General features: G+C 74.7%; 56 protein-coding genes (1 of these 56 running past the window's edge). 29 read left to right on the top strand and 27 right to left on the bottom strand.

The window, feature by feature from the left end; translation table 11 throughout:
• The 3 genes from mmsB to chvE form a co-directional block, all read right to left on the bottom strand.
• A protein-coding gene (gene mmsB, locus O2V61_RS00280; RefSeq protein ID WP_269181341.1) for a multiple monosaccharide ABC transporter permease crosses the window boundary here: on the bottom strand, nt 1-784 show its 5' portion. It extends 470 nt beyond the left edge of the window; 784 of the gene's 1254 nt are visible here — the first part of the coding sequence; the start codon lies at nt 782-784; the stop codon falls past the left edge of the window.
• Nucleotides 781-2319, bottom strand: a complete 1539-nt coding sequence (mmsA, locus tag O2V61_RS00275; RefSeq protein ID WP_269181340.1) for a multiple monosaccharide ABC transporter ATP-binding protein — start codon at nt 2317-2319, stop codon at nt 781-783. The genes mmsB and mmsA overlap by 4 nt, the downstream gene beginning before the upstream one ends.
• Before the next feature lie 164 nt (nt 2320-2483).
• Complete coding sequence (chvE, locus tag O2V61_RS00270) at nt 2484-3635, bottom strand: multiple monosaccharide ABC transporter substrate-binding protein (RefSeq protein ID WP_269181339.1); 1152 nt, start codon at nt 3633-3635, stop codon at nt 2484-2486.
• 249 nt (nt 3636-3884) lie between these two features.
• Between chvE and O2V61_RS00265 the strand changes: the two genes are divergently transcribed.
• Nucleotides 3885-5501: a long-chain fatty acid--CoA ligase gene (locus O2V61_RS00265; protein ID WP_269181338.1), complete on the top strand. Its 1617-nt coding sequence runs from the start codon at nt 3885-3887 to the stop codon at nt 5499-5501.
• Nucleotides 5502-5520: 19 nt separating this feature from the next.
• On the opposite strand, the gene O2V61_RS00260 is transcribed toward O2V61_RS00265, so the two are convergent.
• Nucleotides 5521-5880, bottom strand: a complete 360-nt coding sequence (locus O2V61_RS00260) for a rhodanese-like domain-containing protein (protein WP_269181337.1) — start codon at nt 5878-5880, stop codon at nt 5521-5523.
• A gap of 56 nt (nt 5881-5936) precedes the next feature.
• Between O2V61_RS00260 and O2V61_RS00255 the strand changes: the two genes are divergently transcribed.
• Nucleotides 5937-6452 (top strand): PH domain-containing protein, encoded by a 516-nt coding sequence (locus O2V61_RS00255; protein ID WP_269181336.1) that lies wholly within the window; start codon nt 5937-5939, stop codon nt 6450-6452.
• Complete coding sequence (locus tag O2V61_RS00250) at nt 6449-7918, top strand: PH domain-containing protein (RefSeq protein ID WP_269181335.1); 1470 nt, start codon at nt 6449-6451, stop codon at nt 7916-7918. The genes O2V61_RS00255 and O2V61_RS00250 overlap by 4 nt, the downstream gene beginning before the upstream one ends.
• A 14-nt stretch (nt 7919-7932) precedes the next feature.
• Here the strand turns inward: O2V61_RS00250 and O2V61_RS00245 are convergent, their stop codons facing one another.
• From O2V61_RS00245 to O2V61_RS00235, 3 genes are all read right to left on the bottom strand, one after another.
• Nucleotides 7933-9177 (bottom strand): glutamate mutase L, encoded by a 1245-nt coding sequence (locus O2V61_RS00245; RefSeq protein WP_269181334.1) that lies wholly within the window; start codon nt 9175-9177, stop codon nt 7933-7935.
• A complete protein-coding gene (locus O2V61_RS00240; protein ID WP_269181333.1) occupies nt 9174-10280 on the bottom strand; it encodes a hypothetical protein in 1107 nt (368 codons plus the stop codon). The genes O2V61_RS00245 and O2V61_RS00240 overlap by 4 nt, the downstream gene beginning before the upstream one ends.
• Nucleotides 10281-10389: 109 nt before the next feature.
• Nucleotides 10390-11046, bottom strand: coding sequence for a response regulator (locus O2V61_RS00235; RefSeq protein ID WP_269181332.1), 657 nt, complete (start codon nt 11044-11046; stop codon nt 10390-10392).
• 106 nt (nt 11047-11152) lie between these two features.
• On the opposite strand from O2V61_RS00235, the gene O2V61_RS00230 reads away from it, so the two are divergent.
• From O2V61_RS00230 to O2V61_RS00220, 3 genes are all read left to right on the top strand, one after another.
• Entirely contained in the window at nt 11153-11866 is a 714-nt protein-coding gene (locus O2V61_RS00230) for a sensor histidine kinase (protein WP_269181331.1), read from the top strand.
• Nucleotides 11867-12030: 164 nt separating this feature from the next.
• The gene (locus O2V61_RS00225; protein WP_269181330.1) at nt 12031-12894 is read left to right on the top strand and encodes a manganese catalase family protein; all 864 of its coding nucleotides are present in this window, start codon (nt 12031-12033) and stop codon (nt 12892-12894) included.
• Nucleotides 12895-13027: 133 nt separating this feature from the next.
• On the top strand, nt 13028-13351 hold the full coding sequence (locus O2V61_RS00220; protein WP_269181329.1) for a hypothetical protein: 324 nt from the start codon (nt 13028-13030) through the stop codon (nt 13349-13351).
• A gap of 77 nt (nt 13352-13428) precedes the next feature.
• On the opposite strand, the gene O2V61_RS00215 is transcribed toward O2V61_RS00220, so the two are convergent.
• Nucleotides 13429-15042, bottom strand: a complete 1614-nt coding sequence (locus O2V61_RS00215) for a solute symporter family protein (RefSeq protein WP_269181328.1) — start codon at nt 15040-15042, stop codon at nt 13429-13431.
• Nucleotides 15035-15409, bottom strand: coding sequence for a DUF485 domain-containing protein (locus tag O2V61_RS00210; RefSeq protein ID WP_269181327.1), 375 nt, complete (start codon nt 15407-15409; stop codon nt 15035-15037). Before O2V61_RS00210 ends, O2V61_RS00215 begins: the two co-directional genes overlap by 8 nt.
• A 168-nt stretch (nt 15410-15577) precedes the next feature.
• Between O2V61_RS00210 and O2V61_RS00205 the strand changes: the two genes are divergently transcribed.
• Nucleotides 15578-16927, top strand: a complete 1350-nt coding sequence (locus O2V61_RS00205; RefSeq protein ID WP_269181326.1) for a Rieske (2Fe-2S) protein — start codon at nt 15578-15580, stop codon at nt 16925-16927.
• 74 nt (nt 16928-17001) lie between these two features.
• The gene (locus O2V61_RS00200) at nt 17002-17457 is read left to right on the top strand and encodes a GyrI-like domain-containing protein (RefSeq protein ID WP_269181325.1); all 456 of its coding nucleotides are present in this window, start codon (nt 17002-17004) and stop codon (nt 17455-17457) included.
• 3 nt (nt 17458-17460) lie between these two features.
• Here O2V61_RS00200 and O2V61_RS00195 read toward each other — a convergent pair whose 3' ends face one another.
• Nucleotides 17461-18702: an MFS transporter gene (locus O2V61_RS00195; RefSeq protein WP_269181324.1), complete on the bottom strand. Its 1242-nt coding sequence runs from the start codon at nt 18700-18702 to the stop codon at nt 17461-17463.
• Between the two features lie 131 nt (nt 18703-18833).
• Here O2V61_RS00195 and O2V61_RS00190 point away from each other — a divergent pair, with 131 nt between their 5' ends.
• From O2V61_RS00190 to O2V61_RS00170, 5 genes are all read left to right on the top strand, one after another.
• Nucleotides 18834-20546, top strand: coding sequence for a sensor histidine kinase (locus O2V61_RS00190; RefSeq protein WP_269181323.1), 1713 nt, complete (start codon nt 18834-18836; stop codon nt 20544-20546).
• A complete protein-coding gene (locus tag O2V61_RS00185) occupies nt 20543-21253 on the top strand; it encodes a response regulator (RefSeq protein ID WP_269181322.1) in 711 nt (236 codons plus the stop codon). Before O2V61_RS00190 ends, O2V61_RS00185 begins: the two co-directional genes overlap by 4 nt.
• 236 nt (nt 21254-21489) lie before the next feature.
• The gene (locus tag O2V61_RS00180; RefSeq protein ID WP_269181321.1) at nt 21490-22260 is read left to right on the top strand and encodes an ABC transporter ATP-binding protein; all 771 of its coding nucleotides are present in this window, start codon (nt 21490-21492) and stop codon (nt 22258-22260) included.
• Between the two features lie 5 nt (nt 22261-22265).
• Entirely contained in the window at nt 22266-24728 is a 2463-nt protein-coding gene (locus O2V61_RS00175; RefSeq protein WP_269181320.1) for an ABC transporter permease, read from the top strand.
• A 141-nt stretch (nt 24729-24869) separates the two neighbouring features.
• Nucleotides 24870-26072: an MBL fold metallo-hydrolase gene (locus tag O2V61_RS00170; RefSeq protein ID WP_269181319.1), complete on the top strand. Its 1203-nt coding sequence runs from the start codon at nt 24870-24872 to the stop codon at nt 26070-26072.
• A gap of 21 nt (nt 26073-26093) precedes the next feature.
• Here O2V61_RS00170 and O2V61_RS00165 read toward each other — a convergent pair whose 3' ends face one another.
• The 8 genes from O2V61_RS00165 to O2V61_RS00130 all read right to left on the bottom strand — a co-directional run bounded on the left by O2V61_RS00165 (nt 26094) and on the right by O2V61_RS00130 (nt 33192).
• Nucleotides 26094-26861, bottom strand: coding sequence for a hypothetical protein (locus tag O2V61_RS00165; RefSeq protein ID WP_269181318.1), 768 nt, complete (start codon nt 26859-26861; stop codon nt 26094-26096).
• 80 nt (nt 26862-26941) lie between these two features.
• The gene (locus O2V61_RS00160) at nt 26942-27604 is read right to left on the bottom strand and encodes an HAD family hydrolase (protein WP_269181317.1); all 663 of its coding nucleotides are present in this window, start codon (nt 27602-27604) and stop codon (nt 26942-26944) included.
• 23 nt (nt 27605-27627) lie between these two features.
• Nucleotides 27628-28497 carry an Fpg/Nei family DNA glycosylase gene (locus O2V61_RS00155; protein WP_269181316.1) on the bottom strand — a complete coding sequence of 290 codons (870 nt, stop codon included), beginning with the start codon at nt 28495-28497 and terminating at the stop codon, nt 27628-27630.
• A gap of 73 nt (nt 28498-28570) precedes the next feature.
• Complete coding sequence (locus tag O2V61_RS00150; RefSeq protein ID WP_269181315.1) at nt 28571-29725, bottom strand: MalY/PatB family protein; 1155 nt, start codon at nt 29723-29725, stop codon at nt 28571-28573.
• Nucleotides 29726-29729: 4 nt separating this feature from the next.
• Nucleotides 29730-31199, bottom strand: a complete 1470-nt coding sequence (locus tag O2V61_RS00145) for an NAD-dependent malic enzyme (protein WP_269181314.1) — start codon at nt 31197-31199, stop codon at nt 29730-29732.
• 67 nt (nt 31200-31266) lie between these two features.
• A complete protein-coding gene (locus tag O2V61_RS00140; RefSeq protein WP_269181313.1) occupies nt 31267-31707 on the bottom strand; it encodes an SRPBCC domain-containing protein in 441 nt (146 codons plus the stop codon).
• Entirely contained in the window at nt 31704-32216 is a 513-nt protein-coding gene (locus tag O2V61_RS00135) for a DUF309 domain-containing protein (RefSeq protein ID WP_269181312.1), read from the bottom strand. The genes O2V61_RS00140 and O2V61_RS00135 overlap by 4 nt, the downstream gene beginning before the upstream one ends.
• A 1-nt stretch (nt 32217) precedes the next feature.
• On the bottom strand, nt 32218-33192 hold the full coding sequence (locus O2V61_RS00130) for an anti-sigma factor RsbA family regulatory protein (protein WP_269181311.1): 975 nt from the start codon (nt 33190-33192) through the stop codon (nt 32218-32220).
• A 244-nt stretch (nt 33193-33436) separates the two neighbouring features.
• Between O2V61_RS00130 and egtA the strand changes: the two genes are divergently transcribed.
• The 10 genes from egtA to O2V61_RS00080 all read left to right on the top strand — a co-directional run bounded on the left by egtA (nt 33437) and on the right by O2V61_RS00080 (nt 42932).
• Nucleotides 33437-34711, top strand: a complete 1275-nt coding sequence (egtA, locus tag O2V61_RS00125; protein WP_269181310.1) for an ergothioneine biosynthesis glutamate--cysteine ligase EgtA — start codon at nt 33437-33439, stop codon at nt 34709-34711.
• A complete protein-coding gene (egtB, locus tag O2V61_RS00120; protein WP_269181309.1) occupies nt 34708-36006 on the top strand; it encodes an ergothioneine biosynthesis protein EgtB in 1299 nt (432 codons plus the stop codon). The genes egtA and egtB overlap by 4 nt, the downstream gene beginning before the upstream one ends.
• A gap of 13 nt (nt 36007-36019) precedes the next feature.
• Nucleotides 36020-36724 (top strand): ergothioneine biosynthesis protein EgtC, encoded by a 705-nt coding sequence (gene egtC, locus O2V61_RS00115; RefSeq protein ID WP_269181308.1) that lies wholly within the window; start codon nt 36020-36022, stop codon nt 36722-36724.
• Nucleotides 36721-37689 (top strand): L-histidine N(alpha)-methyltransferase, encoded by a 969-nt coding sequence (gene egtD / locus O2V61_RS00110; protein WP_269181307.1) that lies wholly within the window; start codon nt 36721-36723, stop codon nt 37687-37689. The genes egtC and egtD overlap by 4 nt, the downstream gene beginning before the upstream one ends.
• The gene (egtE, locus tag O2V61_RS00105; protein ID WP_269181306.1) at nt 37686-38834 is read left to right on the top strand and encodes an ergothioneine biosynthesis PLP-dependent enzyme EgtE; all 1149 of its coding nucleotides are present in this window, start codon (nt 37686-37688) and stop codon (nt 38832-38834) included. Before egtD ends, egtE begins: the two co-directional genes overlap by 4 nt.
• Before the next feature lie 92 nt (nt 38835-38926).
• Nucleotides 38927-39748 carry a DUF4397 domain-containing protein gene (locus tag O2V61_RS00100; protein ID WP_269181305.1) on the top strand — a complete coding sequence of 274 codons (822 nt, stop codon included), beginning with the start codon at nt 38927-38929 and terminating at the stop codon, nt 39746-39748.
• Between the two features lie 212 nt (nt 39749-39960).
• Complete coding sequence (locus tag O2V61_RS00095) at nt 39961-40782, top strand: DUF4397 domain-containing protein (RefSeq protein ID WP_269181304.1); 822 nt, start codon at nt 39961-39963, stop codon at nt 40780-40782.
• A gap of 26 nt (nt 40783-40808) precedes the next feature.
• A complete protein-coding gene (locus tag O2V61_RS00090; protein WP_269181303.1) occupies nt 40809-41504 on the top strand; it encodes a class F sortase in 696 nt (231 codons plus the stop codon).
• 44 nt (nt 41505-41548) lie between these two features.
• Nucleotides 41549-42148: an RNA polymerase sigma factor gene (locus O2V61_RS00085; protein WP_269181302.1), complete on the top strand. Its 600-nt coding sequence runs from the start codon at nt 41549-41551 to the stop codon at nt 42146-42148.
• Nucleotides 42129-42932, top strand: coding sequence for an anti-sigma factor (locus tag O2V61_RS00080; protein WP_269181301.1), 804 nt, complete (start codon nt 42129-42131; stop codon nt 42930-42932). Before O2V61_RS00085 ends, O2V61_RS00080 begins: the two co-directional genes overlap by 20 nt.
• Nucleotides 42933-42945: 13 nt before the next feature.
• Here O2V61_RS00080 and O2V61_RS00075 read toward each other — a convergent pair whose 3' ends face one another.
• Nucleotides 42946-44319, bottom strand: coding sequence for an 8-oxoguanine deaminase (locus tag O2V61_RS00075; protein WP_269181300.1), 1374 nt, complete (start codon nt 44317-44319; stop codon nt 42946-42948).
• 107 nt (nt 44320-44426) lie between these two features.
• On the opposite strand from O2V61_RS00075, the gene O2V61_RS00070 reads away from it, so the two are divergent.
• From O2V61_RS00070 to pucD, 3 genes are read left to right on the top strand one after another with little or no spacing between them, the layout of a single operon-like run.
• Nucleotides 44427-45254 (top strand): FAD binding domain-containing protein, encoded by an 828-nt coding sequence (locus O2V61_RS00070; RefSeq protein ID WP_269181299.1) that lies wholly within the window; start codon nt 44427-44429, stop codon nt 45252-45254.
• A complete protein-coding gene (locus O2V61_RS00065) occupies nt 45251-45760 on the top strand; it encodes a (2Fe-2S)-binding protein (protein WP_269181298.1) in 510 nt (169 codons plus the stop codon). The genes O2V61_RS00070 and O2V61_RS00065 overlap by 4 nt, the downstream gene beginning before the upstream one ends.
• On the top strand, nt 45757-48201 hold the full coding sequence (gene pucD / locus O2V61_RS00060) for a xanthine dehydrogenase subunit D (RefSeq protein ID WP_442929159.1): 2445 nt from the start codon (nt 45757-45759) through the stop codon (nt 48199-48201). Before O2V61_RS00065 ends, pucD begins: the two co-directional genes overlap by 4 nt.
• Before the next feature lie 30 nt (nt 48202-48231).
• On the opposite strand, the gene alc is transcribed toward pucD, so the two are convergent.
• Genes alc through O2V61_RS00020 form a run of 8 tightly spaced genes read right to left on the bottom strand, consistent with a single transcriptional unit; the run spans nt 48232 to nt 55222 of the window.
• A complete protein-coding gene (gene alc, locus O2V61_RS00055) occupies nt 48232-49368 on the bottom strand; it encodes an allantoicase (protein ID WP_269181296.1) in 1137 nt (378 codons plus the stop codon).
• Between the two features lie 31 nt (nt 49369-49399).
• Complete coding sequence (gene allB, locus O2V61_RS00050) at nt 49400-50758, bottom strand: allantoinase AllB (RefSeq protein ID WP_269181295.1); 1359 nt, start codon at nt 50756-50758, stop codon at nt 49400-49402.
• Nucleotides 50755-51477, bottom strand: coding sequence for an urease accessory protein UreD (locus O2V61_RS00045; RefSeq protein ID WP_269181294.1), 723 nt, complete (start codon nt 51475-51477; stop codon nt 50755-50757). Before O2V61_RS00045 ends, allB begins: the two co-directional genes overlap by 4 nt.
• Nucleotides 51474-52154: an urease accessory protein UreG gene (gene ureG, locus O2V61_RS00040; RefSeq protein ID WP_269181293.1), complete on the bottom strand. Its 681-nt coding sequence runs from the start codon at nt 52152-52154 to the stop codon at nt 51474-51476. The genes O2V61_RS00045 and ureG overlap by 4 nt, the downstream gene beginning before the upstream one ends.
• Before the next feature lie 12 nt (nt 52155-52166).
• Nucleotides 52167-52814 carry an urease accessory protein UreF gene (locus tag O2V61_RS00035; protein ID WP_269181292.1) on the bottom strand — a complete coding sequence of 216 codons (648 nt, stop codon included), beginning with the start codon at nt 52812-52814 and terminating at the stop codon, nt 52167-52169.
• Nucleotides 52815-52827: 13 nt separating this feature from the next.
• Entirely contained in the window at nt 52828-54549 is a 1722-nt protein-coding gene (locus tag O2V61_RS00030; protein ID WP_269181291.1) for an urease subunit alpha, read from the bottom strand.
• Nucleotides 54549-54887: an urease subunit beta gene (locus O2V61_RS00025; RefSeq protein WP_269181290.1), complete on the bottom strand. Its 339-nt coding sequence runs from the start codon at nt 54885-54887 to the stop codon at nt 54549-54551. The genes O2V61_RS00030 and O2V61_RS00025 overlap by 1 nt, the downstream gene beginning before the upstream one ends.
• A 32-nt stretch (nt 54888-54919) precedes the next feature.
• On the bottom strand, nt 54920-55222 hold the full coding sequence (locus O2V61_RS00020; protein WP_269181289.1) for an urease subunit gamma: 303 nt from the start codon (nt 55220-55222) through the stop codon (nt 54920-54922).
• A 157-nt stretch (nt 55223-55379) separates the two neighbouring features.
• Between O2V61_RS00020 and O2V61_RS00015 the strand changes: the two genes are divergently transcribed.
• Genes O2V61_RS00015 through O2V61_RS00005 form a run of 3 tightly spaced genes read left to right on the top strand, consistent with a single transcriptional unit; the run spans nt 55380 to nt 57357 of the window.
• The gene (locus O2V61_RS00015; RefSeq protein ID WP_269181288.1) at nt 55380-55742 is read left to right on the top strand and encodes a GntR family transcriptional regulator; all 363 of its coding nucleotides are present in this window, start codon (nt 55380-55382) and stop codon (nt 55740-55742) included.
• Entirely contained in the window at nt 55739-56662 is a 924-nt protein-coding gene (locus O2V61_RS00010) for an ABC transporter ATP-binding protein (protein ID WP_269181287.1), read from the top strand. Before O2V61_RS00015 ends, O2V61_RS00010 begins: the two co-directional genes overlap by 4 nt.
• Nucleotides 56659-57357 carry a hypothetical protein gene (locus O2V61_RS00005; protein ID WP_269181286.1) on the top strand — a complete coding sequence of 233 codons (699 nt, stop codon included), beginning with the start codon at nt 56659-56661 and terminating at the stop codon, nt 57355-57357. Before O2V61_RS00010 ends, O2V61_RS00005 begins: the two co-directional genes overlap by 4 nt.
• Nucleotides 57358-57671: the final 314 nt, after the last annotated feature.

Below are 57671 nucleotides of genomic sequence, written 5' to 3'. Positions count from 1 at the left end.
GCAGGCCGCGGGCGTTGGCCAGCTGCCAGGCGAAGGCCATCACGACGACACCGACGGCGACGACCTTGGCGATGAAGAGGGCCATCGACTCGACCGGCTGCCCGTAGCGGGCCCGTGCCGAGCGGGAGCGCCAGCCGCTCACCGCGTAACCGGCCACCGCCACCGCACCGATCAGCAGGGTGAACGCGTCGTAGCCGTTGCCGCCGAGCAGGCCGTTGAGGAAGCCGCTGGCCACGTCGCGGTACTCCGGCGGGAACGGCGACAGCGAGACGTTGTCCAGCACCTGGAGGGTCAGCCCGCGGAACAGCAGCATGCCGGCCAGGGTCACGATGAACGCCGGGATGCCGACGTAGGCGACCCAGAACCCGTGCCAGGCGCCGACGGCGAGCCCGACGGCGATCGCCGCCAGCGCACCGCCCCACCACGGCCACCCCTGCTGGATGACCAGCACGGCGGAGACCGCACCGGTGAGCGCGACCACCGAACCCACGGAGAGGTCGATGTGCCCGGCGATGATCACGATGACCATGCCGATGGCCAGCACCAGGATGTAGGAGTACTGCAGCACCAGGTTGGTGACGTTCCCCGCGCTGAGCAGGGTGCCGTCGGTCAGGAAGGCGAAGAGGGCGACGATCGCCACGAAGGCGACGTAGATGCCGCTGGTCCGCAGGTTGCTGCGGAGGAGCTCGCGGATGTGGCCCGAGCCGCTCTGCCCACCCTGGGTGGGCTTGAAGTCGGCGTTCGTCGGGGTCTGGCCCGCCTCTGGGGGAACGGTCCTGGTCATGCTGCGAGCTCCCTCTCCTTGGTCATGAGCGCCATCAGGCTCTCCTGGGTGGCCTCACGCACCGGCACCTCACCGGTGATCTGGCCGGCGGACAGCGTGTAGACGCGGTCGCAGGTGCCGAGCAGTTCGGGCAGCTCGGACGAGATGACGACGACGGCCTTCCCGGCCGCCACGAGGTCGTTGATGATCGTGTAGATCTCGTACTTGGCGCCCACGTCGATGCCGCGGGTGGGCTCGTCGAGGATGAGCACGTCCGGGTCCGTGTAGAGCCACTTGGACAGGACGACCTTCTGCTGGTTGCCACCGGAGAGCTTGCCCACGATCGAGGACACACTGGGTGCCTTGATGTTCATGCTCTTCCGGCTGGCCTCGGCGACCTTGGTCTCCTCGTTGCCGTTGACCCAGCCGCGACGGGACAGCTTGCCGAGCCCGGCGGCGGAGACGTTGCGCCGGATGTCCTCGATCAGGTTGAGGCCGTACTTCTTGCGGTCCTCGGTCGCGTAGGCGATGCCCTTGTCGATCGCCTCGCTGACGTTGCGGGTCTTCACCTCCTTGCCGTGCATGAAGACCTGCCCGGAGACGTGCCTGCCATAGGAGCGGCCGAAGATGCTCATCGCGAGCTCGGTGCGCCCGGCACCCATCAGCCCGGCGATGCCGACGACCTCGCCGGCCCGCACGGAGAAGCTGGCGTGGTCGACCACCAGTCGCTCCTGGGTCGGGTGCTTGACCGTCCAGTCCTCGACGCGGAGGACCTCCTCGCCCGGGTGCGACTCGCGCTCGGGGTAGTAGGACTCCAGGTCGCGGCCGACCATGCCGCGGATGATCCGCTCCTGGGTGACCTCGCCGGCGTGCAGGCTCAGCGTCTCGACGGTCTGCCCGTCCCGGATGATCGTCACGTTGTCGGCGATCGCGGTGATCTCGTTCAGCTTGTGCGAGATGATGATCGAGGTGATCCCGCGCTCCTGCAGCTTGCGGATCAGACCGAGCAGGTGCGCCGAGTCGGTGTCGTTGAGCGCTGCGGTGGGCTCGTCCAGGATGAGCAGCTTCACGTCCTTGGAGAGCGCCTTCGCGATCTCGACGAGCTGCTGTTTGCCGACGCCGAGCTGCCCGACGGGGGTGATCGCCTTCTCGCGCAGGCCCACGGACTCGAGCAGCTCGCTGGCCTCGGCGTTGACCTTGTGCCAGTTGATCAGGCCGCCACGGCCACGGCGCTCGTTGCCCAGGAAGATGTTCTCGGCGATCGAGAGGTAGGGCACCAGCGCGAGCTCCTGGTGGATGATCGCGATCCCCACGTGCTCGCTGTCGCGGATGCCGGAGAACCGGCAGACGTCGCCGTCGAAGACGATCTCGCCGTCGTAGGTCCCGGCCGGGTAGACCCCGGAGAGCACCTTCATCAGCGTGGACTTGCCGGCGCCGTTCTCACCGCAGATCGCGTGGACCTCGCCGCGGCGCACGGTCAGCGAGACGTCCTCCAGCGCCTTGACGCCGGGGAAGGTCTTGGTGATGGAGCGCATCTCCAGGATGTTGTCGTCCATGGACTCCGTCGTCCTCGTCACTCACAAGGGATGGATGGGCCGAGTGACAGGTCACTCGGGGTGTGGGGTTGCGGCCACCCCGGCGCCGGGATCCGGCAGGTGGGGTGGAACCGGCCGGGTCCGGCAGCACGCTGCCGGACCCGGCCGGGACTGGGGGCCGGACGTCAGTCCGACTGACCGGCGGCGACCTCTTCGGCCGTGTAGTACTCCGACTCGATCAAGACGGACTCGATGTCGTCCTGGTAGACCGTCTCGACCGGGAGCAGGTAGGCCGGGACGACCTTGACACCGTTGTCGTAGGTCTCGGTGTCGTTCGCCTCCGGCTCCTCCTCCTCGAGGTAGGCGGTCGCGGCGGCGACGGCCTGCTCGGCCAGCAGCCGGGTGTCCTTGAAGATCGTGGAGTCCTGGACACCGTCGGCGATGAGCTTGACGGAGGCGATCTCGGCGTCCTGCCCGGTGATCGCCGGCATCGGCCGGGGCTGCGCGTCCTGCGTCGGGCCGTAGCCGGCGTTCTGCAGGGCGGTGATGATGCCGCGGGAGATGCCGTCGTAGGGCGACAGGACGCCGTTGACGACCGAGCCGTCGTTGTAGCTGGAGGTCAGCAGGTCCTCCATGCGCCGCTGGGCCGTCTCCTGCGACCAGCGCAGCGTGGCGGCCTGCTCGATGCTCGTCTGGCCGGACTTGACGACCAGCGTGCCGTTGTCGATGTAGGGCTGGATCACCGACATGGCACCGTCGAAGAAGAAGCCGGCGTTGTTGTCGTCCAGCGAGCCGGCGAACAGCTCGATGTTGAACGGCCCGGTGACGCCGGTCGGGTTGCCCTCTTCGTCGGTGACGCCCAGGCCGGTCAGCAGGGCGGTGCCCTGCGCCTCGCCGACCCGGAAGTTGTCGAAGCTGACGTAGAAGTCGACGTTCTCCGTCTCCCGGATCAGCCGGTCGTAGCTGATCACCGGGATGCCCTGGTCAGCGGCGGCCTGCAGCTGGGAGCTGAGCGCGGTGCCGTCGATGGCGGCGACGATGAGCGCATCGGCGCCCTCGACGATCATCTGGTCGATCTGCTGCGCCTGGGTCGGGATGTCGTCGCCGGCGAACTGCAGGTCGACGGTGTACCCGGCCTCTTCGAGCTGGGACTCGACGTTCTCACCGTCGGCGATCCACCGCTCGGAGGTCTCGGTCGGCATCGAGACGCCGATGCTGAGGTCCGACGGGTCGGCGTCCGCGGTGTTGGTGTTGCTGCCGGCGCCCTCGCCACCACAGGCGGCAAGGGTGAGCGCCAGCGAGGCGCCCAGGGCGGTCAGACCGAGCTTCTTGTTCACTGCCACATCTCTCCTTCGAGACATCTGCCCCCTCATGGCGCAGGCCCGCCGCTGCGGGCTGACACAGTGTGAGCGCTAACAACCCCGGTCCGTCAAGCCCGTCGGCCCAAGTTGATCGTCACGGTCGCGTAACGGCCCGTTCATCCGGCGCCGAGCCGTCACGGACGGGGGACCCGACTCCCCCATCCGGGGGCGATCGGGCGTCGTCGACGGGTGGAACGTGAGCCCGGTCACTGGCACCATGCGGCCATGCGTGGGCTGATGCAGGACGTCCCCCTGACCATCGACACGATCTTCCGGCACGCCGAGCAGCACCACGGCGACGTCCCGATCGTCACCAACAACCCCAGCGGCAAGGTGCGCACCACCTACGCCGAGTGGGCGCAGCGCACCCGGCGCCTCGGCGGCGTGCTGGACACCCTGGGGATCAGCGCCGACGGCCGGGTGGGCACGTTCGCCTGGAACTCCGCCCGCCACCTGGAGCTCTACTTCGCCGCCCCCTGCACCGGACGGGTGCTGCACACCCTCAACGTGCGCCTCTTCCCCGAGCAGCTGACCTACATCGCCAACCACGCCGAGGACGAGGTCGTCTTCGTCGACCGCACCGTGCTGCCCCTGCTGTGGCCGCTGATCGACACGATGACGACCGTCCGCCACGTGGTGGTGATGGACGACGGCGGCGACAACGAGATCCCCGACGACCCGCGGGTGCTCGACTACGAGGCGCTGCTGGCCGACGCCGACCCGGTCGAGTTCGCCACCACGGACGAGAACGCGGCCGCCTCCATGTGCTACACCAGCGGCACGACGGGCAACCCGAAGGGCGTCGTCTACTCCCACCGGTCCACGGTGCTGCACACCATGGCCGTGGTCTCCCCCAACGGCTTCGGCATCGGGGTCGAGGACGTCGCGATGCCCGTCGTCCCGATGTTCCACGCCAACGCGTGGGGCATCGCGCAGGCCGCCCCCGCCGCCGGCGCGGCGATGGTCTTCCCCGGGGCGGTGATGCAGCCGCAGGCGCTGGCCGACCTGATCGTCGACGAGGGGGTCACCTTCACCGCCGGCGTGCCCACGATCTGGCAGGGCATGCTGCCGCACCTGGCCGGGCGCCCGCACCGGCTGCGCAAGATCGGCTGCGGTGGTTCCGCCGTCCCGAAGGCGCTGTCGGAGGCCTACCGCGAACAGGTCGGCCTGCCGATCTACCAGGCGTGGGGCATGACCGAGACCCACCCGGTCGCCTCCGGCGGCACGCTGTCGACCCGCTGGGCGGACGCCGACGAGGGCACCAAGGCCGAGCGGCGAGCCCGGGCCGGCCTGCCGCTGTTCGGCGTGCAGGCCCGGATCGTCGACGCGGACACCCTCGAGGAGCAGCCCTGGGACGACAAGGCCACCGGTGAGCTCCAGGTCCGCGGCCCGTGGTGCGCGAAGGAGTACTACGAGCCCGACGCCGGCGTGGAGCTGACCACCCCCGACGGCTGGATGAGGACCGGGGACGTCGCCGCGCTGGACGAGTTCGGCAACATCCGGATCGCCGACCGCACCAAGGACCTGATCAAGTCCGGTGGCGAGTGGATCTCCTCGGTCGACCTGGAGAACGCCATCATGAGCCACCCGGCGGTGAAGGAGGCCGCCGTCGTCGGCATCCCGCACCCGAAGTGGGACGAGCGGCCGCTGGCGTGCGTCGTCCTCAACGAGGGCCAGACGGCGACGGAGGGGGAGATCCTGGAGCACCTGCGGCCCCTGGTCGCCAAGTGGTGGATGCCCGAGGCGGTGGAGTTCATCGACGAGGTGCCCAAGACCAGCGTCGGCAAGTTCTCCAAGAAGGACCTGCGCGCCCGCTTCGCGGACTACCCCGTGCGCGACTGAGCCAGGACCCGGGGTCCGCTCAGACCACGTAGGGCGGGCGGCCGGTCTCGCTCACCATCGGCCGGCCGGCCGCGTCCCACTCGCCCATCCCGCCGCCGACGTTCACCGCGTCGTAGCCGTTCTGGTTCAGCCAGGCGGTCACCCGCGCCGAGCGCCCGCCGCTGCGGCAGGTGACGTACAGCGGGTCGCCCTCGGGCACCTCGCCGAGCCGGGCCGGGACGTCGCCCATCGGGATGTGCGTCGCGCCCTCGACGTGCCCGGCGGACCACTCGTCGTCCTCACGCACGTCCAGCACGACGGCGTCGTCGGGCACCTCGGCGGCGGGCACGGTCGGGACCTGCTGGGGCATCATCACGCCGTCCATCGTGGCACGCAGCACAGCGCGCCACCGGCGGTGCGGTCCCTCGCCGGCTCGGCACTGGGAGGATGGGCCCGATGTCCGCCTCCCCGCCCGCCCCCGTCCGGGAACCCGCCTGGTCGCTGTCCCGCGCCGCGATCGGGCTCTGGGTGACGCAGGCGGTCCTCGGCACGGTCGTGTACGCGGTGATCGTGGCGGCCGCGATCGTCTTCGTGCCCGCCGACGCCGGCTGGGCCGTCCCCCTGCTGCGCTGGCTGGGCCCGGCCTTCGTGCTGGTCTACGCCGTGGTCGCGATCGGGATCCGCCCCCGGCTGCGGTACCGGGTGCACCGCTGGGAGGTCACCGCCGAGGCGGTCTACACGCTCACCGGCTGGCTGACCCGCACCTGGACCCTGGTGCCCATCTCCCGGATCCAGACCGTCGACGTCAACCGCGGGGTGTTCCAGCAGCTGTTCGGCCTGGCGACCGTCGCGGTGCTGACGGCGTCCTCCCAGGGCACCGTCCGGGTGCCGCACCTGGAGGTGGACCTGGCCCGGCGGGTGGCCGAGGACCTCGCGCGGCGGGCGGAGCTCGTGCACGACGAGGCCACGTGACCGGCGCACCGGAGGCGCCGGGACGGCGGACGTCGCCGTGGGTGCTGCTGCTGCACACCGTGACCTTCCGCCAAGCGCGGGCCCTGGTGCCGGCGGTGCTGGCCCTCGGGGTCACCCGCGGCCTCGGCAACGGCCTGGGCACGGTGGTCGCGCTGGTCGTCGGGATCACCGTGCTCTCGCTGCTGGGCGCGGCGATCAGCTGGTGGCGGTTCAGCTACACCGACGGGGACTCCGCCGTCGTCGTCACCCGCGGGCTGCTCTCCCGGTCGGCGCGCACCGTGCCCAACGACCGGATCCGCGGGGTCGAGGTCGAGGCGCCGGTGCTGCACCGGCTGCTCGGGCTCGTCCGGGTGCGGATCGACGCGGCGGCGGGCTCGGTGACCAGCGAGGAGGAGCTGGTCATCGACGGGGTCACCCGCGCCGAGGGCGACCGGCTGCGCCACCGGCTGCTCACCCACGCAGCCTCGGCACAGGACCTCGCGGAGGGCGGCCGGCACGCCGCCGCCGAGCCGGAGGAGGAGCTGCTCCGCTTCGACTACCGCTGGCTGGTCTACGCCCCGCTGGTGGGCAGCTACCTGGCGGTGCCGCTGGCCGCCGGCGGCGCGCTGCTCCGGGCCGCCGAGGAGCTGCCCGAGCAGTTCCGGCCGGAGTTCTGGTCGCCGGACGTCTCCGACACCCGGATCGTGGTCCGGCTGGTGGTGGGCGCACTGCTCCTGCTGATCCTGGGGTCGATCCTCGGCAGCGCCCTGGTGAACTGGCGGTTCCGGCTGCTCCGGCGCGGTGGTGCGCTCGTCGCCGTCCGCGGCCTGGTCACCCGCCGGCACACCGAGCTGGACATCGACCGGATCCGGGGCTGCACCATCAGCGAGGGGCTGGGCATGCGGCTGGTCGGCGCGGCCCGGGTCAGCGCCCTGGTCACCGGACTCGGAGACGCGACGCGACGAGGCCAGGTGCTGCCGCTCGGACCGGTGGAGCTGGCCCGCGCACTCTCCGCCGAGCTCGTCGACCACCCCGGTCCGCTGCACCGGCACCCCCCGGCCGCCCGTCGGCGGAGCATCGCGCGGGGCACCACACCCGGGCTGCTGGTGGCGGCCGCGGGCGGGGTGCTCGTGGCGATGACGGGCTGGTGGCCGATGCTGGCCGCCGGGGGCGTCCTCGTGCTGCTCGGCGTCCCGCTCGGCCTGGCCCGCTACAACGCGCTCGGGCACGTGGCGGGCCCGCGGTCGTTCGCGATGCGCTCGGGGTGGCTGGTGCGCAGCCACACCGTGCTGCAGGACCGCGCCGTGGTGGGGTGGCAGGTGCGGCAGTCCCTGACCCAGCGCCGGGCCGGGCTGGTGACCGTGCTGGCGTGCGTCGGCGCCGGCAGCGGGGGCTACACCGTGCGGGACATGGCCGCCGCCGAGGCCCCTGAGTTCGCCCAGGCCGCGTCCGGTGCCTGGGCGGCCACCCTCACGCCGTACGGCTGACCCGGGCTCCCTCGTCAGTCCGCGACCAGGCCGCTGAGCAGCCCGGACGCTGCCGCGGGTGCGTCCCTGGCGAGCAGGCCGGCCGCAGCCAGCACGTACCGCCGGTCGACGACCACCCGCGCGCCGGCCAGCACCCCGCCGGCCCCACCGCGGTCGGCCGCCACCCGCTGGACCACCGCGGCCGTTGCCGCCGGCGCCGCATGCCGGAAGACACCGCCGGAGAGCACCACCAGCCCCACCCCGCGCGCACTCGCGCCGCCGGGGCCGTAGGCCGCCTCGGCCCGCAGGTGCCGGCGCAGCGCCACCACCGCCGCGACCTCGCCGAGGGCCAGCGGGTCGTCCCCGGGCGCGGACAGCCCCTCGTCCCCGGCCGCCTGCCGCAGCGCGTCGGCGCTGGCGTGCACCCCCAGGTCACCCTCCACGGTGCGCCGCCGGGCCGGCACCCCGACCGCGGCGCGGTGCAGCGACGCCTGCTCGGCGTCGACGGCCGGCACGCAGTACACGTCGGTCGTGGCCCCGCCGACGTCCAGCACCAGCACACCCGGGGCCTCGGCGGCGGCCCGCAGCTCGGCCAGGACCGCCACGCCGTCCAGCACCGCGTCCGGCGTGACCGCCCGCACCCACCGGCGCAGCCGCGGGTCCGCCGACAGCCGGGCCCCGCCGATCACGTGGGTCAGGAAGACGTCGCGGATCGCCGCGCGGGCCGACTCCGGGGCCAGCCGACCGATGTCGGGGAGCACGTTGTCGGCCGGGGTGACCGGGGCGCCTGCCGCCGCCAGGACGGCGCAGACCTCCGCCCGGACGGCTACGTTGCCGGCCACCACCACCGGGACGGACCGCTCCGTCCCGGTCAGGGCGGCGGCGTTGTGCCGCAGCACGGTGGCGTCGCCGCCGTCCGTGCCGCCGACCAGCAGGACGACGTCCGGGGTGGCGGCGGCCAGCCGCCCGAGCGCCGCGGCGTCCAGCCGGCCCGCGGCCACGTGCACCACCCGGGCCCCGGCGGAGAGGGCGGCCCGGTGCCCGGCCTCCGCGCTGATCAGCTCCTCGTAGCCGACGACCGCCAGCCGCAGGCCACCCCCGGCGCTGGAACAGGCGCGCACCGGCGCGTCCCACCCCTCCGTCGCGGCCAGGACGCCGCCCACCACGTCCCCCGGCGTCGTCGGCGCCTGGCGTGTGTCGACCAGCCGCCCGCTGGCCGGCTCGACCAGCGCCGCCTTGGTCCAGGTGGAGCCGATGTCGACGCAGGCGAGCAGGGTCACGCCGGTCGCAGCCCGGCGGTCGCCGCCCCCGCGGTGAGCTCGTCCAGCCCGAAGGCCTGCACCGGCCCGAGGGCGCCGGCGCCGTGGACCCCGCCGTCGGCGGCCCGGACCGCACCCCAGGCGAGCAGGTCCGCGGTCATCCCGTAGGGGTCGCCGCCGCGGAGCCGCACCCGGGCGACCCGCTCCCCCGACCGGTCGCGCACCTCGGCGACGACATGGGTGCGGGTCTCCCCCTCGGCAGTCGGCGCGTCGGCGAACCGGCGCCCGACCAGGTCGGCGAGCTGCTCCACCCGCGCCGTGGCTCCCGGCACCCGGCCCAGCAGCGGGGCCAGCGGCGCGAGCCGGTGGGCGACCGGCGTCGCCGCGCCGAACCAGGCCAGGTACACGCCGACCTCCCGCAGGGACGGCGACAGGTCCGGCAGCGTCAGGTGCTCCGAGCCGCCCACCGACAGGCCCCGGCGGGTGCGACCGGCCACGTCGAACCGCCAGTCCCGCGCCCCGGCGGGCTCCTCGACCAGCCGGCCCCCGCGCCAGGCGTGCCCCGGCTCCAGCAGCACCCCGATCAGCGAGACCAGCGTGCCGCGGGAGAAGCCCTGCCCCCCGCCGCCGTCCAGGCCGTAGCCGACGTCCAGCCGGTGCGCCCGGTCGCCGGCCTCGGCCAGGGCCAGCGCGCCGGCCAGCACCCCGGGCACGTAGTCGTGGCCGAAGGCGGTCAGCAGCACCGCGCCCGAGGCCTGCGCCCGCGGCCCGAACTCCTCGAACACCCGGCGCAGGAAGGGCGGTTCGCCCGTCGAGTCCAGGTAGACCGCCCCGGCGTCGGCGGCCGCGGCGACGGCGGCCTCCCCCAACCGCTGGAACGGCCCCACCGTGGTGACCAGCACGTCGCCCGCACCGAGCAGCGCGCGCACCGATCCCTCGTCGGTGACGTCGGCGGCCGCGGTCTCCAGCGGCCCGGCCGCACCGCCGAGCCGGTCGGCGAGGGTGGCGAGCCGGGCGGGGTCACGCCCGGCGAGCACCGGGCGCGCGCCGCGGGCGGCCAGGGCGGCCGCCGTCCGGCCGCCGGTGTGGCCGGTGGCCCCGAGCAGGACGATCCGTGCAGGCATGGGCGGACCCTAGCCACGACGCGCCACGGCAAACCGGAACTGCCCGGTCCGCGGGTGCGGCGCGACGCTCCGGGTAGCCGAGGGCGTGATGCACGTCCCGATGCACCACTCAGCGTCCCGTGCCGGATCCGGTCGCCTCGAGCCCGACCCGCCCGGCGAGCGCGGCCGCCTCCACCCGGGTGGAGACCCGCAACTGGCGGAGCAGGTTGGCCACCAGCCGCTTCACGGTGCGCTCGGAGACGTGCAGCGTCGTGGCGATGTCGACGGTGCTGGTGCCGGCGGCCACCAGCCGCCAGAGCCGGCGGTCGTCGGCGGACAGCTGCGCGGCGATGCCCTGGTCCGCGGTGGGCGCCGCGTCGTCCAGCAGCTGGCGCAGCAGCGACTCGGGGATCACCGACCACCCGTCGAGGACGGCGAGCAGCGGGCGGACCAGCGCCTCCGGGCTGGCGGTCTTCGGCAGGAAGGCGCTCGCCCCGGCCCGCAGCGCCTCCAGGGCCGCGTCGGCCTCGGCCAGCCCGGACAGCGCCACGACCCGGGTCATCGGCTCGGTGCGCCGGATGGCCGCGATGGCGCGGGTACCGCCGGGCGGCGGCATGTGCAGGTCGACCACCGCCACGTCGGCGTGGTGCCTGCGCACCAGCGCGGCCCCCGCCGAGGCGTCGTCCGTCGTCCCCACGACCCGCACCCGCCCATTGCTCTCCGGGGGCAGCAGCAGCTCCAGCCCCCGGCTGAACAACGGGTGGTCGTCGATCACCACCACGTCCACGGGGGGACGGTGCTCAGCAGCGGCACCGACGTCGAGTCCCTCCACGTCACTCCCACAGGTCGACTGCGCCCGGCGTGGCTGACCGTCCGCACTCCCGGAGGTGCCCGTGACCCTCGCTGCCGACACACACCCTGCGACGCTGCCCGGACTGCTCACCGACCTGCTGCGCGTGGTGCGCAGCCACCTCCCCCGGCCCGCCGCTGAGCCGGTGAGCACCGGGGACGCGCTGGTGCGGGCGCTGTGCCACGACATGCGCAGCCCGCTGGCCGCGCTGGAGGCGGCGCTGAACCGGCTGGAGGACGACGAGCGCCGGCCGGAGCTGCTCGACCTCGCCCGCGCCCAGGCCCAGCACCTGGCCTCGATGCTGCGCACCGCGCAGGCCACCGGTGGGGCGACCGAGCGGGCGTGCACCCGCGGGCTCGTCGACGTCGTCCGTGCCTCCGTCGCCGCCTCTGGCCTGCCCGACCACCAGCTCCGGGTCGAGTTCGGTGACGACGCCGCCGACGTGACCGTCGCCGACGCCCGCGTTCAGCGGATCCTGACCAACCTGCTGGAGAACGCCCACCGGCACGGCCGGGGCCAACCGGTCCGGCTGCGCGCCGACCGACGGAACGGCTGGGTCGACCTCGCCGTGACCCAGCTCGGGGTGCCGGCCGATCAGGTGCTCGGGCACCTCAACCAGCTGACGCCACCGGTCGACCTCAGCGGGCTGGGGCTGTGGTCGGTGCAACGGCAGACCCACGAGCTCGGCGGGCGGCTGGCGTGGTCCCGGGGCACCGACGGCGCCTTCACGCTGTGGGTCCGCCTGCCCGATCGCTGACGGGCGCCACTCGAGAGCACTCCCTCGGGCCCGGCACGAGGGAGTGCTCTCCCAGGTCGGCCCCTGGGGGCCAGCGGACGGCACGGGGGTGACACCGGGAGGGGGCATCTGTCTGGTGTCACCGCGAGGGCGGCGACAGCGACCGACGCAGAGGGAGAACGCCCGTGTTCACGCACACCCACGCACTCCAGTTCGAGGCCAAGCCCGACGGCCCCGACGCCGACTTCGCCCGCAAGATGCAGGAGGTGCTGGGCGGCCAGTGGGGTGAGATGACCGTCGCCACCCAGTACCTGCTGCAGGGCTGGAACTGTCGCCTGCCCGGCAAGTACAAGGACATGCTGCTGGCCATCGGCACCGAGGAGCTGGCGCACGTCGAGATGATCGTCACGATGATCGACCGGCTGCTGGACCACATGCCGCTCAAGCCGGACGCCGCGGACCGCACCAAGGAGGCCGCCGCCGGCTACGGCCAGCTCAACCCGCAGCACGCCATCGCCAACGGCGGCGGCGCGTCCTACATGGACAGCATGGGCAACCCCTGGACCGGCGCCTACGTCACCGCCAGCGGCAACCTCTACGCGGACTTCTCCTACAACGCCACCGCCGAGATGCAGGGCCGGCTGCAGGTGAGCCGACTCTGGAACATGACCGACGACCCGGGCGTCAAGGACCTGCTCCGCTTCCTGATCACCCGCGACCACATGCACCAGCAGCAGTGGCTGGCGGCCATGGAGGAGCTCAAGGCGGACGGCCTGGACGGGATCCCGGTCCCGGAGGCGTTCCCGCTGGACGAGGAGCTGCCGGAGTTCGCCTACGCGTTCCTCGACGCCTCTGACGGCCCCGATGCGGCCAACGGCCGCTGGGCCAACGGGCCGGCGCTGGACGGCACCGACAACCAGCTGACCGCCCGGCCGATCGCGGCGAACGCCGACGCACCGATCCTGCCGCCGGGCGACCCGCGCCTGTACGGCACCCCGCCGGTGCCGATGCAGGGGATCCTCCAGAAGGCCAAGGACGCCCTCAAGTGAGGCGTCGCCCCCTGTGATCCGCCACCGGGGGCACGCCCGCTGCGCCGTCGCCGTGCCGGCGCCCCGGCTCCGCTCCCCCGCGGACCCGGGACGCCGGCCCGGCGGGCGCCCGAGCACTCGCTGGAGGTACGCCGTGCACCTGCCCGTCCCCACCCCCCACCTCTCCCTGCCCCGGCTGTCCCTGCCCCACCTGCCGGACCTGCACCTGGCCGGGCGGCTCCCCGTCGCCACGGTGCTGCTCTCGGTGGTCTACGCCGCGGCGATCGTCGTCGCCCTCCTCGCCCCCGGTGAGCACGTGGTCGCCGGTTGCGTGGTGCTGGCCGGGCTGGTCAGCCGCTCCGTCGTCCGTCGGCGCCGTTCCGCCGCCGGTGCGGTCAGCGCCGCGACGGTCACCGTCGACGCCGTCCTGCCCGAGGCAGCGCGGGAGGAGCCGGTCACCGCCCCGGCCGCCGCCTGAGACACCCGGGGACGACGCGAGGCGCGCCCCCACCGGGGACGCGCCTCGCGCCTTCAGGACCTGCTCAGCTCAGGCCCTCAGTGGGCGACGGCCTTCTCGGCACCGATGCCGGTCAGCGACCGGACCTCGAGCTCGGCGTACTTGTCGACGTCCGGCTTCTCCTTGGAGACCTTCGTGCCCAGCCAGCCGAGGAAGAACGACAGCGGGATGGAGACCAGGCCCGGGTTCCGCAGCGGGAACCACGCGATGTCGAAGTTGGAGAACATCGCCGTCTCCGACCCGGACACGACCGGCGAGAAGATGATCAGACCGATGCAGACGATCAGCCCGCCGTAGATCGACCACAGCGCGCCCTGGGTGGTGAAGTTCTTCCAGAAGAGCGTGTAGAGGATCGTCGGCAGGTTGGCCGAGGCCGCCACCGCGAAGGCCAGGGCCACCAGGAAGGCGATGTTGATCCCGGCCTGCAGCGCCAGGATGCCCAGGCCGATGGAGACCGCGCCGATGACGACGGCGGTGATCCGGGCGACCCGGACCTCCGCGTTCGGGTCGCCCTGGCCCTTCTTCAGCACCGAGGCGTAGACGTCGTGGGCGAAGGACGCCGACGCCGTGATGGTCAGCCCGGCCACGACCGCGAGGATCGTGGCGAAGGCGACGCCGGCGATGATGCCCAGCAGCACCGTGCCGCCGAGCTCGAAGGCCAGCAGCGGCGCCGCCGCGTTGACCCCGCCGGGTGCGGCGAGGATCGCCTCGGAGCCCACCAGGGCGCCGGCGCCGTAGCCGATGACCAGGCTGAACAGGTAGAAGCCGCCGATCAGCCAGATGGCCCAGACGACGGACTTCCGCGCGTCCTTGGCGGTGGGCACCGTGTAGAAGCGCATCAGCACGTGCGGCAGCCCGGCGGTGCCGAGCACCAGGGCCAGCGCGAGGCTGATGAAGTCCAGCCGGGTGGCGTTCGAGACCCCGTACTGGGCGCCGGGCTCCAGGACCTGCTGGCCCTCCGACGCGACCGCGCCGCCGAGCAGCGAGGAGAGGTTGAAGCCGTACTCGGCGAGCACCCAGATCGTCATGACCAGGGCGCCGGCGATGAGCAGCGTGGCCTTGATCATCTGCACGTAGGTGGTGCCGCGCATGCCGCCGACCAGCACGTAGAAGATCATCAGCGCACCGACGACGACCACGACCAACGCCTCGGCCGCGGCGCCGCTCACCCCGAGCAACAGGGCGACCAGACCACCGGCACCGGCCATCTGGGCGAGCAGGTAGAAGAGCGAGACGAACAGCGTGGAGATGGCCGCCGCGGTGCGCACCGGCCCCTGCCGCATCCGGAAGGCCAGCACGTCGGCCATGGTGAACCGGGCCGTGTTGCGCATCAGCTCGGCGACCAGCAGCAGCGCCACCAGCCAGGCGACGAGGAAGCCGATGGAGTACAGGAAGCCGTCGTAGCCGTAGATGGCGATCGCCCCGGCGATGCCCAGGAACGAGGCCGCCGAGAGGTAGTCACCGGCGATGGCCAGGCCGTTCTGGGTGCCGGTGATGTTGCGGCCGGCGGCGTAGTAGTCGGCGGCGCTCTTGTTGTTCCGGCTGGCCCGGAAGGTGATGATCAGCGTCACCACCACGAAGGCGCCGAAGATCGAGATGTTGATCGCCGGCTCGCCGATGGTCGCGCTCTCGGCGGCGAACAGGTCAGCCACGGGGGGTCTCCTCGTTCCGGGGGGCGGCGAACTCGTGGGCCTCGAGGCGGGTGCGCATCTCGTCGGAGATCGGGTCGGTGTTCTTGCTCGCGTGCCGCACGTAGAGCTGGGTGATCAGGAACGTGCTCACGAACTGCCCCAGACCGAGCAGGATCCCGAGGTTGACGTTGCCGAACACCTGCGTGGACATGAAGTCACCGGCGTACGTGGAGAGCAGGACGAACAGCGCGTACCAGACCAGGAAGGCGACCGTCATCGGGACGGCGAAGCTGCGGAACCGGCGACGCAGCTCGGTGAACTCCGGGGAGTCCTGCGCCGCGCGGTACTCCTCTGGGGTCAGCAGCTTGCGTTCGTTCGGTGGCGTCACATGGCACCTCACTGTGTGTTGCCTGTCGGGTGATCGCGGTCACCCTAGGGTGTCGGCACTCACAATGGGAGTCGAGGTGTCCCGATAGTTACCGGAACGGTCTCGCCGGACGCCTGAAGTCCACGCAGGGGCAACGCCGGGGAAACGGTCGACTGGTGCCATGGACGCATGGCCTCCTCCAGGACCACGAGCTCCCGGACCCCGGACTCCCGGACCGGTTCGCCCTGGGCCGACGGGCGGGTCACGGCTGCCACCGGGTGGTTCCCCGTCGCCCGATCCAGCGAGGTGGGGACGACGCCGCTCCAGGTGGGCGCCGGCGGGCAGGCCTACGTCGTCCTCCGCACCCGGCCCGGGGCCGAGGTGACCGCGTTGTCGGCGCGCTGCCCGCACCGGCTGGTGCCGCTGACCACCGCCACCGTCGTCGACGGGCGGGTGCAGTGCAGCTACCACGGCTGGCAGTTCAACGCGGAGGGCCGCTGCGTGGAGATCCCGTCGCTGGGGCCGGTGGGCACCCCACCGCCGCGGGCGGACCTCTCCGCTCCCTGGGTGGTCGAGGAGCGGGACGGCTGGGTGTGGCTGGCTCCCGACCCCACGCCGGCGGCCCGCCCACCGCGGACGAACGGGACGGCGCCCTCGCCGGAACCGGTGCCGGACCTGCCGCCGCCGGACGGACCGGTCCTGGACAACCTGCACCCCGCGCTCGAGCACGCGTGGCACCCGGTCGCCCTCGCCGCCGAGCTCCGCGAGGGCGGCTACGTGCAGACCCGGCTGCTGGGCCGCACCTGGACGGTGCACCGCCGGGCCGGCGGGGCGCTGGACGCCGATCCCCCCGCGTGGGGAGTCGCCGAGCGCCTCGGCGTCGTCTGGATCGCCCCGGCCGAGCCGCGCGACGAGCTGCTCGCCGTCCCGGAGACCGCCGCCCGGGAGGCCGTGTCCGGCTGGCTGCCCCCGGTACGCAGCCCCGCATCGGCCGGTGCACTCGCCGACGCCTTCCTCGACACGTCCCGTCGCCCGGTGCACCCGACGCCGGAGGCGCCGGAGCCGGCCGTCCCGGTGCTGACGTACGAGCGTGGCGGCTTCTCCGGCGTGCAGGAGGAGCGGGCGGGCCGTCTGCGGGTGACCGCCGTCCACCGGGCCCCGTTCCAGCTGGTGCGGCGGGAGGAGGACCTGCGGACGGGGCTGGTCACCACGGTCGTCCGGCTGTTGCAGCCCGAGGACGCCGACTCGACCCGGGTGCACACCTGCGTGCTCGTGCAGCAGACCCGGGGCACGGCGTCCCCCGACGCCCTCGCCGCAGCCCTCGCCGAGGCCGCTGCGACCGCCACCGTGGTGCTCGACGAGGACCTGGCGCTGCTGGCCCGGGTCGGCAGCACGGGGCTGCCGCTGCTGCCCCGGGACGAGCTGCACGTGCGGGCCGACCTCCTCGGGGTGGCCCTCCGCCGGGTGCTGGCCGACTTCACCGCCGACTGCACCGCGGTCGACCAGGCCGACCTGCTGCAGCGCCGCGCCTCCGCCTGACCCCGCGGGGCATCGCCGGCGGCCGCGGGGCGGGACCGGTGCGATGGTCCCGTGAGCCGCTACGGTTCGCCGCCGTGACGACGATCTCTGCGGAGCTGACCGACCTGCCCGAGCTGCGCGTGGTGGGGGTGCAGCTGGAGGCCCCGTTCGAGGAGCTGCGGCACCGGGTGCCGATGGCCTGGAAGGCGCTGCTGCGCCGGGCCACCGAGCTGCCGGACCCCGCGGCGACGGGGTACGTGGAGGCCAGCGAGCACCTCGGTGGCGGCCGCTACCGGGAGACGGTCGGGGTGCTCACCGGCGCGGACACCGCGGTGCCGGCCGGCATGCGCGCCGTCGTCCTGCCCGCAGGGCGCTGGGCCCGGTCGGTCCACGACGGGCCGCTGGTCCAGGTCGCGGAGGGCTTCGGCCGGCTGCACGACTGGTGCGCCGACCAGGGGCTGACCTCGGGCGGCCTCAAGCTGGACACCGGGTACGACGCCGACGGCGGCGGCCCGCACGTCCTGCACGTCGACGTCCCGGGCCCGGCCTGACCGTCAGGCCGGCGCGGGCTCCTCGTCCGCGGCGAAGGCGTTCGCCACCAGCTCCCGATGGGCGGCGAGCAGCCACCACAGCGCGCCGGCGAGCACCAGCTGGACGGCGCCGGAGACGGCGAAGACGGTGGGCACGCTGGTGGCGTCGGCCAGCAGCCCACCGGCCAGGGCACCCAGCGGGATGCCGCCCCAGACCAGCGTCCGGTAGCCGCCCTGCACCCGGCCGAACAGCGCCTCCGGGATGAGCGCCTGGCGCAGCGACATGGTGAGCACGTTCCAGAACAGCACGCCCGCCGTCCCGGCCGCGAACAGCACCCCGGCCACGACACCGTTCTCGGTGACGGCCATGCCCCCCAAGGCGAGCGCCGCCAGCACGCACCCGGCGACCAGCGTGGCCGTGCGTCCGATCCGGCGGGCCAGCGGCGCAGCGGTCAGCCCGCCGACCACCGCGCCCACCGCGGAGGCGGTCAGCAGCAGGCCGAACCCGGCCTCCCCGATCTCCAGCGTGTCCAGGGCGTAGAGCACGAAGACGCCGGTGGTCATCGCCGAGGTGAGGGCCGTGCTCGCCGAGACGAGCGTGAGGCCGCGGAGGAAGCGATGCCGCCACAACCAGCCCACGCCCTCGGCGACGTCGCGGCGGATGGTCGTGCGCGGGCCCGCATCCCGGACCGGCCGGTGGCTGCCGGCGATGCCGACCACCAGGACGGCGGCGAGCAGGAACCCGCCGGCGGCGGTGAGCAGCGGCGCGGCTGCGGCGAGGACGAAGAGCACCGAACCCAGCGGCGCGCCGATGAAGCCCTGGCTGGCCTCCTCGGCGGTGGTGAGCAGCCCGTTGCCGCGGTCGAGCTGGTCGCGGCGGACCACCTGCGGCAGCATCGCCCGGGCCGCGCTGTCGTACACGGTCTCGGCGACCCCCACCGCAAAGGCCACGGCGTAGAGGACGACGAGCGACACCGTCCCGGTGAGCACGGTGGCGGCCAGCGCGGCCAGGGCGACCGCCCGGACGACGTTGGCGACGGCCATCGCGCGCTTGCGATCGGTCCGGTCGACGAAGGCACCGGCCGGCAACGCGAACAGCAGCCAGGGCAGGAAGGCCAGCGCCGTCAGCCCGGCGATCGCGACCGGGTCGCGGGTCAGGGTGGCGGCCAGCAACGGCAGCGCGACGCGGTTCACCCCGTCGGCGAGGTTGGAGGCCGCGCTGGACGACCAGAGCCGCCAGAACGCCGGACCGAGGGGCGAGGACACGACCGGCACCCTGCCAGTGCCCTCGGACGACCCGCAGCCGGGCGCCGACCCGAGGCTCATCCCGGGGGCGGACACGCGGTTCACCCCGCGGGACGACGACGGACGGCACCGGGCTGCCTAGGGTCGGCAGCATGGACCAGCCGCTGTTCGAACGGGTGGCGGCGTGGGCCAGGCGCCACCCCTTCGACGCGGACGTCGTCCTCGCCTGCCTGGTCGCGCTGGTCACGGTCCCGGTGCCCGGCCTGTCCGGGTACAGCGGATCGAGCCCGGCGGCGACCGTCCTGCTGGGTCTGGCGCTGTGCGCGCCGCTGGCCTGGCGGCGCCGCCGCCCGGTCGCCGCCGCTGCCGTGCTGGTGCTGGTCTGCCTGCTCCAGCTGCTCATGCTGCCCGGTGAACTGCTGCTCGCCGACGTCGCCGTCCCGATGATGGTCTACGCGCTGACGGCCCACGGTCCCCGCTGGGCCGGCCGGGCCGGGCTGGTCGCCGGGTTGCTGGGCGCGGTGCTCGCCGCAGCCACGTTCTTCGCGGGGTCGTCGCCCGACGTCGTCGTCACCACGACGGCCCTGCTCGGGGCGCTGGTCGCCGCGGCCTGGGTGCTGGGGTCGCTGCGCCGCACCCGCGCGCGGGACGCGGCATCGGCCGGGGTCCCCGCCGATGCCGGCCAGCCACTGCTGGAGCGGGCGGCGACGTGGCTGCGCCAGCACCCCTTCGGTGTCGACGCCGTCCTCACCGCCGTGGTCGCGTTCGTCGTCGTCGTCGCGTCGACCGGCTACACCGCCGGGGCCGCCGGCGTCGCGATGGTGCTGTCGCTGGTGCTGGTGGTCCCACTGGCCTGGCGACGGCGGAGCCCGGTCCGTGCGGCCGCGGTCGTGGTCGCCGCCAGCCTGCTCGAGCTCGTGCTCGTCCCGGGGTACTTCCTGCCCGCGAACATCGCCGCCCCGGTGATGGTCTATGCGCTGGCCGCCTACGCCCCGCGCCGGGCCAGCCGCGCCGGGCTGGCCATCGGGCTGGTCGGCGCCGTGCTCGCCTCGGCGGTCTACTTCGGCGGCGGCACCTGGTACGGCTTCGTCTTCGCCGCCGGCGTCATCGGCGTGCTGGTGGTGGCGTGCTGGGCGCTGGGCGACCTGCGCCGGGCCCGGCTGCAGCAGGTCGCCGGCCTGGAGGAGCGTGCCCGGCTGCTGGAGCTGGAGCGGGAGCAGGAGATGCGGCTCGCGGCCTCGACCGAGCGGGCCCGGATCGCCCGGGAGATGCACGACGTCGTCGCCCACTCGCTGTCGGTCGTCATCGCCCAGGCCGACGGCGGGCGCTACGCGGGGCAGCACGACCCGGCGGCCGCGACCGGCGCCCTGGAGGCGATCTCAGCCACCGGCCGGCAGGCGCTGACCGACATGCGCAAGCTGCTCGGGGTGCTGCGGGAGGGCGACGGGCAGGAGTACGCCCCCCAGCCAGACGTCGCCGCGATCGAGCAGCTCGTGGCCGACGTCCGGGCCAGCGGCCTGGCCGTCGACCTGATCGTCGAGGGCGCCCCGCGACCGATGCCGGCCGGCGCCCAGCTGGCCGCCTACCGGATCGTGCAGGAGTCACTGACCAACGTGCTCAAGCACGCCGGCCCGGCCGGTCGGGCGTGGGTGCGGCTGCACTGGCGGCCCGATGCGCTGGAGCTGGCCGTGCTGGACGACGGCCGGGGTGCGTCGGCGGCGATCATGGAGTCCGACGGGCAGGGACAGGGCCTGCTCGGCATGCGGGAGCGGGCCGCGCTGCACGGCGGGCAGCTGACCGCCGGACCACGGACGGGCGGGGGCTTCGGCGTCCACGCCTCCCTGCCCTACGGTTCCTCCCGATGACGAACAGCCCGATCCGTGTGGTCCTCGTCGACGACCAGCAGCTGGTCCGGGCCGGGTTCCGGATGGTGATCGACTCCCAGCCCGACCTCACCGTGGTCGGGGAGGCCGGGGACGGCGCCGCGGCGGTCGAGCTGCTGCGCCGGACACCGGCCGACGTCGTGCTGATGGACGTCCGGATGCCCGGCACCGACGGCATCGCCGCGACCGAGCTGGTGACGGCGCTGCCCGAGCCGCCCCGGGTCGTCGTGCTCACCACCTTCGACCTCGACGAGTACGTGGTGGCCGCGATCGGGGCCGGGGCCAGTGGCTTCCTGCTCAAGGACGCCCCGCCGGAGGAGATGCTGGCCGCGGTGCGCACCGTGCACGCCGGCGACTCGGTGATCGCGGCCAGCTCCACCCGCCGGCTGCTGCAGCACGTCGCGCCGATCCTCCGCGGGGCCGGCAACGGGGGCGGGACCAGCCAGGTCGACCCGAGTGCGCTGGCCGAGCTCACCCCCCGGGAGCGGGAGGTGCTGGTGCTGATGGCCTACGGCGCGTCCAACACCGAGATCGCCGCGCAGCTGTTCGTCAGCGAGGCGACGGTGAAGACCCACGTCGGCCGGGTGCTGTTCAAGACCGGCTCCCGGGACCGGGTGCAGGCCGTCGTCCTGGCCTACCGCACCAGCCTGGTCGCCCCCGCCGACCTGCTCCGCGACGCCCCCGCCTGACGTCCGCACGGTCGCCTCCATCGAGTGCGGAGCTGTCGACGCCTGCCGGCACGGCGAAGCGTCGACGAGACGGCACTCGGCGCGGCCCAGGGGCGGGGCATGCCCCTGGGGGATGACCCCGGGTCAGCCCACAGGTGCACCACAGCCTCCGTGGAGACCAGCCCCTGCGGCGACGCGGGCGGAGGCCTCAGGGCGAGAACGTGATCACGTCCCGATCACCGCCTCTGGAGGCCGAAGTGTCCGTCCCCGTCATGACCGTCCCGGGTGAGCCCGCGGCGACGCAGTCCGCCGCCGTCCACGCCACCGACCTGCGCAAGACCTACGGCTCGGGTGAGACCGCGGTGCACGCCCTGGCCGGCGTCGACGTCGCGTTCGACCGGGGCGCGTTCACCGCGATCATGGGCCCCTCCGGCTCGGGCAAGTCCACCCTCATGCACTGCCTGGCCGGCCTGGACACCGCGACCGGCGGCAAGGTCTGGCTCGGCGACACCGAGCTGACCAGCCTGCGCGACGACCAGCTGACCACGCTGCGCCGCGAGCGGATCGGCTTCGTCTTCCAGTCCTTCAACCTGCTGCCGGTGCTCAACGCCCAGGACAACATCCTGCTGCCGATGCAGCTGGCCGGCCAGCGCCCGGACCGGGCGTGGATGGACTCCGTGATCGGCCGGCTGGGCCTGCGCGACCGCCTGAACCACCGCCCGCACGAGCTCTCCGGCGGCCAGCAGCAGCGGGTCGCCGTCGCCCGGGCGCTGCTCCCCCGCCCCGACGTCGTCTTCGCCGACGAGCCCACCGGCAACCTGGACAGCCACGCCGGTGCCGAGGTGCTGGACCTGCTGCGCTCCAGCGTGCGGGAGACCGGCCAGACCGTCGTCATGGTCACCCACGACCCGGTGGCCGCCGCCTACGCCGACCGGGTCGTGCTGCTGGCCGACGGCCGGCTCGCCGGCGAGGTCCACCAGCCCACCACCGACTCGATCATCAACGCGCTCCGCGGACTGGGGGCCTGACCGTCATGCGCGCAGTGACCCTGGCGAGCATCCGGGCGCACGCCGGCCGGCTGGTCGCCTCGACCCTGGCGATCGTCATCGCGGTGGGCTTCGTGGTCGCCACCCTGGTGCTCAACGAGACCACGAAGGCCACCGTCCTGGAGGCCGCCGGCGCCCAGTACGTCGACACCGACGTGGTGGTCACCTCCGACAGCGGCACCGGCCTGGCCCAGCACGTCGACACCCTCACCGCGCTGACCGCCGTGCAGGCCGTCGACCCGACCTGGCAGACCTCCGTGCAGGCCGTGGCCCCCGGCCGCACCGGCGCCCAGTACCTGCTGGTCGAGTCGGTGGCCGGCGACCCGGGGCTGCGCTGGCAGCAGCTGAGCGCCGGCTCGCTGCCGCTGCGTCCGGGCGAGGTCGCGGTCAGCGAGCGCGTCGGCGCCGCCGTCGGCGACGTCCTGCCGGTCACCACCTACGACGACGAGGGCACCGGCACCACCGTCGACGCGACCGTGACCGGCGTGGTCGACCTGGGCGGCGACCCCACCGCCGGCGTCTACGGCAAGGCCTACGTCACCGCCGACCAGGCCCAGGCCTGGGGCGCGACGGAGCCGAGCGAGCTCCGCATCGCCGGCCCCGCCCGCACCGACCCGGGTCTGCTGGCCGACGAGGTGCGCGCCGCGCTGCCCGCCGAGGACCTCACCGTCCGCACCGGGACCGAACAGGCGGTGGAGTCCGTCGCCATGCTCACCGGGGACGCCGCCTGGCTCACCACGACGCTCCTGGTGTTCGCCACCATCGCGGTGCTCGTCGCCGGGCTGGTCATCGCCAACACCTTCGCCGTCCTGCTCGCCCAGCGGACCCGCGACCTGGCGTTGCTGCGCTGCATCGGGGCGACCTCCCGGCAGGTGCGCCGGAGCGTGCTCGGCGAGGCGGTGCTGACCGGGCTGGTGGCGTCGGTGATCGGCGTGCTCGCCGGCATCGGGCTGTCGGCCGCCGTCTCGGCGGTGGTGTCCGGCATGGACTCGCCCATCCCGCTGTCCGGGGTGGCGGTGCCGCCGTACGTCGTGCTCGTCGGGATCGCCGTCGGCACGGTGACCACGCTGATCGCCGCGCTGGCCCCGGCCCGCGCCGCCACCCGGGTCGCCCCGCTCGCCGCGCTGCGCCCGACCGACCCGGCGCCGCTGCGCTCCCGCGGCGGCGTGGCCCGACTGGTGACCGGTCTGCTGCTCGCCGTCCCCGGTATCGCGCTGATGGCGCTGGGCGTGGTCGCGCCGGACATCCTGATCGCGCTGGCCGGCGGGGTGCTCAGCTCCCTGGGGCTGCTGCTGCTCGCACAGCGGGCAGTGCCGCCGATCGTCGCCGGGGCGGGCCGGTTGCTCGGCCGCGTGGGCGGGCTGCCGGCCCGGCTGGCCACCGGCAACGCCACCCGCAACCCCCGCCGGACGGCGGCCACCGCGACCGCCCTGCTGATCGGCGTCACGCTGACCACGGCGATGGTCGTGGGGGCCAGCTCCACCCGGGCGACCGCCCAGGCCGGCCTCGCCGCGGCCTACCCGACCGACGTGATCGTCGAGAGCTACGACGAGCCGGTACCCGCCACGCTGCAGAGCCAACTGGAGTCGGTCGACGGCGTGGTCGAGGCCGCCGGTCTCACCGCGGCGATGGTCACCGGGCCGGACGGGGTGGAGAGCTGGGTCAGCGGCGTCGACAGCGCGGAGGCGCTCCCGGTGCTGCGCTCGACGAGCGACGTGACGCTGCCCGAGCTCGGCCAGGTGGTGCTCTCCGCCTGGGAGGCCGAGACCTGGGGCGCGCAGCCCGGCGACGCGCTGACGCTGACCTCCGCTGACCGCTCCCGCACCCTGACCGTGCTGGCCGGGGAGACCGACCGGACCCTGCTGTCCAGCACCGACCTGCAGGCGCTGGTGCCCGAGGCAGCCGTGGAGACGGTGTGGCTGCGACTGGCCGACGGCGTCGACCAGACCGCGGCGACCGACGAGGTCACCGACCTGGTGGGCGCGGCACTGCCGACCTCGTTCGTCACCGGCCTGGCCAGCGAGCGGGCCGCGATCGACCAGGTGGTCGACGTCCTGCTGCTGGTGGTCACCGGGCTGCTCGGCGTGGCCGTGCTGATCGCGCTGATCGGGGTGGGCAACACCCTGGCCCTCTCGGTGGTCGAACGGCGCCAGGAGAGCGGCCTGCTGCGGGCCCTCGGCCTGACCCGTGGCCAGCTCCGGGCGCTGCTGGCCTGGGAGGCGGTCCTGGTCGCCGGCGTCGCCGCGGTGCTCGGGGTGCTGGTCGGTGGCGCGTACGGCCTGGTCGGGGTCGCCTCCGCGCTCGGCGAGATCGGCGAGGTCGTGATCAGCATCCCGTGGCTGCAGGTCGGCGCGATCGTGCTGGTCGCCACGGTGGCCGGACTGCTGGCCTCGGTGCTGCCGGCCCGGCGGGCGGCGAAGACCCCGCCGGTGGCCGCGATCGCCGGCTGACGAGGGGCTCCCCCCACCCCGGTGACCCAGGGCAGGAACCCCCCGGACGCTTGTGCTCTGCTCACCCCCGGTGAGCAGAGCACAAGCGTCTTCCCCATCACTTCCTGGGCAACGCCCAGCTGCGTCGGGGATGCTGGGGACGTGCCGTTCCTCCGTCGTGTCGCCACCGCCACCGCTGCCACCGCCCTGCTGGGCGGCGTCAGCTGGGTCGCCCGCGCCGCCTGGGGCCTGCCCGTCGCCCTCGGCGCCAGCCAGCGCCGGCTCCGTCCGACCGTCACCGGCTCGTCCCAGTTCGCCGAGGGCAAGTTCCACAACAACCTGCCCACCCCGGCGCTCGCCCCGGCCAACGCCCGGGACGGCCTGCTGCGCCAGTGGCACGAGGACCGGCACAAGGGGCTGCCCGGCGGGCCGATCCCGCTGACCGTCCCCGAGGTGCCCGAGCAGGCCGCCGAGCTGGCGGTCACCTGGTTCGGGCACTCCAGCGCCCTGCTCGAGATCGACGGCCGGCGGGTGCTGGCCGACCCGGTGTGGGGCGCTCGGGTGTCCCCGTCCCCGCTGCTCGGCCCCACCCGGCTGCACGAGCCCCCGGCGCCGGTGGAGAGCCTGCCGCCGGTCGACGCCGTGCTGATCAGCCACGACCACTACGACCACCTGGACCTGCCGACCGTGCGGGCCCTGGTGCGCGAGCAGTCGGCGCCGTTCGTCGTCCCGCTCGGCATCGGCGCGCACCTGCGCCGGTGGGGCGTGCCGGAGGACCGGATCGTCGAGCTGGACTGGGACGGCACCACGACCGTCGCCGGGCTCACCCTCACCTGCACCGAGGCTCGGCACTTCTCCGGCCGGTTCTTCGCCCGGGACACCACGCTCTGGTCGTCCTGGGTGGTGGCCGGCCCCCGGCACCGGGTGTTCTTCGGCGGGGACACCGGCTACACCCCGGCCTTCGCCGGGATCGGCGCGCGCCTGGGGCCCTTCGACCTGACGCTGCAGCCGATCGGCGCCTACAACGACGCCTGGCACGCCATCCACATGGACCCGGAGGAGGCCGTGCGCGCGCACGGCGACCTGGGTGGCCGGGTGCTCGTGCCGATCCACTGGGCGACGTTCAACCTGGCCTTCCACCGCTGGGCCGAACCGGTGCAGCGGCTGCTCGCCGCGGCCGAGGCCCGCGGGGTGACGGTGGTGATCCCCCAGCCCGGTGAGCGGGTCGACGTGCTGGCCCCGCCCCCGGTCCGCGACTGGTGGACGGCGGTCGGCTCGGCCGACGACGTCCCCCCCGGCCGGCCGACGGATGCCCCCGCCCGCGCCCGGCGGCTCGCCTCCCGGCGGGCCGGCAGCCGGGGCTGACAGCAGCGCCGGCCGGCGGGCTCAGCCGACCAGCAGGGCGCTCCGGTCGGTCCGGGTCAGCGCCCGGCCGGCCAGCGCCACCAGGACGACGGCGGCCGCGCTGATCGCGGCCACGGCGACCTGCTGCGACCCCTCGGCGGCAGCGATGCCGAGCAGGCCCCAGATGACCGCGGCCGCGAACGGGCCGGCGGCGACGTAGGAGCCGAGGAGCACCGCCGCGGCGATCCCGGCGACCGTGACCAGCGCGGCGACCGCCCAGGCCTGAGCCGCGAGGGTGTCCGGGGACAGCCCGAGCGCCACCCCGGCGCTGCCCACCGCGGCCACCGACGCCACGGTGAGCCAGCCCAACAGCAACCCCGCGGTGGCCCGCGGCAGGAACCGGGCCAGCCCGTCGGCCGGCACGGTCTGCAGCCGGACGTAGGCGACGGCGGCCGCCGCGGTGATGCCGAAGATCAGCACCGTGGCGACGTACTGCCAGGCCCCGTCCAGGGGGAAGACGACCTCCCAGACGGCGTTGCCGGCGAACGCGATCGCCAGCGGCCACCCGGTGCGCCGGTGCACCTCGCGCCCGCGCTGGGCGGGCAGCGCCTGGTAGACCGCCCAGGCCAGCGACCCGGCGAAGATCAGCCCCCAGATGCTGAAGGCCCAGCCGGCCGGGGTGACCAGCGAGCGGTCGGCGTCGCTGACGTCGCCGACGCTGCGGCCGGCGATGGCGGCGCCCAGCGGGCTGCCGACGATCTGGGCGACCGCCGCAACGACCACCGCGACGACGCGGGGGGTGTCCCTCATCGGTTCCTCCTCGTCCGCTCCTGCTCGTCGGCTCCCCCTGGTCCGTCGAGCCACCGGGATCGGCCGCGTCCGCAGGCGGGCTACCCGGTCAGGGCGGCGAGCACGCCGGGGAGCTCCAGGAGATCGGGGACCTCGTGCTGCGGCTGCGGCCCGTCCGGGTCGACCCGGTGCCCCGGCCGACGCACCCGGACGACGGTGAGCCCGGCCTCCAGCGCGCCCCGGGTGTCCCGCGCCGACGCGGGGACGTGCACCCCGGCCCCGGCCTCGGCCGCCCGCTGGTAGATCTCCGGGTGCGGCTTGTAGGCGTGCAGCCGCTCACTGGTCAGGACGGCGTCCGGGTGCACCAGGTCGGCGGCGCGGGTGCGGGCGAACAGGTCGTCGTCCACGTTGGACAGCACCCCGACCCGGTGCTGCTCGGCCACCAGCGGCAGCGCCCGGCCGACGTCGGGCCACAGCGGCCAGTCCGGCAGCGACGCCAGCAGCGCGAGGGTGTCCGCGGTGGCGTCGGCGTCCAGGCCCCGGGCCGCGTAGGTGTCGGCGAGGGCGCGCCGGCAGTGCTCGGCGAAGGGCACCCAGTCGGTGACGTCCTTCTGGGAGGCCTTGTTGCGGGCGTCCCAGTCGTCGTACAGGTCGCTGCCGGCGACGTCCCAGCCGCGCCCCTGCGCGAGGGAGTCGAACGTCGCCGAGCCACCCGCCCGGGAGTCGATCAGCGCGCTGAACAGGTCGAACGTCACCAGGGCCATGCGCCCATCGTGGCCCTCCCGGCTCAACGCAGCAGCTTGGACATCCGCCGGTCGGCCAGCGGCTTGCCGCCGGTCTGACAGGTCGCGCAGTACTGCAGCGAGGTGTCGGCGAAGGACACCTCGCGCACGGTGTCCCCGCAGACCGGGCAGGGCAGCCCGGTGCGGGCGTGCACCTGCAGGCCGGCCCGCTTCTCGCCCTTGAGCGTCGCCGCCCGCTGCCCCAGCTGACGGTCCAGGGCCCCGGTCAGCGTCTCCCGCATCGCGGCGTGCAACCGGAGCAGCTCGTCGTCGGTGACCTTGTCGGCCATCTTGAACGGGGAGAGCCGGGCGGCGTGCAGGATCTCGTCGGAGTAGGCGTTCCCGATCCCGGAGAGCACGGTCTGGTCGGTGAGGGTGCCCTTGAGCTGGGTGCGCCGGCCGGCCAGCAGCGCCCCGAGGGTCTCGGCGTCCAGCTCCAGTGCGTCCGGGCCGAGCCGGGCGATGCCCGCTACCTCGGCCGGCGAACGCACCACGTAGACCGCCAGTCCCTTGCGGGTGCCCTGCTCGGTCAGGTCGAAGCCTTCGGGCAGCTCACCCTCGCGCGGCTCCAGGTGCACCCGCAGCGCCAGCGGCCCCTTGCCCGGCTTGGGCGGTGCGGTGGGCAGGTTCTGCCGCCAGTGCAGCCAGCCGGCCCGGGCCAGGTGGACGACCAGGTGCAGCCCGGAGACGTCCAGGTCGAGGAACTTGCCGTGCCGTGCGGCGCCGGTGAGCTCCAGCCCGGCCAGCGAGGAGAGCGGCGGGTCGAAGGTCTTGATCGCCTGCACCGCGGCCAGGTCGACGCGCGTCACGATCCGGCCGACCGCGTTCTCCCGCAGGAACGCCGCCAGCGCCTCCACCTCGGGCAACTCGGGCACCCGCCCATGATCCACGCCGGACGCCGTCCCCGTCGTCCCCCGTCCGGGCAGAAATGGCCATTTCTGCCCTGGGTCAGCCGACGGCGGCGGCCATGCGGTCGACGATCGTGCGGAGCAGCGGGCGGGGGGTGGCCAGGTTCAGCCGCACGTGCCCGGCGCCGGGGGCACCGCACTCCGGGCCGTCGACGAGCGCCACCCCGGCCTCGCGCAGGAAGAACTCCCCCAGCGGTTCCTCGATGCCCAGCTCCCGGCCGTCCAGCCAGGCCAGGTAGGTGCCCTCCGGCGGGGTGTACCGCACGCGCGGCAGGTGCTCGGCGAGCAGCTCGGCCAGCAGCCGGCGGTTGCCGTCCAGGTACGCCAGGACGTCGTCCAGCCACTCCTCCCCGTCGTCGTACGCCGCGGTGCTGGCCAGCACCCCGGGGGTGGAGGCGCCGTGGCCTGCCAGCTCGCCGACCTCGGCCCAGTGCGCGGCGTCGGCGGGGTTGGACAGCAGCAGCTGCGCGGCCTTGAGCCCGGGCACGTTGAACGCCTTGGACGCCGACGTCGCGGTCACCGTGTGCCGGGCCGTGGTCTCCGACAGCGCGGCGTAGGGCCGGTGCACCGCACCCGGGTACACCAGCGGTGCGTGGATCTCGTCGGCGAACACCCGGGCGCCGTTGCGGTCCACCACCTCGGCCAGGGCGAGCTGCTCGTCCGCGGTGAACACCCGGCCCACCGGGTTGTGCGGGTTGACGTGCACCAGCAGGGCCCCGCGGGTCAGTGCCCGGTCCAGCGCCGCCAGGTCGTGGGTCGGCCGGCCGTCGTCGCCCGGCACCATCGGCACCTCGACGAGCTGGCGGCCCATCAGCCGCGGCACCTTCAGGAAGGGCATGTAGGCCGGGGTGGGCAGCACGACCGGGGCACCGGGCGGGGTGAAGTGCTCGATCGCGGCCTGCAGCCCGGCGACGACGTCGGCCAGCGGGGTGATCCACTCGGCCGGCAGCTGCCAGCCGTACCGGCGCAGCTGCCAGCCGGCGCACGCCTGCGCCATCGCGTCGGCGACCGGGCCGGGCAGGTAGCCCAGCGCCCCGGCGTCGACCGCGTCGTGCAGCGCCCGGGTCACCACCGGCGCCGTCCCGAAGTCCATCTCGGCGACCCATCCGCCCAGAGCGTCGCCGTACCGCGTCCACTTGAGGCTGCCGGCCGAGCGGAGTGCGTCCTCGCTCAGTGCGTCGAAGGAGGTGCCCACCCGCTCAGTCTGCGTCGCCCGGCACGTCGGCGGTGGCCCCGGGCTCGGCGCGGGCCGACTCCTCCACCGCTGCCGCGACCGCCTGGGCGACGGCGGGGTCGAAGACGCTGGGGATGATGTAGTTGGCGTTGAGCTGGTCGTCGCCCACCACCGCGGCCAGCGCGTCGGCGGCGGCCAGCAGCATGCCGGGGCGGATCTCCTTGGCCCGGGCGTCGAGCAGCCCGCGGAAGACGCCGGGGAACGCCAGCACGTTGTTGATCTGGTTGGGCAGGTCCGAACGGCCGGAGGCGACGACGGCGGCGTACTGCCGGGCCCGCACCGGGTCGACGTCCGGTGTGGGGTTGGCCATCGGGAAGACCACCGCCCGCTCGGCCATCCCGGCCAGCACCTCGGCCTGGATCACGTTGGCCGCGCTTACCCCGATGAACACGTCCGCGCCGACCAGTGCGTCGGCCAGCTCACCCCGCCGGCAGCCGGGGTTGGTGCGCCGGGCCAGGTCCAGCTTCGCCGGGGAGAGCCGCTCGTCGTCCGGGGAGAGGACGCCCTCCCGGTCCCAGACCAGCACGTTCGTGGCCCCGGCCTCCAGCAGCAGGGTGACGATCGCCGTCCCGGCCGCCCCGCCGCCGGCGACGACGACCGCGACGTCCTCGAGCTGCTTGTCCACGACCCGCAGCGCGTTGCGCAGCGCGGCGAGCACGCAGATCGCCGTGCCGTGCTGGTCGTCGTGGAAGACCGGGATGTCCAGCTTCTCCCGCAGCCGGGCCTCGATCTCGAAGCAGCGCGGGGCGGAGATGTCCTCCAGGTTGATCCCGCCGAAGCCGGGGGCGATGAGCTCGACGGTGCGCACGATCTCGTCGACGTCCTGGGTGTCCAGCGCGATCGGCCAGGCGTCGATGTCGCCGAACCGCTTGAACAGCGCCGCCTTGCCCTCCATGACCGGCATGGACGCGCCCGGCCCGATGTCGCCCAGCCCCAGCACCGCCGAGCCGTCGGTGACCACCGCGACCGTGTTGCCCTTGATCGTGAGCCGGCGGACGTCCTCGGGGTGCTCGGCCAGCGCCAGGCAGACCCGGGCGACGCCGGGGGTGTAGGCCATCGACAGGTCGTCGCGGGTCTTGAGCGGCACCTTGGAGGCGACCTCCAACTTGCCGCCCAGGTGCAGCAGGAACGTGCGGTCGCTGACCTTGCGGACGTGGACGTTCTCCACCGCATCGAGGGCGGCGACGACCTCCTCGGAGTGCTCGGCGTCGGCGGCCGAGCAGGTGACGTCCACGGTGAGGCCGTCGGGTCGGGACTCGACGACGTCGATCGCGGTGACCGCACCACCGGCGTGGCCGACCGCGGTCGCGATCCGGCCGACGCTGGCCGGGTCGCCGTCGGCGGTGAGCCGCACGGTGATCGAGTAGGACGCCGACGTCACCGGCCCGCGGTGGACGACGGGTGCGGCTGCCGAGTCAGGAGTGAGGGACGTCACCGGACCATCGTGGCATCACGGACCCGGTTCTTCCACCTGTCGGGCGATCTATCCCACCATGCGGAACTCAGGTCGGTAGTTCGGCGGCTCGCTGCTCGACCCGGGCCTTGAGTCCGACCGCGAACTGGCGGAAGGCCGGGTTGAGGTCGGGCACGGTGCGGATCATCAGCGGCGCCAGCGGGCCGCGGTACTCCTCGCGCACGGTGAACGCGGTGCTGCCGTCGCCCTGCGGGTCGAGCCGGAAGGTGCGCTCGGCGACGAACAGGTCCAACGGCAGGCCGCTGTGCCAGCGCATCGACTCCGCCGGCCGGATCTCGGTCACCGTGGCCCGCAGCGGCCGGCGGCGGGTCCCGGTGGCGACCAGCAGCAGCGGGGCACCGAGCCGCACGGCGCCCTCCACCCGGTCGATCCCGGAGTTCCAGTCACGCCAGCCGCCGACGTCGACCAGCACCGCCCACACCTGTTCGGCCCCGGCGTCGATGCGGGTGGCCGCCTCGTAGCTCCTCATCGGGGCCGAGTGTGCTCTTCGTCACCCCTTGGTGGAAGGGTCAGCCTCGGCGGCGCCGGGTCCGGCGGCGCACCGCCCGCGGCGACCTCGCCCAGCCGGTCCCCCCACGCCACGAGCCCGTCGCTGTCCACGCCGTGCCGGGCGGCAGCCGGCCCGGCGGTGGCCAGCGACCGGGCACCCCGGGTCAGCAAGGTGGCCGCACCCGGCAGGTTGCCGCGCAGCACATGGGTCAGACCGACGGCGAGCTGGGCCAGGCCCCGCCAGAGGTCCCGCTCGTCGTCCGGGCCGGCCTTCCACGCGTCCTCGAGCACCTCGTGGGCGTGGAACGGCCGGCCGGCGTCCAGCAGCTGCTGCGCCTCTGCCAGCGTCTGGCCGGGCGTGCGGACCAGCCCCTCCGGCGCCCGTGGCTCACCCGGCGACCCGTGCGGCAGCGGCCGGCCCAGTGCATCGCGCGGTCGGGCGCTGCGGGCCCGACCGGTTTCGTCCCGGTCGCGCGACTCCCCGGGCACGTCAGCGCAGGACGGTGGTGAGCCGGACCTGCACGCCGTCGCCGGCCTCGGTGATGTCGACGTGGTCGCACAGCTGGCGGGCCAGCCACAGCCCCATGCCGCCCAGCGACAGGTCGTCGCCGTGGGCCGGGCCGTAGCCGATGAACGGGTCCTGCAGCCCGGCGCCGTGGTCGGTCACCGTACAGACCAGCCGGTCCTCGCCCGCCCACAGCCGCAGGTCGACCGGTGGCCGACCGTGGCGCAGCGCGTTCGTGGTCATCTCGTCGACGGCGAGGAGGAAGTCCTCCAGCGCGGGCTCGGAACCGGTCGGCAACCGGGCGTCGGCGGCCCGGGCGGCGAGGTCACGGCGCAGCCCGCGCAGGTCGCGCACCGAGTCCGCGTGCACCAGCGGCTCGGTCGACTCCAGCGGCTCGGGCGGGACCGGCAGCGAGGCCAGGTACTCCCCGGGGTCGACGTGGTCGGGGTTCACCTGCCCCTGCCCGTCGACCTGGAGCACCGGGTGGGTGGCCCGGGCGGCGTCGACCAGGGGCGCCGGCATCCGCCGGGTGTCGCACAGGCAGAGCACCATCAGCGGGTCGTCCCCGGTGCGCTGCGCCTCCGCGAGCTGGTGGTCCAGGACGGCGTCGTACCGCTGCCACTCCCGCCAGGTGTCGTCGTCGGCCCCGGGCACGGGCTCCAGGACGACGCGGACCACGGGGCTGGCCGCCACCCGGTGGCGCTCCCCGAGACGGCGGACGGCGGTGATCGCCGCGGCCGGTCCGTTCCCGTACACCTCGGACCACGGGACCCAGGTCACCTGCGGCCGGTCGCTGAGCGCGTGCTGCAGGAGCTGGGTGGTCCGGTCGCTGCAGGCGACCACGACCGGTTCCCCGGCGTCCAGCCCGGCGCAGACGAAGGCGACGGTGCCGTCGACGAACTCGGCGTCCGAGGCGCCGATCAGCGCCCGGTGTCTGCCGGACCCGGCTGCCCCGTCCATGCCTGCTGATCCCCGTCCTGCCCGTCGCGGAGCCGCCGTCCTGGCAGCCGTGTCCAGGCCGTCCCTACCCGCTCACGGCCCACCTAGGCGTACAGCCGGCTGGTAGCTCCACGGAGGCCGGGGACGCGGGTTGCCGCGCGGCCACATCCGTGGAAGATGGTCAGCGAGGACGGCCGCCGTACGGCACGCCGCCCCCGCACCGACCCGCGGTCGACTCGACCGGTCCGGACCTGGAGGGGGCGACATGACCACGTCCACAGCACTGGCCGACCATCCCACCGACGACGCTCTGCCCGACCTGGACGCCGCCCGGGAGCACGTCGCCGCCCGCGCGCTGCACCCGGCGCCGACCGGGCCGATCGGGCTGGAGCTCGAGGCCCACCTGGTCGACCGGGCCTCCCCCGGCACCCGAGTGCCCTGGCACCGGGTCACCGCCGCCGTCGCGACGCTCCCCCCGCTGGACGGCGGCAGCCGGGTCACCCTGGAGCCCGGCGGCCAGGTCGAGCTGTCCGGCCCGCCGGCCGCCGACGTCACCGCCGCGGTCACCGCCCTGCGGGCCGACCTCGCGGCCGTCCGGGGCCGGCTGGCCACGGCCGGCCTGGGGCTGGCCCCGTTGGGCGCGGACCCGTGCCGCCCGGCGCAGCGGGTGAGCCCGGGCTCCCGCTACGTGGCGATGGAGGAGCACTTCCAGGCGCTGGGGCACCGAGCGGCCGGGGTCACGATGATGACCAGCACCGCGGCGCTCCAGGTCAACGTGGAGGCCGGGCCTCGACCCGGGTGGGCCGCGCGGGTCCGGCTGGCCCAGGCGCTCGGCCCGGTGCTGGTGGCGGTCTCCGCGTGCTCACCGATGCTGGCCGGCAGCGAGACCGGCTGGCGTTCCGGGCGGCAGCGGATCTGGGCCCAGTTGGACCCCGGTCGCTGTGGACCCCTGCCCGGCGGGCCCGACCCGACCGACGAGTGGGCTGCGTTCGCCTTGGCGGCGCCGGTGATGCTGGTGCGCGGGCCGGCGGGCGAAGCCGCCCCGGTGCGCGACCGGACGTCGTTCGCGGACTGGGTCCGCGGGGCAGGGCCGACCGATCGGCGGCCGACCGTGGCCGACCTGGAGTACCACCTGACCACGCTGTTCCCGCCGGTCCGACTGCGCGGCTATCTGGAGTTGCGATACCTCGACGCCGCGCCCGAACCGTGGTGGCCGGCGCTCTCGGCGGTGGCCGGCACCCTGCTCGACGACCCGGTAGCCGCCGACACCGCCGCCGCGGCGACCGAGCCGGTCTCCGGCCGCTGGGAGCAGGCCACCCGGATCGGACTGGCCGACCCGGAGCTGCACGCGGCCGCCGCCGCCTGCCTGGAGGTGGCCGTGCGCCGGGCCCCGGCGGGCCTGCGGGCGCAGGTCACGGCGCTCGCCGAACTGGTCGAGCGCCGGGCCAGCCCCGGCGACGCACTGCTGCACACCGCCCGGACCGCCGGCCCGGCGGCCGCGCTGCTGGCCGCGACCCACGACACCGAGGAGGCGACGTGACCGACCTGAGAGAGACCCTGGCCCAGGAGCTGAGCCGCGCCCGGGACCGCACCCTGGTGCTCACCGAGCTCGACGAACCCGAGCTGCTGCGACAGCACTCGCCACTGATGAGCCCACTGGTCTGGGACCTGGCCCACATCGGCCAGCAGGAGGACCTGTGGCTGCTGCGGGGTGGCGACGCCCGGTGCACGGGGGTGCTGCCGCCGGACGTCGAGCAGCTGTACGACGCCTTCACCCACCCCCGGGCCGCTCGGGTCCGGTTGCCCCTGCTGCCGCCGGTGGAGGCCCGGGCGTTCTGCGCCGATGTGCGCGGCCGGGTGCTGGACCGGCTCGACCGGTCCGGCCCGGACGACGACCCGTTCGACGTGGCGACGACGCCGTTCAACGTAGCCATGGTGGTCAGCCACGAGGAGCAGCACGACGAGACGATGCTGCAGACCCTCCAACTGCGCACCGGCCCGGCGCTGCTGGGCGCCGGCTCCCCGCTGCCTCCCGGCCGGCCCGGGGTGGCCGGTACGACGGTGCTGGTCCCCGGCGGGCCCTTCCGCCTCGGGGTCGACGGCACCGAGGAGCCGTTCTCCCTGGACAACGAGCGGCCGGCGCACGTCGCCGACGTCCCGGCGTTCCGGATCGGGCGGGTGCCGGTCACCAACGCCGAGTACGCCGCCTTCGTCGCCGACGGCGGCTACACCGACCCGCGCTGGTGGTCCGCCCGCGGCTGGCAGCACCGCTGCGACGCCGGCCTCACGGCACCGCAGTTCTGGGGGCCCGAGGGCACCCGGACCCGGTTCGGCCTGGTCGAGGAGCTGCCGGCGGACGAACCGGTCCAGCACGTCACCTTCTTCGAGGCCGAGGCGTACGCCGCCTGGGCGGGCGGCCGGCTGCCGACCGAGGAGGAGTGGGAGAAGGCGGCCGTCTGGGACCCGGCCACCGGCGGCCGGCGGCGGTTCCCGTGGGGCGAGGCAGACCCGACCGCGGAGCTGGCCAACCTCGGCGGCTCGGCGCTGCGCCCAGCCCCGGTGGGCGCCTACCCCGCCGGCGCGTCGGCGCTCGGGGTGGAGCAGCTGATGGGCGACGTGTGGGAGTGGACGTCCTCGGACTTCCGGCCGTGGCCCGGTTTCACCCCGATGCTCTACGCCGACTACTCCGCCCCCTTCTTCGGCGGCGACTACAAGGTGATGCGCGGCGGTTCCTGGGCGGTGGGCGCCTCGGTGCTGCGGCCGAGCTTCCGCAACTGGGACCACCCGGTGCGCCGGCAGGTGTTCAGCGGCATCCGACTCGCCTTCGACGCATGACCGGAGCCGCCTGATGTGCCGCCACCTCGCCTGGCTCGGGCAGCCGCGGACGCTGGCGGCCCTCGTGCTCGACCCGCCGTCGTCCCTGCTGGTGCAGTCGCACGCCCCCCGCCGGCAGCGGTACGGCACGGTGAACGCCGACGGCTGGGGCGTGGGCTTCTGGGCCGACGGCCGCCCGGAACCGGCCCGCTGGCGGTCGGCGCAGCCGTTGTGGGGATCGGCCTCCTTCGCCTCGGTCGCCCCCGCGGTCTCGGCCCGCTGCGTGCTGGCGGCCGTCCGCTCGGCGACCGTGGGGATGCCCATCGAGGAGGCGGCGGCCGCCCCGTTCACCGACGGCCGCTGGCTGCTCTCGCACAACGGCCGGGTCGACCGGGCGGTGCTGCCCCCGGCCCGGGACGCCGAGTCGGTGGTCGACAGCGCGCTGCTGGCCGCGCTGGTCTTCTCCCGGGGCATGGCGGCGCTCGGCGAGACCGTCCGCGAGGTGGGGGCCGCCGACCCGGCCGCCCGGCTCAACCTGCTCGCCGCCGACGGCACCCGGCTGCTGGCCACCACCTGGGGCGACACCCTCTCGGTGCTGGTCACCGACGAGGGGACGGCGCTGGCCAGCGAACCGTGGGACGACGACCCGCGCTGGGCCGACGTCCCCGACCGCACGCTCGTCGAGGTCACCCCCGACGGCCTGACCCAGACCTCCCTCGATGCATCGGAGCCCGCATGACGTTCACGCTCACCGACCACCTCGGCCCGGTCGACTCCGGCGCTGCGCTCGCCGCCGACGCGCGCGCCGGCCTGACCGCGGACCCGAAGACGCTGCCGCCCCGCTGGTTCTACGACGAGCGCGGCAGCGAGCTGTTCGACGAGATCACCCGGCTCCCGGAGTACTACCCGACGCGGGCGGAGCGTGCCCTGCTGGCCGAACGCGCCGCAGACGTCGCCGCGGCCACCGGCGCCGACACGCTGGTGGAGCTGGGCAGCGGGACCTCGGAGAAGACCCGGCTGCTGCTCACCGCGCTGGCCGAGGCGGGCACGCTGCGCCGGTTCGTGCCCGTCGACGTCGACCCCACGGTGCTGCGGTCCGCCGGCGCCCAGATCACCGCCGCCTACCCCGGGACGGCGGTCGACGCCGTCGTCGCCGACTTCACCGTGCACCTGGGCGACCTGCCGCAGGAGGGCCGCCGGCTGGTCGCCTTCCTGGGCTCCACGATCGGCAACCTGGAGCCCGGGCAGCGGGCGGCCTTCCTCTCCTCCCTCGCGGCGACCCTGCGGCCGGGGGACTCCTTCCTGCTCGGCACCGACCTGGTGAAGGACCCCGATCGGCTGGTCCGCGCCTACGACGACGCCGCCGGGGTGACCGCGGCGTTCAACAAGAACGTCCTCGCGGTGCTGAACCGGGAGCTGAAGGGCGACGCCGACCCGGGCGCGTTCGAGCACGTCGCGGTCTGGGACCCCGAGCACGAGCGGGTCGAGATGCGGCTGCGGTCGACCCGGGACCAGGTCGTGCAGCTGGCCGCGATCGGGCTGACGGTGCCCTTCGCCGCCGGGGAAGAGGTGCGCACCGAGGTGTCGAGCAAGTTCCGCCGCGCCCGGGTCGAGCAGGAGCTGGCCGCCGCCGGCCTGCGGATGACGCACTGGTGGACCGACGGGGCCGGTGATGTCGCACTGTCCCTGTCGGTGCCCCGGTGAGCCCGGCAGGCCGTCTCCCCCACGACGACCTCGGCGATGCCTGGCGCGCCGCCCGCCTGGAGCCGGCGGGGGTGCACCTGGACCACGCCGCCTGCAGCCGGCAGAGCACGGCGGTGCTCGACGCCGTCGCCCAGCACGCCCGGCACGAGGCCGAGCTCGGCGGGTACGTCGCCGAGCAGGCCGCCGACGGGCTGCTGCAGCAGGGCCGCTCGGTGCTGGCCGGGCTGGTCGGGATGGCGGCCGCCGACGTGGCCTTCACCGAGAGCGCCTCGGCGTCGGTGCGCACGCTGGTCTCCCGCTGGCGGCTGGCGCCGGGCGCCCGGGTCGGCGTGCTGCCCGGGGAGTACTGGCAGAACGTCGCCGCGTTCACCGACGCCGGGCTGACGCCGGTGGTGCTGCCCGCCGACGCCCTGGGCCGGGCCGACCTGGCCGGCGTCGAACGGGCGCTGCGCGACGACCCGCCGGCGTTCGTGCACCTCACCCTGGTGGCCAGTCACCGCGGCGTCGTCCAGCCCGGCCGGGAGGTCGCCGCGCTGTGCCGGGCGGCCGGCGTCCCCCTGGTGCTGGACGTGGCCCAGGCCGTCGGCCACGTCGACTGCGACCTGGGTGCCGACGCGGCCTACGGCACCTCGCGCAAGTGGCTCGCCGGGCCGCGCGGCGTCGGCTTCCTCGTCCTGCGCCCGGCGGTCGGCACACGGCTCACCCCGCTCGTCGGGCCGGAGCTGTACGACGACCGTCCCGCCGTCGACCACGCCCGCTGGTACGAGTCGCACGACGCGCACGTGGCCGGCCGGATCGGCCTGGTGGTGGCCGTCGGCGAGCACCTGGCCGCCGGCCCGCACCGGGTCCGCGAGCGGCTCGCCGCCCTTGGCCGCGCCACCCGGGAGCGCCTCGACGGCCGCGGGGGGTGGCGGGTGGCCGAGCCGCTGGACGAGCCGACCGCGATCACCACCCTGCGACCCCCGGCGGACGTCGACGTCCGGCAGGTGGCCGCCCGGCTGCGCGCCGAGCACAGCCTGCTGACGACGGCGGCCGGCCGGGAGCGGGCACCTCGCGAGCTCTCCGGCCCGGTGCTCCGGGTCTCCCCGCACCTGGACTCGACCCTCGAGCAGCTCGACGTGCTGGCGACCGCGCTGGCCCCCTGATCCGTGCGCCTCGGCCGGGGGGGTGCATCCAGGACCGGGGGTGGGCCGGAAGAACGGGGTGACAGTCCCACCCCAACGGAAGGAACGTCACCGTGAACAAGACCCGCCCGATCGCCCTGACCGTCGGCGCCACCGGCGCGTTCGCCCTGCTCTTCGGGGCCACGCCCGCGCTCGCCGACTCCCACACCGACGCGACCCTCTCGGTGCTGCACGCGGTCCCGGACCTCCCGGTCGACGTCTACGCGAACGGCGAGCGGCTGATCGACGACTTCCAGCCGGGCACCCTCACCGACCCGCTGACGCTGCCCGCCGGCGACTACGACCTCGCGCTCTTCCCGGCCGACGCCCCGGACGGCTCCGGGGAGCCGCTGCTGTCGGCCGACGGCGTGGCCGTCCCGGCCGGCGCCAACGCCACGGTGGCCGCCCACCTCACCGAGGCCGGCGAGCCCGCCCTCACCCCGTTCGTCAACGACACCTCCGAGGTGGCCGCGGGCGAGGGCCGCCTCACTGTGCGCCACATCGCCGCAGCGCCGGCCGTCGACGTCCGGGCCGGTGGCGAGGTCATCATCGACGGGCTGACCAACCCGAACGAGGAGTCGCTGACCGTCCCGGCCGGCGACGTGAGCGCCGACGTGGTGCTCGCCGGCACCGACACCGTGGCGATCGGCCCGGCCGACCTGACCGTGGCCGACGGCGCGAACACGATCGTCTACGCGTGGGGTTCCGGTGACGCCGGCTACGAGCTCGCCACCCAGACCGTCGAGGCCGGGGCGTCTGCCCCGAGTGGCGTCCCCGGCGGCTCGGCCGGCCTGGCCGCTGACGAGGGCATGCCGGCGCCGCTGGTCGGCCTCACCGTGGTCGGCCTCGCCGGTGCGGCGTTCGCTGCCCGCAAGTACGCCACCAGCCGGGTCTGACCCGACCGAGAGCAGAGACACCCTGCGCGGCTCCGCCGTCGTGTTGGTCCTGGGCGCTGCCCCGGCCCGATGCGACGGCGGGCCACGCACGGCCTGGTCACGGCGCTGACGCGCTGATCCGACGAATTCCAGATCTGGATCAGGTGGATCCCCGACCGGGGATGGGCAGGAAGCCCGAGACGACAGTGCAGTCCAACGGAAGGAACGTCATCGTGAACAAGACCCGACCGATCGCCCTGACAGCCGGGGCCACCGGCGCGTTCGCCCTGCTCTTCGCGGCCACCCCCGCGCTGGCCGACACGCACGACACCGCGACCGTCTCGGTCCTGCACGCCGTCCCGGAGACCCCGGTGGACGTGTACGCCAACGGTGAGGAGCTCATCTCCGACTTCCAGCCGGGGACCCTGGGCGGACCGCTCACGCTGCCCGGCGGCGAGTACGACCTGACGGTCTACCCGGCCGGCGCCGACCCGGAGTCCGCCGAGGTCGCGATCAGCCTCGAGGACGTGCAGATCCCGGCCGGCGCGAACGCCACCGTGGTCGCCCACCTCAACGCGGCCGGCGCCCCGGAGCTCACCCCCTTCGTGAACGACACCTCCGCGGTCCCCGCGGGCGAGGGTCGGCTCACCGTGCGCCACGTGGCTGCGGCGCCTGCCGTCGACGTCCGGGCCGGTGGCGAGGTCGTCATCGACGGGCTGACCAACCCGAACGAGGAGTCGGTCACCGTCCCGGCCGGCGACGTGAGCGCCGACGTGGTGCTCGCCGGCACCGACACCGTGGCGATCGGCCCGGCCGACCTGACCGTGGCCGAGGGCGCCAGCACGATCGTCTACGCGTGGGGTTCCGAGGAGGCGGGTTACGAGCTCGCCAACCAGACCGTCGAGGCCGGGGCGTCCGCCCCGAGCGGCGTCCCCGGTGGCTCGGCCGGCCTGGCCGCTGACGAGGGCATGCCGGCGCCGCTGGTCGGCCTGACCGTGGCCGGCCTCGCCGCCGCCGCGTTCGCCGGCCGCAAGTACGCCACCAGCCGGGTCTGACCCGACCGAGAGGCAGAGACACCACCGTGCGCAGCTCCGTCGTCGTGTTGGTCCTGGGCCTCGTCCTGGCGATCGGGACACCGATCACCTGGGCGCTGACCCGACCCGACGCGACGGCGGGCGTCACGGTGGAGCAGGCGATCGACGCACCGCCGTCGACGCCGGCACCGTCGTCGGCGGCACCGTCCCCCTCCGGGGCGGTGCCGCCGTCGGCGCCTGCACTCGACCTCCCGCCGGTGACCACCCGGGACGCGGCGCCCACCGTGGCCGCACCGGTCCCGGCGCCGGTCCGGGTCAGCCTGCCGGCCCAGGGGGTGGACGCCCCGCTGGACCCGGTGGGGGTCGCCCCGGACGGGCAGATGGAGCTGCCGGAGGACGTCGACCGCGTGGGCTGGTACAGGTTCGGTCCGGTACCAGGGGACGACGGCTCGGCGGTGCTCGCCGGGCACGTCGACGACCGGGAGCAGGGGCTGGGCGCCCTGGCCCCGCTGCGCAGCACCGAGGTCGGTGACGTCGTCGTCGTCACCGGTGCGAACGGCGCGGAGACCCGCTGGCAGGTGGTCTCCCGCGAGGTGATCACCAAGGAGGTCCTGCCGCTGGACACCATCTTCGGCCGGGAGGGCCCGCCTCGGCTGGTGCTCGTCACCTGCGGTGGTCCGTTCATCCCGGAGATCCGCAGCTATCGCGACAACGTGGTCGTCGTTGCCGAACCCCTCCCATGAGCCTCCTGGCCGTCCGTCGGCCGCCACTGGGTACGGTCGCTGACGTGCCCACCACCCAGGGCTCGGTGCACCAGGGCGCCGAGCCGGACGACATCGAGGTCGCCCGGCGCTTCGTCGACGGCGATGAGCAGGCCCTCGCGTGGGCCTACGAGCGGTGGGCGGCGCAGGTGCACGGCATGGCGGTGCGGGCCTTCGGGCCCGGCCCCGACGCCGAGGACGTCACCCAGCAGACCTTCATCTCGGCCTGGACCGGACGCAGCCGCTACCGTCCCGACCAGGGGGCACTCCCGGCCTGGCTGGTGGGGGTGTGCCGACACAAGATCGCCGACACCTGGGCCAAGCGGGAACGGCAGCGTCGCTCGACCGAGGCGGCCACGAGCGAGGCCCGCTCGGCCCCGACGGCCGGTCCCGGCAGCGAGCTGGCCGCCGAGGTGGCCGACCGCGTGCTCCTGCTGGGCGAGTTGAACCGGATCGGCCAGCCACAACGAAGCATCATCGAGCTCGCGTTCTTCGAAGACCTGACCCACGCACAGATCGCGGCACGCACCGGCATCCCGCTGGGCACCGTGAAGAGCCACATCAGACGCACTCTGGAGCGCCTGCGAGATCGGTTGGAGGTGGACGGTGCAGCACTGCGATCCTGACGAGCTGGCGCTGGCCGCCCTCGGCGAGCAGCCGCCGCCCGAGTGCGCCGCGCACCTGGATGACTGCGCCGAGTGCGAGCGGGAGGTCGCCTCGCTCCGGCGAAGCGTCGACGTCCTCGCCGTCCCCGCGCTGGCCACGCCGCGTCAGGCGGTGGCCCCACCCCCTCAGGTGTGGGCAGCCATCGCCGCCGCGACCGGGGTCGCGGTCTCGCCTCGTCCGGCCGAGATCGAGGCCGGACTGTCGCGCGGGATCCCCATGCCCCGGCCGGCTCAGGCCGAAACAGCGACGGCCGAAACGGTCGATCCCGAACCGGCCGGGTCCACCGTGCTGCCCTTCCGGTCGCGGTCGGCCCGCGGGCCGGCGGCCCGGTGGCTCCCGCTGGCCGCTGCCGTGCTCGTGGGTGGCCTCATCGGCGCCGGGGCGGTCGCGGCCACCCAGGACGGGGCAGGCGGCGCCGTGGTGGCCCAGGCGGGGCTCGACCCGCTGCCGGAGCAGATCGCCTCGGGCACGGCTGAGGTCCGGGAACGCAGTGGGGTCCGCGAGCTGCAGGTCGACCTCGACGTGCCAGCGCTGGACGGCGCCTACTACGAGGTGTGGCTGCTGCAGGCCGACGCCCAGCGGATGGTGCCGGTCGGCATCGTCCAGCAGGGCGCGACCGTGCTGCGGCTGCCCGACGGCATCGACCTCTCCGCGTACCCGCTGGTCGACGTCTCGGTCGAGCCGCTCGACGGCGACCCGACGCACTCCGGCGTCTCGGTGGTCCGCGGCGCGCTGTCCACCTGACCCCGGCGCCCGCTCAGCCCAGCGGGGCCTGCATCCGCTGGGACACCCGCCGGTGGACGGCGAGCTGCTCCTCGAGCCCGGGGTGCACGACAGCGCCGTCCTCCACCACGAAGCGCCCCGCGACGACGGTGTGCCGCGCGGACACCGGGCCGCAGCGGAGCCAGGCCTCCACCGGGTCGGACAGCGCGCCGGCGAACGGCACGCCCTCCAGTGACCAGATCGCGAGGTCACCGCAGGCGCCGAGGGACAGCTCGCCGATCTCACCGGCCCGGCCCAGGCAGGCCGCGCCGCCGCGGGTGGCGATCTCCAGCGCGTCGCGTGCCGACATCGCCGCCGCGCCGTGCCGGAGCTTGCCCTGCAGCATCGCGGTGCGGGCCTCCAGCCACAGCGACGCGGAGTCTGCCGACGCCGAGCCGTCCACCCCCAGCCCGACCGGTGCGCCGGCCGCCCGCAGCTCGGCCACCGGTGCCAGACCGCTGCCCAGGATCATGTTCGACGAGGGACAGTGCGCCGCCCCGACCCGGGCCGCACCGAGCCGGGCGACCTCACCCGCGTCCGGCCAGACCACGTGCGCGAGCCACGTCCGATCGGTCATCCAGCCGACGTCTTCGAGGTAGTCGACCGGACGCCGGCCGAAGGCCGCCAGGCAGAAGGCGTCCTCGTCCTGGGTCTCGGCGAGGTGGGTGTGCAGCCGGACGTCGAGGGACTCGGCCAGCTCCGCCGTGCGGCGCATCAGGTCGGTGGAGACGCTGAACGGCGAGCAGGGCGCCAGTGCGATCCGGGTCATCGCGGTGGGGGATGGGTCGTGGTGTGCCTGGACCAGCCGCTGCGAGTCGGCCAGGACCTCCTCGTCGTCCTGGACCACCGCATCCGGTGGCAAGCCGCCGTCCTTGACGGAGAGCGACATCGACCCGCGGGTGGGTGAGAACCGGACGCCGAGCTCCCGGGCCGCGGCCACCTCGGCGGAGATCAGGTCACCGGCGCCGCGCGGGTGCACGTACAGGTGGTCGGTCGACGTCGTGCCGCCGGAGAGCGCCAGCTCGGCGAGGCCGACGAACGCGCTGACGTGGGCCGCCTCCTCGTCGAGGCGGGCCCACAGCGGGTACAGCGTCACCAGCCACTCGAACAGCCCACCGGTGAGCGCGGGGGCGTAGGCGCGGGTCAGGTTCTGGTACAGGTGGTGATGGGTGTTCACCAGCCCCGGCGTGACCAGGCAGCCGCGGGCGTCGACCCGGCGGACGGCGGGCGGCTGCGGGTCGCCCGGGCCGCCCAGGCCGCTGACCACGCCGTCGGTGATCGCGACCCACCCTCCGGCGAGCTCGCGGCGGGCGTCGTCGACGGTGGCGATCAGCTCGGCGTCGTGCACGAGCAGGTCAGCGGTCTGCACGCCGCGCATCTTGCCCACCTCATGTGTCGAACAGCGCACCACCCGTCATCTGCACGAGACACGACGGGGCTACCGTGACCGTCCCATCACGGAAGTCGAGGCCCCGCGTGCTCCTCGCTGCACCCTGTTTCGCCCTCCCCGAGACCGTCGGGGAGGCCCTGACCGCCCTGGCCGACCGCCCGGACGCGATCGTCGTCGCCGGGGGCACCGAGGTGATGCCGGACCTGCTGTGGCGCAACCGGAGGGCGGCCGGCTTCGTGTCGCTGCGCCGGGTCGGTGCCCTGCGCGGGACGACGACGGTCGGCGGCGAGCTGGTCATCGGCGCCGGCACCCCGGTCGCGGCCCTCACCGGCGCGCCCGACGCCGGGCTGCGGGCGGCGGCGTCCTCGCTGGGCACCCCGCTGGTGCGCACGGAGGCCACGATCGGGGGCAACGTGGTGAGCGCGCTGCCCTACCGGAACCTGCTGCCCACCCTGCTGGCCGGCGGGGCGACGCTGGAGCTCACCTCGGCGACCGGCACCCGCGTCGTCCCCTTCGACGGGTTCGTCACCGCCCCCGGCCGCACCCGGCTGGCCGAGGACGAGCTGCTCACCGCCGTCCGGCTGCCGGTGCCCACCGGCTTCGCCGACTACGCCAAGGTCGGCCGGCGCAACGCCCAGTTCGTGGCCACCGTCAGCGTTGCGATCACCTGCCGGGACGGCGCCGTCCGGCTGGCGTTCGGCAACGCCGGCCCCACCCCGCTGCGCGCCGACGCCGTGGACACCGCCGCGACCGCCCTGTTCGCGCACCGGGCGACCGCTGAGGACCTGCGGGCCGCCGTCGCTGCCGCCGTCGACCCACCGGAGGACACCATCGCCTCGGCCGCCTACCGCCGGCACGCCCTCGGCGTGCTCACCGTCCGACTCGTCACCCGCGCGCAGGGGGCGGCGGCATGACCCCCGACGAGGTGGCCTTCGAGCTGACCGTCGACGGCGTGCGGCACGAGGTGACCGCCCGCTGGTCGGAGTCGCTGCTCACCGTGCTGCGCGATCGGCTCGGCGTGCGCGGCCCGAAGACCGGCTGCGCGCACGGCCGGTGCGGGGCCTGCGCCGTGCGCGCCGACCTCGGCGACGGGGCGCCGCACGTGCTCTGCGCCTGCCTGGTACCGGCGGCCACCGCAGCGGGCGGCAGCGTGGCGACGATCGCCTCGATCGGCGGGCCGGACGGCGAGCTGTCCGACGTGCAGGAGGCCTTCCTGGCCGAGGGCGCCGTGCAGTGCGGCATCTGCACCGCCGGCTTCGTCACCGCGGCGACCGAGCTGCTGGAGACGAACCCGGACCCGACCCGCACCGAGATCGAGGCGGCCCTCTACGGCAACCTGTGCCGCTGCACCGGCTACGGCCGGATCGTCGCCGCGGTCGAGGCCGCCGCCCGCACCCGCCGCCAGCAGGAGGCCCCGTGAACGGCGGAGGGGCCCCCAGCGGGATCGGTGGGAGGACCCCGTCCTCCTCACCCCTCGCCGGCTCGGGGCGAGCCTCTGGACGGGGCCAGGCGCACAGCGGAATCGGTTCCTCCGTGCGGCGGCCGGACGGGCCGGCGAAGGTGCGCGGGGAGTTCTCCTACGCCGGCGACCTGGCCGCCGAGGGGATGCTGATCGGCGACACCCTGCGCTCGCCGCACCCGCACGCCCGGATCACCCGGATCGACCTCACCGCCGCCCGCGCCCTGCCGGGCGTGCACGCCGTGCTGACCGCCGACGACGTCCCCGGCGACCTGCACGTCGGGCTGACCCTGCGCGACGAGCCGGTGCTCGCCGACCGGGTCGTCCGGTACGCCGGGGAGCCGGTGGCGGTGGTCGCCGCGGTCGACGCCGCCACCGCCCGCCGGGCCCTGCGGGCGATCGAGGTCGACTACGAGCCGCTGCCGGCGCTCACCGACCCGGAGCTGGCCCGGGACGCCGACCCGGTGCACCCCGACGGCAACGTCTACCGGCACGTCGCCTACAGCTGCGGCGACCCGGACGCCCGCGGCGTGGTGACCGTGGAGAACACCTACCGGATCGGCATGCAGGACCCTGCCTTCCTCGCCCCCGAGGCCGGGTTGGCGTGGCCGACGCCGGACGGCGGGGTGGCACTGGACGTGGCGACCCAGTGGCTGCACTCGGACCAGCGGCAGATCGGCTGGGCCACCGGGCTGCCGCCGGAGAAGGTGCACCTGCGGTTGGCCGGCGTCGGCGGGGCGTTCGGTGGCCGCGAGGACGTCACCCTGCAGGTCCACGCCTGCCTGCTCGCCCTGGCCACCGGTCGGCCGGTCAAGGTCGAGTACACCCGCGAGGAGTCCTTCCTCGCCCACCGCCAGCGCCACCCGGGCAGCATCTGGCTGCGGCACTCCGCCGACGCCGACGGCCGGATCGTCAGCGTCGAGGGCCGGGTGCTGCTCGACGGCGGCGCCTACGCCAGCACCTCCCCCGTCGTCATCACCAACACCGTCACCCTGCTGCAGGGCCCCTACCGGGTGGACAACGGCCGGTTCGAGGGCTGGTCGGTGCGCACCAACAACCCCTCCTGCGGGGCGATGCGCGGGTTCGGCGTGCCGCAGGCGGCGTTCGCGCACGAGGCGCAGCTGGACGCGCTCGCCTCCGCCCTGGGGCTGGACCCGGTGGAGATCCGGCTGCGCAACGCCCTGCAGCGCGGTGACGTGGCCACGTTCGGGCAGCGCTTCGACGCCCCCACGCCGGTGCGCGAGGTGATCGAGGGGGTCGCCCGCCTCCCGCTGCCCGAGGGGCCCGCCCGCAAGGCGCCCGGTGGGGTCGGCCGGTCGGCCGAGGGCGGCACGGTGCGGCGGGGCATCGGCTACGCGGTGTCGATCAAGAACCTCGCGTTCAGCGAGGGGCACGTGGACGAGTCGACGGCGGAGGTCAGCCTCTGCGACGGCCACGCCACGGTGCACACCGCCTGCGCCGAGGTGGGCCAGGGCTTCGTCACCGTCGCCGAGCAGGTGGCCCGCACCGTGCTGGGCGCGAGCACGGTGGAGGTCACCCAGCCGGACACGCTGGTCGCCTCGGCCGGCTCGACGTCGGCGTCCCGGCAGACCATGGCGTCCGGGACGGCGGTCCATCGCGCCTGCCTCGCCGTGCGCGACCGGCTGCTCGGCCGGCTGGCCCGGGCGCACGGCCTGGACGCCGCCGAGCTGACCATCGCCGACGGGGTGGTCTGCGCGGCCGGGAAGCCGCTCACCTCCGTCGCCGCCGCGGCCCCCGGGCAGACGTTCCGGGCGACCGAGCACTTCCAGCACCCGGACACGTTCCCCCTGGGCTCGCCGGAGGCCCGGATGTACGTGGGCTTCGGCTTCTCCGCCCAGCGGGCGGTCGTCGACGTGGACGTCGAGCTCGGGCTGGTCACCGTCGTGCAGATCGCCTCCTGCCAGGACGTCGGCACGGTGGTCAACCCGACCCAGCTGCTCGGCCAGATCGAGGGCGGCATCGTGCAGGGCATGGGGCTGGCCCTGATGGAGGAGGTCGTCGTCATCGACGGCCGGATCACCAACCCCGACCTCCAGGACTACCTGATCCCCACCATCGTCGACGCCCCCGAGATCGTCTCCACCTACGTCACCGATCCCGAGCCGGGGATGCCGCACGGCTGGAAGGGCGTCGGGGAGCCGCCGCTGGTGACGGCGGTGCCGGTGGTCGCCGCCGCCGTCCGGGCGGCGACCGGGCTGCCGCTGCCGGCGGTGCCGATCAGGCCCGAGCACATCGCGCTCGGGATCGGTGCCCCGCCGACGGTCACCTGGACGACCCCCCGCCCTCCGGACCCGTCCCGGCCGCCCGGCGTGGTGGTCGACGAGGAGCCCGACGCCGCCCTCGGCACCATGGCCGAGGAGGGCGCCCCGCCCGGCCCGTGACCCGGCCGCGGGTCCGGCCGCTCGGGTCGCTCAGCCGTCGAGCAGCGTCCGGACGGCGGGTGGGACGTCGCCGGGCAGCGGGCGGTTGCCGACGAGCCGGCCTGCCTCGGCCGGGTCGACGCCGAGGGAGCCCAGCACCTCCAGCGCCTGGACGTCGGGCAATGCGTCGAACCAGCGGCGCCCCAGCGCGGCCCGGCCGGCAGCGGTGGGGCGCCCCCACAGCCGCAGCCGGGCCATCCCGCCGTCCGGGAAGACGTCGAGCCGGACGCTGCTGACGCCCGGGGCGCCGTCCAGCACGAACCGGTGCCGGGTGTCCGGCTGGAGCCGGGTGCGTGGCAGCAGCTCGACCTCGGCGCCGTCGGCGGTGCGGCCGGTGAGCGAGGCGGCGCCCGGGGCGTTGCCCAGGAACCACGAGGTGTCCAGCTCGGCCAGGGTGACCACGCCCTCGCAGGCCAGGTCCAGGTCGACCCAGTCGTTGCCCGGGCCGCGGCGGCGGGCGTTCTCCCAGCCCTCCCCCATCGACCGGGCCGTCCCGCGGCCGATCAGCTGGTGCGGGCTGCCGTAGTGGGCGTTGCTCACGCCGGTGACCCGCCCGCCGTTCTCCAGGGCGGCCAGGTCGACCGGGCCGGCGTCCGCCAGCCGCGGGTCCGCCACGACGGTGCCGTGCACCCGCAGCCGGGCCACCCCGCCGTCGGGGTGGATGGCCAGCCGCACGTGCGTGTACCGGCGGTCGGAGTCCACCGGAAAGGCGTTGGCGGTGTCCCCGGCCAGGTCCGACAGCGGCAGCAGCGGCTGCCAGTCGGCCCGGGTCAGCTCCTCGACCGACGGGTGCCCCTCGACCGCAGCGCCCTCCAGCGAGGCCTGCGGCGGGTAGTTGCCGGTGAAGAACGCGGTGTCCACGACGACGCCGGCCACGATCCCCGGCGCCCCGAGCCGCACGATCGCCCAGTCGTGCCCGGGGCTGCGGCGCCGCCGGGTCTCCCAGCCGTCGTACTCCTTGCCCTTGTGCCCGAACTCGGCGCGCGGCACGGCCGGGTGCGGCAGCACCAGGTTCTCCCTGGCGGCGAAGAACTCGTCGTTCGCGGCGACGACGGCGCCACCGAGGTCGCGGCGGGCCAGGTCGGGGAGGGCCAGGAAGGAGGGGCCGGACTGGGCAGGGACGGTCATCGGGCTCCAGACGGATCGGGGTGGACGCGGGTCACTGTGGCACGGCGGGTGGGGCGCCGACCCGGTCCGCCTCCGTGCGGCTCAGCAGCCGGCCGAGGGGAGCTGCCCCGTCCACCAGTGGCTGCCCGCGCAGCCACGTCCGGCGGACCACCCCGGTGAGCGCCCGCCCCGCGTAGGGCGTGACCGGGTTGCGGTGGTGCAGCTGCGCCACCCGCCACAGTTCGTCGGGCGCGAAGGCGACCAGGTCGGCGTCCTTGCCCACGGCGATCGCACCCTTGCCGGTCAGCCCGGTGAGCTGCGCCGGCGCGGCCGACATCCACCGGACGACGTCGGTGAGCCCGAACCCGCGGGCCCGGGCGCCGCTCCAGACCACCGGCAGGGTCACCTGGAGCCCGGCGATCCCGCCCCAGGCGAGCGCGAAGTCCCCGACGTCCAGCCGCTTGAGCTCCGGCGTGCACGGCGAGTGGTCGCTGACCACCAGGTCGACGTCCCCGGCGGCCAGCGCCTGCCACAGCGCCTCCCGGTGCCCGGCCTCCCGGATGGGCGGGCAGCACTTGAAGGAGGTGTCGCCGTCGGGCACCTCCTCGGCGCTGAAGGTCAGGTAGTGCGGGCAGGTCTCGACCGTGATCCGCACCCCCTCGGCCCGGGCGGCCCGCAGCATCGGCAGCGCACCGGCGTCGGCCAGGTGGACGACGTGCACCCGGGCGCCGGTGTCCCGGGCGGCGGCGATGAGCCGGCCGATCGCGGTCTCCTCCGCAGCGCCCGGCCGGGAGGCGAGGAAGTCGGCGTAGCTCCGCCCACCGGCCTGCGGGGCGGCGGTGATCACGTCGTCGTCCTCGCAGTGCGCGATCAGCAGCCCGTCGACCGCGGCCAGCTCGGTGAGCGCGGCCCGGAGACCGGCGTCGTCCAGCGGCGGGAACTCCGGCACCCCGGAGTCGAGCAGGAAGCACTTCACGCCGACGGCACCGGCGGCGAGCAGCTGCCGGAGCTCGCCGGCGTTGCCGGGCACGGCACCACCCCAGAAGGCGACGTCCACGCTGACCTGGCCCTCGGCGACCGCGCGTTTCACGTGCAACGCCGGGACGTCGACCGTGGGCGGGATCGAGTTCAGTGGCATGTCGACGATCGTGGTGATCCCGCCGGCCGCCGCGGCCCGGGTCGCCGAGGCGAACCCCTCCCACTCGGTGCGGCCGGGCTCGTTGACGTGCACGTGGCTGTCGACCAGCCCGGGCAGCAGCACCTCGTCGTCGTCGAGGGTCACGACCTGGTCGCCCACCTCGTCGAACCCGGTGACGGCGACGACGACGCCGTCCCGCACGTGCACCGCGGCCGGCCGCTCGCCGTCGGGCAGCACCACCCGCCGGGCCCGGACGACGAACGCCGCGCTCACCGCGCCACCTCGACCAGATCCTGGACCGGACGCGGCGTCACCGACGCCAGCCGGGTCACCGCCTCGTGCAGCTCCTCCGCCCACGCGGTGCCCACCCAGCCGCCGGGCAGCGGGAGCCGGACGGCGTCGACCCCGGTCGCCACCTCGGCCTGCGGGCCACCCATCGAGACCGTGGAGACGTAGGCCCGCGGCGCGACCGGCGGCAGCCAGGCCGGCGCACCGGGGCCGAGCCCGATCGTGGTGTGCACCAGCGGGCGGCCGTGCCGCTCGATGCGGGTGGTGCCGGTCCACCGCCCCGGCTCCTCGCCCACCCGGCCGAGCAGGACCTGCTCGGTGGCGGTCAGCTCGGCGTCGTCGGACAGCTGGGCGTGCAGCTCGGCCCGGTGGTCGGCCCGCGCGGTGACCACCGTCGGCTCCGGCGCGAGGTGCAGCACGCCGGCGACCTCGGCGCGCACCACCTGCCGCGAGGGCGGGGACTCCCCCCGGGCGGGCAGCACGACGGCGGCGGCGACCGAGTGCACGGCGAGCCGGGCGCCGGCCTCCACCACGAGCCGGATCTCCACGTCGTCCCCGCCCAGCGGGCCGAACGCCGTCGCGACCAGGTGCACGGAGGCCGCCCCGGTGCGCCGCACCGCGAGCTGGCCGCTGGCGCGCACGACCGGCAGGACCGTGCGACCCCGTGCGTCGCACCGGGCCACCACCTCCACCAGCGTCCTCACGACGCCGTCTGCAACGCCTTCGCGCGCACCTGCTCCCGCACCCACTCGGCCACCTCGGTCGCCGCCGGGTCCTCGCGCAGCGAGATCAGCAGCGTGGGCTTGTCGCCCCGCACCGCGTCGGAGTCGCGGCGCATCACGCCGAGGTCGGCGCCGACCAGCGGCGCGAGGTCGGTTTTGTTGACCACCAGCAGGTCGGATGCGGTCACCCCCGGCCCGCCCTTGCGCGGCACCTTGTCCCCGCCGGCGACGTCGACCACGAACACCTGGACGTCGACCAGCCCGTAGCTGAACGAGGCGGTCAGGTTGTCCCCGCCCGACTCGACGAACACCAGCTCCAGCCCCGGGTGCCGGGACTCCAACAGCTCGACGGCGTCGAGGTTGGCGGTGATGTCGTCGCGGATCGCGGTGTGCGGGCAGCACCCGGTCTGCACCGCCTCGATGCGGTCGTCGGGCAGCACGGCGTTGCGGCGGAGGAAGTCGGCGTCCTCGGTCGTGTAGATGTCGTTGGTGACGACGGCGAGGTCGTACTCGGCACCCAGCGTGCGGCAGAGCGCAGCGGCCAGGGCGGTCTTGCCGGAGCCGACCGGGCCGCCGAGGCCGACCCGCAGGGGCCCGCCGTGCCGGTGCTCCGGGGTGTACGGGTCGACGTAGTCGTCGATCCGGTGGTCAGGCGGCATGTGCACTCCCGGTCATGAGGCGAAGAAGCGGTCGTTGCGTGCGGTGTGCACCTCGGCGAGCAGGTCGAGGAGCGGGTCGGTGGCTGCGGGCAGGCCGCCGATGGACGCGCCGGCGACCTCGTCGACCTCGGGGGCCAGCCGGGCGGTCACCGCGGCCACGGTGATCGGGTCCATCGCCAGCAGCCGCTGCGCGGCGGTGGCCGGCCCGCTGATCGACAGGTACGCGGCGGCGTGCGCGGCGTCCCGCGGGGTCAGCCCGCCGGTCGCCGCGGCGACCCCGAGCGCCAGCGGGTGGTGCGGCTGCGCCGGCAGCGCCGCCCAGGCCGGGTGCGGCCAGGCGCGGCTGCCGACCCGGACCAGCCCCCGGCCCTGCTGCCGGGAGGCCGCCCGCAGCGCCGGGGAAGGGGTGCGGGCGTCGGCCTCGGCATCCAGCGCGGCCAGGGACGCCACCGGGTCGACGGCGTCCGCCGCCCGGCAGGCGGCCGCAGCGAGCCCGGCGGCCACCGCACCCGAGGTGGCCAGCCGCCGGCGCAGGAAGGCCGCCAGCGACCCGGGGTCGGAGAGCAGCCCGGCCGCGATCGCCTGTTCCACGCCGCCGGAGTGGGTGTGGCCACCGGCAGGCAGCCGGGAGTCGGCGAGGGTGAGCAGCGCGGCGGTCATCGGGAGCCGGCCATCAGAAGAGGAAGTACCGCTGGGCCATCGGCAGCTCGGTGACCGGGTCGGGCTCCCAGACCTCGCCGTCGATCGCGACCGTGAAGGTCTCGGGGTCGACCCGGATGTCCGGCAGCGCGGTGTTCTCCGGCATGTCCGCCTTGCCCAGCCGGGTGGTGTCCCTGACCGCGACCAGCCGCCGGTCGACGGCCAGCCGGTCGGCCAGGCCGCCCTCGATCGCGGCCGGGGCGACGAAGTGCACCGAGGTCTGCGCCGGCACCCGGCCGTACGCGCCGAACATCGGCCGGGGCAGCACCGGCTGCGGGGTGGGGATGGAGGCGTTGGCGTCGCCCATCTGCCCCCAGGCGATCATCCCGCCCTTGAGGACGACGTGCGGCCGGACGCCGAAGGTCTTGGGGTCCCAGAGCACCAGGTCCGCGAGCTTGCCCGGCTCCACCGACCCGACCTCGCCGTCGATGCCGTGCGCCACCGCAGGGCAGATCGTGTACTTGGCGACGTACCGGCGGGCCCGCAGGTTGTCGGCGGCGCCGTCGCCGGCCAGGGAGCCGCGGCGGCGCTTCATCACGTGCGCGGTCTGCCAGGTGCGCATCACGACCTCGCCGACCCGGCCCATCGCCTGGGCGTCGGAACCGATCATCGAGATCGCCCCGAGGTCGTGCAGCAGGTCCTCCGCGGCGATCGTCGTCGGCCGGATCCGGCTCTCGGCGAAGGCCAGGTCCTCGGGCACGGAGCTGTCCAGGTGGTGGCAGACCATGAGCATGTCGAGGTGCTCGTCGAGCGTGTTCACCGTGTGCGGCCGGGTCGGGTTCGTGCTGCTGGGCAGCACGTTCGGGTGCCCGGCGACGGTGATGATGTCCGGCGCGTGCCCACCCCCGGCGCCCTCGGTGTGGTAGGCGTGGATGGTCCGGCCGGCGATCGCGGCCAGGGTGTCCTCGACGAAGCCGGCCTCGTTCAGGGTGTCCGAGTGCAGCGCGACCGGGACGCCGTTGCGCCCGGCCACGGTGAGCGCGGCATCGATGGCCGCCGGCGTGGACCCCCAGTCCTCGTGCAGCTTGAAGCCGCTGGCCCCGCCCCGCAGCTGCTCCTCGAGCGAGTCGACCGAGACGGTGTTGCCCTTGCCGAACAGGGCGACGTTGACCGGCATGCCGTCCATCGCCTCGAGCATCCGGGCCAGGTACCAGTCCCCCGGGGTGACCGTGGTGGCCTTGGAGCCCTCGGCCGGCCCGGTGCCGCCACCGATCATCGTGGTGATGCCCGAGCCGATCGCCGTGGGCACGATCTGCGGGCAGATGAAGTGCACGTGGCAGTCGATGCCGCCGGCGGTGAGGATCTTGCCGTTGCCGGCGAGCACCTCGGTGCCGGGACCGATGACCAGATCGGGGTGGACGCCGTCCATCGTGTCCGGGTTGCCGGCCTTGCCCAGCGCGACGATCCGGCCGTCGCGGATGCCGACGTCGGCCTTGACGATCCCCCAGTGGTCCAGCACGACCGCGCCGGTGATCACCAGGTCGGGGGCGCCCTCGGCGCGGGTGGCCCGGCCCTGCCCCATCGACTCGCGGATCACCTTGCCGCCGCCGAACACCGCCTCCTCACCGGCCAGCCCCGGACCACCGCAGCGGTCCTCGGTGACCTCGATGAGCAGGTCGGTGTCGGCCAGCCGGATCCGGTCGCCGACCGTCGGGCCGTAGAGCTGGGCGTAGCGCTCCCGGGACAGCTGCACCATCAGGCCAGCCCACCTTCCGCAGTGAGCCCGGGGACGACGCGGGCGCCGGCCAGCGGGACGAGGGTGACGGTGCGCTGGATGCCGGGCTCGAACCGGACGGCCGTGCCTGCGGCGATGTCCAGCCGGTGACCGTGCGCCGCGGCGCGGTCGAAGGCCAGCGCCCGGTTGGCCTGGGCGAAGTGGAAGTGCGAGCCGACCTGGACCGGCCGGTCGCCGGTGTTGTGCACCGCCAGCTCGATCCGCGGCACGCCGGGGAGGGTCTCGATGACCCCCTCGGCGGTGATGACCTCGCCGGGGATCACGGGCTCTGCTCGATGGTCCCGCTCGCTGGCGCTCACGGGCTCTGCTCGATGGTCCCGCTCGCTGGCGCTCACGGGATCGGGTGGTGGACCGTGACCAGCTTCGTCCCGTCCGGGAAGGTCGCCTCCACCTGCACCTCCTCCAGCAGCTCGGGGACGCCGTCCATCACGTCGTCCCGGGTGAGCACGGTGCGCCCGGACTGCATGAGGTCGGTGACGAGCTCACCGTCCCGGGCGCCCTCGAGCACGTGGTCGGTGACGATCGCGGTCGCCTCGGGGAGGTTGAGCTTCAGGCCTCGGGCCTGACGGCGGCGGGCGAGCTCAGCGGCGTAGCTGAGCATCAACCGCTCCTGCTCGTGCGGGGACAGCAACACGGGCGTCGTCCTCCTGACGTCGGCGGGCCGGCGGAGTCAGGAACCTAACCGGCCCGTGTGACGGTCACGTTGCGGGGGCTTGTGCGGCTCGTACGACCAGTCCTATGGTTCATTACATGAGTAATGAACCCACGAGCAGGAAGGGGCGTGGGCCCGGGTGAACGAGGACGCCGGCCCGATCTTCCGACAGATCGCGACGCAGCTCGAGGACGGGATCGTCGACGGCTCCCTCCCCGAGGAGAGCCAGGCCCCCTCGTCCAACGAGCTGGCCACCTTCCACCGCATCAACCCCGCCACCGCGGCCAAGGGCCTGAACCAGCTGGTCGCCGACGGGGTCCTCTACAAGAGACGAGGAGTCGGGATGTTCGTCGCCACCGGCGCTCGCGAGCAGCTGCTCAAGCGGCGCCGCAGCGAGTTCGCCGAGCAGTACCTCACACCCTTGCTGGCCGAGGCCGACAAGGTCGGCATCAGCATCGCCGAGATCGCCCAGATGCTGCGCGACCGGGGAGGCCGGTCGTGACCGCCGCCGCCACGCTGGAGGGGGTCACGATGCGCTTCCGCGGCCACACGGCGTTGACCGAGATCTCCACCTCGGTGGAGGCGGACACGATCACCGGCCTGCTCGGCCGGAACGGCGCCGGCAAGACCACCCTGATGCAGCTGCTCACCGGCCACCGGGTGCCCACGGCAGGTCGGGTCCAGGTGCTCGGTGCCGCACCGTACGAGAACGACGCCGTGCTGAGCCGGCTCTGCTTCGTCAAGGAGGGCCAGCGGTACCCGGACCACTTCCGGGTCTGCGACGCCGTCTCGGCAGCCGCACGGCTCTACCCGCGATGGGACCAGCCGCTCGCCGACCAGTTGCTCGCCGACTTCGACCTGCCCCGGAAGCGGCCGATCAAGAAGCTGTCCCGCGGGATGAACTCGGCCGTCGGCATCGTCCTGGGCCTGGCCTCGCGGGCACCGGTCACCCTGTTCGACGAGCCGTACCTGGGCCTGGACGCCGTCGCACGCCAGCTGTTCTACGACCGCCTGCTGGCCGACTATGCCGAGCACCCGCGCACGATCGTGCTCTCCACGCACCTGACCGAGGAGATCAGCGACCTCCTCGAGCACGTGCTGCTCATCGACCGCGGCCGGATGCTGCTCGACGCCGATGCAGAGACCTTGCGCGCCACGGCACTGACCGTCACCGGACCGGCGATCCAGGTCGCCACCTTCGGGGCCACCCATGAGGTGCTCCACCAGGAGTCGATGGCCGGTCAGACCCGGGCGATCGTCCGGACGACGACCGCCACCGCCCGGCAGGACGCCGCAGCCCTCGGCCTGACCGCCGAGCAGACCTCGATCCAGCGGCTCGTGGTGGCCATGAGCCTCGCTGCGACCACGAGCGCCGCGTCGTCGACCCCTGATCACCCCGCCCTCCAGGGAGCCCCCCGATGAACCGCGTCCTCGGCGCCGCCCGGCTCCAGCTGATCAACCCGCTCGTCTCCATCGGCATCGCCTGGGCGATCGTCGCGCTGGCGTTCGCGGTCAACCTGGCGATCTGGGGCCTGGCCGACGTGGCCACGGAGGCGAGCGAAGCGAACACCGGCGGCCTGGCGGCGCTGTACATCACCGTGATCGAGGGCTTCATCCAGGCGGTGACGATGATGTTCCCCTTCGCGATGGGACTCAGCCTCAGCCGCCGGGTCTTCTACCTGGGGACGGCGCTGGTGGCCGCGGTCGAGGCGCTCGGCTACGGCCTGGTGCTCACAGCGCTGACCGCGATCGAGAACGCCACCAACGGATGGGGCGTCGGGCTGGACTTCTGGGCTCCCGGAGCGGTCGACGTCGGCAACCCGGCGCTGCAGGTGGTCGTCTTCGCGGTCCCGATGCTGGCCTGCGCCTTCCTCGGCATGGGCCTCGGCGTGCTGTTCAAGCGCTGGGGGACAGCAGGCATCTACGCCCTCACGGCCGCCAGCATCGTCGGGGTGGGTGGATTGATCCTCCTGCTCACCTGGCGCCAGGCCTGGGACGAGCTGGGGGCCTGGCTGAGCGACCGATCGGTCGAGTCCTGGACCATCGGGCTCCCCGCCGTCGCCGCCCTCGCCCTCGCTGCCCTCGCCTACCTGGGGCTGCGCCGCGCGGTTCCGTGATGTCGCCATGCATCACCCGACGGCCGGCCGCGTCCCCTACGCGCCGGCCGTTCGGCGCACCCGGCTGCGCATACCTCCGCTGACGAAACGAGCACGACCCTGACGAACAGCCCCGGACGCACGATCGCCCTGACACTGAAGCCCGATCGGACTTCTCGTGCGGGAGCTGGGCAACGGCCTGGGACGCAGACAGGAGCCCACGGACAGAAGGTCCGAAGATCAGCAGTGCAGGAAGGGCGGAAATGCAGGAACGGGGCCACAGCCGTAGCTGTGACCCCGTCCTGGGAGTTATGTCCGGCGGCGTCCTACTCTCC

Origin of the sequence: Modestobacter sp. VKM Ac-2985 (assembly GCF_026967925.1) — a bacterium.
Taxonomy (GTDB): Bacteria; Actinomycetota; Actinomycetes; order Mycobacteriales; family Geodermatophilaceae; genus Modestobacter.
Note: the sequence above shows the minus strand (reverse complement) of the source record. Positions and strands in the feature narration are given on the sequence as shown.

Excerpts from the sequence above, each read along its gene's own strand:
- mmsA (WP_269181340.1), bottom strand. The coding sequence starts at position 2,319 with ATGGACGACAACATCCTGGAGATGCGCTCCATCACCAAGACCTTCCCC.
- O2V61_RS00265 (WP_269181338.1), top strand. The coding sequence starts at position 3,885 with ATGCGTGGGCTGATGCAGGACGTCCCCCTGACCATCGACACGATCTTC.
- O2V61_RS00255 (WP_269181336.1), top strand. The coding sequence starts at position 5,937 with ATGTCCGCCTCCCCGCCCGCCCCCGTCCGGGAACCCGCCTGGTCGCTG.
- O2V61_RS00240 (WP_269181333.1), bottom strand. The coding sequence starts at position 10,280 with ATGCCTGCACGGATCGTCCTGCTCGGGGCCACCGGCCACACCGGCGGC.
- O2V61_RS00205 (WP_269181326.1), top strand. The coding sequence starts at position 15,578 with ATGGCCTCCTCCAGGACCACGAGCTCCCGGACCCCGGACTCCCGGACC.
- O2V61_RS00190 (WP_269181323.1), top strand. The coding sequence starts at position 18,834 with ATGGACCAGCCGCTGTTCGAACGGGTGGCGGCGTGGGCCAGGCGCCAC.
- O2V61_RS00185 (WP_269181322.1), top strand. The coding sequence starts at position 20,543 with ATGACGAACAGCCCGATCCGTGTGGTCCTCGTCGACGACCAGCAGCTG.
- O2V61_RS00175 (WP_269181320.1), top strand. The coding sequence starts at position 22,266 with ATGCGCGCAGTGACCCTGGCGAGCATCCGGGCGCACGCCGGCCGGCTG.
- O2V61_RS00165 (WP_269181318.1), bottom strand. The coding sequence starts at position 26,861 with ATGAGGGACACCCCCCGCGTCGTCGCGGTGGTCGTTGCGGCGGTCGCC.
- O2V61_RS00160 (WP_269181317.1), bottom strand. The coding sequence starts at position 27,604 with ATGGCCCTGGTGACGTTCGACCTGTTCAGCGCGCTGATCGACTCCCGG.
- O2V61_RS00140 (WP_269181313.1), bottom strand. The coding sequence starts at position 31,707 with ATGAGGAGCTACGAGGCGGCCACCCGCATCGACGCCGGGGCCGAACAG.
- O2V61_RS00130 (WP_269181311.1), bottom strand. The coding sequence starts at position 33,192 with ATGGACGGGGCAGCCGGGTCCGGCAGACACCGGGCGCTGATCGGCGCC.
- egtA (WP_269181310.1), top strand. The coding sequence starts at position 33,437 with ATGACCACGTCCACAGCACTGGCCGACCATCCCACCGACGACGCTCTG.
- egtC (WP_269181308.1), top strand. The coding sequence starts at position 36,020 with ATGTGCCGCCACCTCGCCTGGCTCGGGCAGCCGCGGACGCTGGCGGCC.
- egtD (WP_269181307.1), top strand. The coding sequence starts at position 36,721 with ATGACGTTCACGCTCACCGACCACCTCGGCCCGGTCGACTCCGGCGCT.
- O2V61_RS00065 (WP_269181298.1), top strand. The coding sequence starts at position 45,251 with ATGACCCCCGACGAGGTGGCCTTCGAGCTGACCGTCGACGGCGTGCGG.
- alc (WP_269181296.1), bottom strand. The coding sequence starts at position 49,368 with ATGACCGTCCCTGCCCAGTCCGGCCCCTCCTTCCTGGCCCTCCCCGAC.
- ureG (WP_269181293.1), bottom strand. The coding sequence starts at position 52,154 with ATGCCGCCTGACCACCGGATCGACGACTACGTCGACCCGTACACCCCG.
- O2V61_RS00035 (WP_269181292.1), bottom strand. The coding sequence starts at position 52,814 with ATGACCGCCGCGCTGCTCACCCTCGCCGACTCCCGGCTGCCTGCCGGT.
- O2V61_RS00030 (WP_269181291.1), bottom strand. The coding sequence starts at position 54,549 with ATGGTGCAGCTGTCCCGGGAGCGCTACGCCCAGCTCTACGGCCCGACG.
- O2V61_RS00005 (WP_269181286.1), top strand. The coding sequence starts at position 56,659 with ATGAACCGCGTCCTCGGCGCCGCCCGGCTCCAGCTGATCAACCCGCTC.